Origin of the sequence: Desulfobotulus mexicanus, from assembly GCF_006175995.1 — a bacterium.
In the GTDB taxonomy this organism is placed as follows: Bacteria; Desulfobacterota; Desulfobacteria; order Desulfobacterales; family ASO4-4; genus Desulfobotulus; species Desulfobotulus mexicanus.
In genome coordinates this window covers 1-56,394 of sequence record NZ_VDMB01000022.1, presented here as the reverse complement: position 1 = coordinate 56,394, position 56,394 = coordinate 1, and the positions used below count along the sequence as shown (strand labels likewise).

Sequence of the window (56,394 nt, the reverse complement as noted above, 5' to 3'; positions counted from 1 at the left end):
ATCTTCATATGTTTTTCAATAGAATCCCGCAGACCCATGGCATGTATCAGATCCAGATAAAGCGGAAGACCTCCCAGTGCTGTTAATCCTACGCCTCTTTTTTCTTCTTCGTACTTGAATGGAAGGATGCCTTGTGTCATAATTTTTAAAATCCCCGTTGGTGATAGTTTTTGTTCGCAACAAATACTCTATCATACTGTTTTTACAGTAACAACGGGGATTTTTATTTTTTTGATGAAAGATCGGGGTCCTATACCTGTCACAAAGATTATCGTTTAGCCTATATCAATCGTCCGCTGGGGGAAAGAACAGGGATGGATCTGGATTCAGGGCCATGCTTCAAGGTTGTTTATGACAGGGAAGATCCCTGCCCATGGTGTGAAAACAAAGACACTTTTTCCGGTAAAACCATTGAGACGGAGCGCCTCGATCCTGTGGATGAGCGCTGGTATAATGTAATTACTACACCTATCTGCGGAGAAGATGGGGAGGTGCTGCTCAGACAGACCGTCATGGTTGACATTACGGACAGAAAGATGGCGGAGGAGAGGATGCGGTCCAGGGCAGCCCTGCTCATGGAGGAAAATCAGCGATTAAAATCCAGCCTGAAGGACCGTTACCGTTTCCATGGTATTGTGGGAAAAAGCCCTGAAATGCAGGCTGTTTATGATCGTATTCTTCAGGCCGCAGGCAGTGGTGCCGCCGTGGTGATCCGTGGAGAGTCAGGAACGGGAAAGGAGCTGGTGGCAAAGGCTATCCATGGTTTGAGCCAGAGGAAGAGCGGCTCCTTTGTGCCGGTGAACTGTGGTGCTATCCCGGAAAATCTTATGGAGAGCGAGTTTTTCGGTTATAAAAAGGGTTCTTTTACCGGTGCGGATACTGATAAAAAGGGACTGCTGGAACTGGCTTGCGGGGGAACGCTTTTTCTGGATGAGGTGGGAGAAATTCCCTTGTCCATGCAGGTTAAACTGCTCCGTGCCCTGGAAGGAAACGGTTTTCGACCTCTGGGAGGCAGGGAGCATATTGCTACGGATCTGCGGATCATTGCAGCCACCCACAGAAATATGGAAGCCATGGTAGCAGAGGGGCGGATGAGGCAGGATTTTTTTTACCGTCTTCATATTATTCCCATCTACCTGCCGCCCTTAAGGGAAAGAAAATCTGATATATCACTTCTTGTGGAACATTTTCTTTCTGCCATGGGAGATGAAGAACATTCCGGACTGGAAGCAAAGGTTGTGGAGGTTTTTTTCCGTTATTCATGGCCGGGCAATGTTCGGGAACTGCAGAATGTCCTGCAGCGTTATGTTACCCTTGGGACTTTGGACCTGCCGGTTTCTTCATCAGAAAATACAGATAGTTCTGATCGTACACTGAAAGACCGGCTTGATATTTATGAGCGGGAAGTTCTTCTGGAAACTCTGAAGCAGTGTGACGGACATCGGGGCCACACTGCGGAAACTCTGGGTATTGACCGGAGAACCCTTGAAAGAAAAATGAACCGGTATAAGTTACGGGAAGACGATACGGCATAGTTGCCGCATTGTGCGGCATTTTTGCCGGATCACCGAAGGCTCCAGTAATCACGGGACCTTGCGGTAAACAGTGTTTATTTTGAGACCGGATTTAATGCGGCATGATTGTCGTATAAATCCGGTTTATTATTTTTTGCAAGCGAGCGTTTTGATTTAATTGGTTTTAAAATCAATGTCTTGCTGTGTTTGGCCCGGGCTTTGCAATTATGATTGTCAACCAAAGCGAATGCCGCCAGAAGGCGGTATCAACCAAAGGAGGACATCATGGACTTGCAGACCTTTTATCGTACAAAGCTGGTATCACCGGAGAAGGCCGTTTCCCTTGTACGTTCAGGACAATGGGTGGATTATGGGAATTTTCTATGTGCCCCCCTGACCCTGGATGTTGCACTGGCTAAAAGGGCTGAAGAGCTTGAGGAAGTCAAGGTGCGTGCCGTGGGTTTCCCGGGCCTTGCGGCCGTTGCCATGGCCGATCCTTCGGGAGAGCGTTTTATTTATAATAACTGGCATTTTACCGGTGGCGACAGGATTCTCCATGACAAAGGTCTTTGTAGCTACATCCCCATTCTTTATCACGAAGGTCCCCGATATTATGAACGGGATATTGAAACCGATGTTTATATGGTTCGCTGTGCACCCATGGACAGCAATGGTTTTTTCAATTACGGTGTTGCCAATTCCGTTCAGAGGGCGCAGATAGAAAATGCAAGGACCATTATTGTTGAGGTCAACAGCAGCATGCCCGTTTGCCATGGAGGATATGATGAAGCCATTCATATATCCCAGGTAGATTTTGTAGTGGAGTCGGATAATGCGCCCATGTTTGCCCTTAAGGAACCGGCTGTATCCAGAGAGGATATGAAAATCGCAGAACATGTGGTTTCAAGAATTCCCGATGGAGCCTGCCTTCAGCTGGGTATTGGCGGGCTTCCCAACGCCATTGGCCGTATGATTGCGGATTCGGGCATAAGGGATCTGGGTGTTCATACGGAAATGCTGGTTGACAGTTACATAGACATGTACGAGGCCGGTCGTATAACGGGCCGCATGAAAAGGGATCTCCCGGGAAAGATGACCTACACCTTTGCACTGGGAAGCCAGCGACTCTATGATTTCCTCCACAACAATCCCCTTTGTGCCAGCTATCCCGTTGATTATGTGAATGCCCCTGCCCGCATTGCATCCAATCCCAGGGCTGTTTCCATCAATAATGCCGTTGAAGTGGATCTTTACGGGCAGATTTCCAGTGAGTCTTCGGGAATTCGCCAGATATCAGGAACCGGAGGACAGTTTGACTTTGCCTTTGGCAGTTACCATTCCGAGGGAGGTCAGAGCTTTATCTGTCTGCGTTCCACCACTACGGATAAGCAGGGTAATCGAAAAACCCGTATACGGCCTACTCTGGAGCTGGGGACCATTGTTACCCTTCCCAGGACCGTAACCCACTGGGTGGTGACGGAGTACGGTATGGCCAATCTCAAGGGTAAGAGTACATGGGAACGTGCAGAAGCGCTGATTGGTATTGCCCATCCCGATTACAGGGAAGAATTGATGCAGGAAGCTTCCAGAATGAATATCTGGAAGCGTAAGCTACATACTACTGGTTTAACAAGTGATATACGCATGGCTGTATGAGGCATAAGGGCTTTATAGGGTTGGCCCTTTTTCTCCTGAACCGGGAATTCTCTTTCCTTCCCCCCCATCTCTCAGACTGATGGAGGATTCCCGGTCTTTTTTAAGTCTTCTGTATAAACATTGTTTAGTGTGGCGATCTGTTTTAATCTACTCAATAAATATAAGGGGGCACCATGGAAACAGCTTATCAGAATGAAAAAAATCACAACCGCTGGCTTGTTGTTGCGGGTTCGCTTCTTATGCAGCTAAGTCTGGGCGCCATCTATACCTGGAGTCTTTTCAACAGGCCGCTGGTGGAAGCCCATGGCTGGACACCGGGGGATACGGTCTTTACCTTTTCCATTACTCTGGCCTGTTTTTCTGTGGCAGTGATTTTTGCAGGCAGAATACAGGATAAAATAGGACCGAAAAAGGTGGCCATTGCCGGCGGTCTTCTCACCGGGCTTGGTGTAGCACTGGCGAGCTTTGCCACTAATGTATATTTTCTCTATCTTACCTACGGTGTAATAGCAGGTATAGGTATCGGTGCTGCTTACGTCACGCCTCTTGCCACCTGTGTTAAGTGGTTCCCGGAAAAAAGAGGTCTCATTACGGGTCTTATTCTTGCCGCACTGGGAGTGGGTGGCATGGTATTTAAGCCCATAATTTTGATTTTCATTACAAAATTCGGTGTTTCTCAATCCTTTCTGTATCTGGGATGTATTTATGGCGTGCTTATTGTTGCGGGTGCCATGTTTCTTGCTGTACCTCCTCAGGGATATCGGCCTCCGGGCTGGACACCGCCCGTGAGTCAGGGTGGAGCAGCACCTGCCGGAAGTCGTCGTTTTTCAACGGGACAGGCCATGCGTACACCGCAGTTCTATATGCTGGTTGCCTGGATGTTCTTTGGCAGCGCCGCAGCCCTTATGATAATCAGTGTGGCCGCCAATATAGGTATGACCATGATCGGCCTGAGCCTTGCAGCAGCAGGTAATGCCGTTGTGACCATCGCCCTTTTCAATGCCTGTGGTCGTTTGGGATGGGGCTGGATTTCCGACAGATTCGGCAGAAAACCTTCCATACTGGCCAATTTCATCATGCTCAGCCTTGCCATGTTCTACATGGCCTTGATTCCCATGACCTATGCTGGCTTTCTTGTGGCAACCTGTGTGGTAGGTTTCTGTTTTGGAGGGCTTGCGGCCATGCTGCCAACCCTGACTGCGGAATGGTTTGGCCTTGCCAATGTGGGCAATAATTATGGTGCTGTCTTTATCTTCTACGGTATAGCAGCCCTTACAGCTCCAAGGCTTTCCATTGCCATAGGTTTTGAAAGTGCTTTCCTTGTGGCTGGTATAGCCTGTACCATCGGTGCTGTGATTGCAATTTTTGCCAAGGCTCCGGGTGTTGAGAAGAAGGCCGATTCTCTGGGAACCGAAGGTCTGAAACCCAAGGTTTCGGGAGCATCCTGAAAAAATCTGTCTGAAATACGGTCATAGTTGAATATAAAAGATCCGTGGCATTTTTTGCTACGGATCTTTTTATTATAATATAAATCAGTAGTGTCCGGTTAGGTTTTTGCTTGCATTAAATGATCCGGCTCTTTTAAAATTTTATTGCCTTGATTGTCTTCATCGCTATTACTATTAAAGAGTTCATTCAAAATAGTGTTTCTTATCTCACGAACTCTTTTAATTGAGACCTCTTCTCCAAATTGCTCCCGGCAGTAAATTGCCATCAATAAATAAGTAATTAAACCGCCAAGTATCTGAACCATAAGACCATGTTTTTCTCTGGCAATCAGATGATAGACTTTCAAATGCTTCTTCCACCATTTGAAAAAGGACTCTATTGTCCACCTGAGCTTATACACGGTTGCTACCTGTTCTCCTGTCAGATCAGTTCTGTTTGTGGCTACAAAATATTTAATTCCGGCTACTTTGTAACCAACAACCCTGACGGGTTCTACTGTCTGGCTTTGACCAGGATTTCCAAGAAGAACCATTGCATCATAAAAAACATGGCTGCCAGAAACTGCCTTGTTTTCTTCCAGAACAGTCATTTTGGTATTTTTCTTGATACGGCATACAAAGAGCTTTCCTTCTTTCTGAAGCTGATCAAACAGATGGTGGCATTGATACCCTCTGTCCATAACGCCAGTTTGACCATTTGATAAGAACATGCTCACAAAAGGGCGCTCAGGACCATTACCGTCAGTTAGAAATATTTTGTTCGGGATRCCACGGTTGATATCAAAACCACAGTGAGCTTTTGCTTTTTTAGAGCTCTTCCTGTAATCAGCCCAAAACATTGAAAGAACGGCATCAATAAGGCTTCCATCTATCGATACAAGCTCTCCAAGATCCGTGAATTTTTTTGGAATTATGAATGAAGCCTGTTTGTAAAGTTCTTGAAAAACAAATAACAGCTGCTCAAGCCCTCTGCTGTTAATGATCTCTGAAAAACTGCTTATGCTAATACCACCTTCAGGAGCAATATTCTCTTTTGCAAAATTGTTTTCATTCATATCCTGAATAAGATGACGGGCAGAACCATGTTCCTGAAGATGAAAATATATGAGAGCTTTTAACTGATCTTCAAAATTCATTTTTAAAGGTCTATGTCCTCTTGATAAAAGAGCTGGTATTATTGGTAATATCTTAATAATCGGTAACATGAACTTGTTAAAGGTTAAAGAATCAATTTTCTTCTTTTCATCTGTAAAAATCTTCACGCACAAATCCTTGAAATTATAGTTAATAATAATTTCAAGGCGAAATTTACATTTTTATTGATTTGTCAAGACATAAATCATGTTTTTTGTTAAAAATTAAAACTTTTTTTCATGCAAAAACCTAACCGGACACTACTGAATATAAATGGTCGTTTAACTTTTTAAAGAATAATGGATATTAAATTTATAATGTGCCATGGAGTTACAGAATATTTACTTTAATTGAAAACAGGTTGTATTCTAATGGTACATTAAACCCCGGAAGTGGCCTTAAGCTTCAATACCTAATAATAGTTCATAATTATCGCTATGATATTCGAGTGGTAACGGATTATTTTAAGCTGATTTATGTCCGGGGTATCTATTTACGGTGTTTTGACAAGGTTTCTGGTTTCAGTTAAAAGGCCCTGCAACACCTTTTACAAAACAGTATCCGTCTTTGTCCATGGGTGCTGTAAAACCCCTGAAAAGATCAACAAACCAGTAGCTGATATGGCTGCGTCCATCGCTGCTCCATACCCAGCCCTGTCGGGGATCAAGGGGGTACTCCCTGCAGTAATCTTTGGGTGTCATGGTCTGGCGTGTGAGGGAAAAAAGTTCAGGAACCGTTGGGAATCGCCATTCTCTCTTATGTCCAGCAGCCCTTCCATTGAGCATTCTTATCCATTTTTCTGCATCATTTCTGTTCATTGGAAAGGGGCTTCCAGCTTTTTCCCAGAGAAGTCCTGTATTCTTGTCATAGATGAAGTCTTCTTCAGGTCCGGTAATGAAATTATTTTGAACTAAAAGGGCTGGCCGGAAAAGGGGATCTGCCTCCAGCATATCTGCAAGTGATCCCCGAACTCCGGTACGAAGGGGAAAACTTCTCAGCTTAAGGGGACCATGATCGTTTTTTTCTTCTGCGCTAAAGGGAAAGGAACATTCCTTTTCCCTGAAATTAATCCATGAATGATCCAGAATATCCAAAGCCTTGAGCATTTTTTCTGCGCTGGTAAAACGATGGGCTGGATTTTTGGCAAGGCATTTTTTCAGAAAATCCTGCCACAGTTCTTCAGGTTCAGGCAGCAGGCTGTTTTTTTCAGTATTATCCGGAGGAAAGAGTCCCGTCAGCATGCGGTGAAATACAATGCCTGCTGCATAAATATCCGATCTTTCATCGGCACTGTCAGCATCCTTTTCCTGCTCCGGTGGTGCGTACCAGGGGGAGCCTACTTTGATATTTTCCGGTGTGCCCGTGGTTTCCCTGCGCAGGCGGCTCAGGCCGAAATCACCGAGAATAAGTCTGTCTTCATCATCCATGAGCAGGTTCCAGGGTTTGATGTCCCTGTGGATGATACCGTGAAAGTGCAGGCAGTGCAGTGCCGTCAGAAGCTGTTTCATATAATGAATGGCAGTATCCGGATCCAGGCTTCTGCAGGGAGCCTCCATATCTGAATTTTCTCCCATGATGAGGCCAAGGCTTCTGGAATAACAGGGCATGGTATAAAAAGTTTTTTCTCCGCAATGGAGATCTTCCACACCTGCCACATTGGGGTGGTGCAGCATGGCCATTTTTCGGGCCTCTTCCATGAACATTGAAAGCAGGTGTTTTTCTCCCACGGAAGACAGAAGAAAAGGGTGGGGGAGAAACACCTTGGCCGCAAGAATCCTTTGAATTTCCGGGTGACGCACTTTGAGAACCCGGCCCATGCCTCCCCGGCCCAGCTCTCCTGCAATCTGATACTTTCCTATGGTTCTCATTTTTCTCCTAGAGGAGTCTGTCTGCGTAGACCTTGGGAAGTCCGGCCCTGAGAATGGCTGAGACGGTTTTTTTTACGTCATAGGAAACCCTTTGGATAAGAACGGATTTCTCAATGGGGTCATAGATGATGTATTTTGCCCTGTTATCCCCATCCCTTGGCTGCCCCACACTGCCACAGTTGATGATGATACGTTCTTTTTCCTTTAAAAAAAATGGGGTCTCATCGGGGATGCTGCGAGAAATTTTTTCTCCGTCCCAGCGTATGATTTCAAGTTCATGGGTATGGCCCACAAAGCAGACTGACTCATTAAACAGGCTGAATAATTTTATGATTTCTTCATCATCCTTCTGAAACAGATAAGTCCGGATATCCGAAGGGGGACAGCCGTGAACAAAACGGCAGTTACATATGGTTTTAAACCTTGGATATTTACGGATACTGGTCAGCGTATCGGAATTCAGCATCTTCCGTGTCTGCATGAGGGCTTGTTTTGCTGAAGGGTTAAACCAGTTCTGCTCAGATATTTTAAGAATGGCGGATTCATGGTTACCCAGTACCGAAGGAATTTCTGCCGCCAGCAGTGCGGCAACAACCTCGTTGGGGTATGGCCCGTAGCCGATGTTGTCCCCAAGGCTGATGGCATTTACAATCCCAAGAGACTCCATGTCCTTCAGCACCTGAACAAGGGCTTCATAATTGCCGTGGATATCGGATAAAACCGCAAAAGCTTTCTTATGCATGGGCCTCACTGTGTTTTTTTGTGCCTGTGCCTGGTCGCAGGGGGATTTTTCCTTGAATAAAGATAAAGAAGAATCCCGCAGAAAAGAAAGGGAAGGCTGAGGAGCTGTCCCATATGTACGGGAAAGGCAAAGGCTGTCTGCTGGGTTTTAAAGATTTCAAGCAGAATACGGGCCGTAGCCGCAAGGATAAGGGCGATGGCCGTAAGACGGAATGGGATTTGTCCTGCTCCTTTTTTCCATGCAAGAAAAAGAAGCAGGCTGCATGTGGCATAGGCCATGGATTCATAGAGCTGCACCGGGTGCCTTGGGATCATGTCCACACGGCTGAATACAATGCCCCATCCGGATTTCACGGGAATGCCCACCAGCTCGGAGTTGAAGAAATTGCCAAGCCGTATAAAGGCCGCTCCCATGCACCCAGCCACCATGAGATGGTCCGCCAGCCAGAAAAAAGGGGTTTCTTCGTATTTTCGGCTGTGCACATAAAGGGCTATGAAAAGGCCCAGAATACCGCCGTGGCTGGCAAGTCCGCCTTCCCAAATTTTAAGGATTTCTACTGGATTGCTGAGGTAATAGCCGGGTTCATAGAAAAGGCAGTGGCCAAGTCTGGCTCCGATGATAACTCCTGCCATGATGCGGTACAAAAGGGGTTCGAGGGCATCGGCATCCTTGCCTTCTTTTTTGAAGACATACTGCATCCAAATCATGCCGCAGATAAATGCACAGGCGAAAAACAGTCCATACCAGCGTACACTGAGGGGACCGAGGGAGAAAAGAATGGGGTCTGCATGCCAGATCAGTGGGGATGCCAAGGTTCAGCCTCCGTAGGTGTTGGTGTGAATTTTTTCCCGCATGAGACTTTCTTCCGGGTGGCCTTCCAGCTTTTCTGCCCCATAGCCTGCGGCAAGTATGGCGAGAACCTTCATTTTTTCCGGAATACCAAGGAGACTGCGGGTTTTTTCCTCTGCGCTGACATGGTCATTGAGCATGCGTTTTCTCACCTGCACCCAGCAGCTTTTAAGGCCAAGGGACTCTGCGGCCAGTTGAAGAAAAATCATGGCAATGGAGCAGTCCTCTACCCAGACATCACAACGTTCAGGGTCTGCTAATACCACCACTCCCAGAGGTGCTCCATGGAGAAAGGAAGCGCCATGGGGCTTTATTTCTGAAAGTTTTTTTAGAAGATCGGGATTTGTTACAAAAATAAATTCCCATGGATTGCGGCTGCGGGAGGAGGGACTGCGCAGGGCTGATTCCTTGAGAAGCTCCAGCTTTTCTTTTTCTATGGTCTGATCCGTGAATTTTCTCACGCTGCGGCGTTTGCGTATAAGATCCATGAACATGGGATTCTCCTTGTTTTGTGGGTTAAGATCTTAAAGATCCGCAATGAAATGAAAGGCAGGTCTGCTGGACTGGGGTTGTAATCTCTGTACCTGATCCCTCAGATCCTTAAGTTCCTGACGCCAGAAAGATTCACTGCCCCAGTTGGGAAAGGTGGCGCTGAAGCGGGTATCATTTTTCTGGCGATGGCACCATGCAAGAAAATAGATCTGCCGCATGGCCCTTATGGGCTCTATGAGTTCTGTGCTGCTCTGGGAAAGATTCCGGAAGGTTCGGTATCCCTCCATCAGCAGCCCTGCTTCCCTTCGGCATTTTTCCAGACGGTCGGGAAGCAGCAGCCAGAGATCCTGCATGGCCGGTCCCGTCATCATGTCATCAAAATCAATAAGAAGAAGACCTTCTCCGGGCCGGTGCAGAATGTTTTTACGGTGCAGATCTCCATGCAGCCGAATCAGGGTTTCTTTTTCAAAAAGGGGACGACTGATATCTTTAAGCTGTTCAATCTGGTCCTGAAAATCTTTCCGCATCCCAGCTGGTATACACCCCCGCAGAAGCTCATCCGCATCCCTTGCAAGGGTTCTGTCCGGATGCAGGTACAGACGGTTAGGGCCTTTATCTGCCGCAGCCACATTGTGGAGCCTTGCTATAAGGCGACCCAGCTGCTCCCAGTCCCTGTCATGGGTGATATCCAGCTCCCTGCCTGCCCGTTTCTGAAAAAGAGCAAAGAAGATGGGGCCGGTTTTTCCCAGTGTAGTGTCGTTTTTAAGTAAGACAGGAGCCACAACGGGCAGCTCTGCCTCAGCGCAGTCCAGCAGAAAGCGGTGTTCATCTTCAAGGGCAGAGCCGGACCACCTGGCCGGACGGTAGAATTTGATGATGTGCCGTCTGCCGTCCATGTCCTGCAGTTCATAGACCCGGTTAATATAACTGGGAAGGGGAGCCACAAGCCCTGTGAAGTGAAGGCCTGTGGCATTTTCAGCAGCACGGAGAATATGTTCCGGTGTCAGGTCGCTGAAGGTCTGCGGGGACTGGATTTCTTGCATGTTGTCCTTTCAATGTAGTTAATGATTACCTGCTATGAAAAGGGAAGAAGTCCTGTTTTTTTTCTTATTTCCGAGAGAAAGGGACCTGCAGCGCTGCGGGCCTTTTCTGCACCTTCCAGCAGAATTTTTTCAACCTTTGCAGGGTTTGCCATCAGTTCGGCATAGCGTTCTCTGGGCTCCTCCAGAATGGCGTTGAGATAGTCAAAAAGAAGAATTTTCATATCTCCCCAACCGATACCTTCCGCATAGCGCTTCCGTACCTCAAGGATTTCTTCCTGTGTGGCAAAGGCATTATAAATTTCAAAAAGGGTGCAGGTGTCAGGATCTTTGGGCTCTGAAGGTTCCTGTGAGTTGGTTTTTATTTTCATGATGGTTTTGCGCAGCTTTTTTTCAGGCAGAAAAAGCTGAATGGTATTGTCATAGCTTTTGGACATCTTTCTGCCGTCAATGCCGCTCAGCACAGCTGTCTTTTCATCCACAAGGGCTTCGGGAAGAACAAAGGTCTGGCCGAAGATATGGTTGAATCGGCCACCGATATCCCTGGCCATTTCTATGTGCTGAATCTGATCCCTCCCGACCGGAACCTTATGGGCATTGAACATCAGGATATCTGCAGCCATGAGTACGGGATAGCTGAAAAGTCCCATGGTGATGCCTTTGTCAGGATCCTTTGCCTTTTCCTCCTCATTGACCTGAACGGCGGCTTTATAGGCATGGGCACGGTTGAGAAGCCCCTTGGCTGCCACGCAGGAAAGAATCCAGGTCAGCTCAGGAATTTCCGGAATGTCGGACTGACGATAAAATACTGCATTATCCGTATCCAGACCCAGAGCCAGCCATGTGGCAGCCACTTCCATGCGGGATGCTGCCACCCGTGCGGGTTCGTGGCATTTGATCAGGGCATGGTAGTCCGCCAGAAAATAAAAGGCATCCATATCCGGATTTCTGCTGGCTTCAATGGCCGGGCGAATGGCGCCCACATAATTGCCGAGATGGGGCGTGCCTGTGGTGGTTATGCCTGTGAGTACCCTTTGTTTTTGAGTCATTTTTTTTGCTCCCTGCCGTTTTCCTTCGGCGTATTTTTTAAAATACCGGCCACAAAGGCCATTTCATCTTCTTTTGAATGCAGCATGCCGTTGAGCCTGGCATCCTGAACCTGCATGAGAATTTTCCGGTAACGGGGGCTGGGGGGAAGGCCCATTTCCTTTAAATCCCGCCCCTGTATCAGTGGTGTGACAAAGCGAAGTTTTGAAAGATAATGGGCAATGGCCTTTTTTACCTGCTTTCTTTCCGCAGCGGCCATCATGTATACTAAAACTTCCGTTTTGAAAACATGCAGTCTGTTGTAAAGGATACTGTTATCCAGGGGAAGTTCCCTTGTAAGGCGTTTGATGCAGAGATCCGCCTGCTCCCTTTCCTTTACGCAGAGTTCTTCCTGCCATCCGGCAAGGCGCAGCAGGCGGCATACCTTTTTAGCCTCTGCCGTATTGCAGGGGCTGATAAGTACCATGAAATAAACCAGCCAGCGTTGACAGCGAAGGTCTTCGGCCAGAAGTTCATAGCCGTCAAGGGCCTTGCGGGTTTCCATGAGAAGGGCTGTTGTTTTTTCCGTAAGGGCCATGGACGGGTGCAGAGTCGCCAGAAGACGGAATTCTCCCAGTCTTTTGATGGAGGGAACTGGATCATTTTCTTCCAGTATGGAAATGATTTCTCCCATGGCTCTGGCACCGGAAAGCCTTTTAAAAACACCCATGCGTATGGCGTTTTCAATGAGTCGAACGGTGAGCTTACCGATGCTGAAACCAAAACGGGATTCAAAGCGGACCGCCCGGAAAATACGGGTGGGATCTTCAACAAAACTTAAATTGTGGATGATGCGCAGGGTTTTGTCCTTGATGTCCTTCTGACCTGAAAAATGGTCGATGAGGGTACCGTAGTGTTTTTCGTTCAGCTGTATGGCCAGGGTATTGATGGTAAAATCCCTGCGGTATAGATCTGACTTGAGGCTGCTTTTCTCCACCTCCGGAAGGGCCGCAGGAGAGGTGTAATATTCCGTTCGTGCTGTGGCAACATCCACCTTAAAATCATCCTCCAGAGTAATTACTGCGGTGCCGAACTTGGAATAGGCATGGATTCTTGCATCCTTTGAGGCAGCAAAGTTTTTAGCAAAATGTATCCCGTCACCTTCCACCACAATATCTATGTCTTCGTTTTTTCTGTATAAAAGAAGATCCCTTACAAATCCGCCAACCACAAAGACATTGCATCCGGTTTCATCCCCACTTTTTCCTATAGTGGAAAGCAGATCCAGAATTTTTTCCGGCAGCCTTTCTTTCATGAGACTGGTTATGTTTCTTGTTTTGGGCAGCTTTTCTGCCAGTGAACCTTCCCTTTCAGATATGATTTCTTCCTGTTCTTGCACCATGAGCTGAAGGAGATCCGTGCGTGTGATGACCCCTGCAATAATTCCTTTATCCAGCACAGGAAGGATGCGTTGTTTACCGCCGACAATGGCATCCTGAATCCGGTTGAGGGAGGCATCTGAATCCACCGTGCTGAAATCGCTGATCATATAATCCTCTACCAGGGTGGTATCCATGGCATGGGAGAGGCCCTGCTCCACAATCTGCCTTGTAATAAGTCCGGTTAGCGGACTTTCGCTATCTCCCTTTTCCGTTACCAGGAGGGCATTGACATTGTAGCGGGTCATGGTCTGGCTGGCCATGCGGAAGGTGGCTTCGGGATGGATTGTATGGGCAGGGGTGCTCATAATTTCTTTTGCCCGGAAGCGGCGGGGGGTGAAGGTATCCAGAAGGCCGATGAGCTGACTTTCCACCTGGGCCAGGGTCTGATGCCGGATGGTGGCCGCACCCGCAGCGGAGTGTCCTCCCCCTTCAAAGTGTCTCATGATGGCACCGATGTCCATATCCGTAAGCCGGCTTCGGCCAATGAGATGAACCTTGCCGTCCATGCGGGCCAGAAGAAAAAGGATGGTCACCTTTTCCATGCGCATGAAACGGTGTACCAGAAAAGCCAGATCCGGTACGTAGGCTTCACTGGAAAGCCGGGTCAGGGTAACCGGGGTACCGTGGATGGTAATTTCCGAGGTATTGTCCAGCATCTCATTGAGGAGTCTCAGTTGCAGCGGGTCCAGCTCTCTGGCCAGCACATCTCCCACGGTAGGCAGGTGTGCGCCCTGTTTCACAAGCCAGGCCAGGGCCTCGAAATCTTCTGCCGTGGTTCCGGAACCGGTCAGATGGCTGGTATCTTCAAAAATCCCCATGGCCAGCAGTGTGGCTTCCTCCGGGGTCAGCCTTATGTTATGCTCCTGAAGCAGAGGCACCATGAGGGTTACTGTGGCACCCGCCTCTCCTGAAACCAGCTTGTCTGCCTCAAGATCCCCCGGTGCTGCCGGGTGATGGTCGTAAATATGAAGCTCTATTCTTTCTTCTCTGGCCATGGTGGCCAGTTCTCCTATACGCTCAGCCTGTCTTGTATCAACGATCACGATGCGCTGTACCTCTTCCGGTCGGATTTCACGGAAGGGGATCAGGTCGAAGAGATAAAGCAGGGACTGGACAAAAAAGTGTCTTATCTGGGGAGAATCGCTGCCCGGTAGAACGATACGCCCTTCGGGATAGAGTTTTTTGGCCGCCAGCATGGAGGCAATGCCGTCCAGATCCGCATTTTTATGTGTGGTTATGAGGGTGTGGGTAAGAGCCTCGTTAATGGTTTTGTCTGGCTGCTGCAAGGGAGGCCTCCGAAAAAACATGGATGATTCTGTGAAAAGCAGGTAACTTCCTGAGTTGTTCCATTCTTGATGGTTTTGAAGATCGATGCGGTTGGCTGGTCTTCTGATGGAAGTTATATATTTTATTTTTAAAAAATCAGATGTTAGCTGTTTTTTTGTTTTTGATCTGCCATAAAGCAAAGAATCCGGTATGATTGTTTCAATGCCGGAACTGTGATAGACACTTTTAATTAACGATACTTCCGGACTGGACATGCATAATCGAGAAATAAAAGACTTTCAATATGTTTTTGGTCCTGTGGCTTCCCGTCGTCTTGGACTTTCCCTTGGGGTGGATCTTCTTCCGAGTAAAACATGTACCCTGGACTGTATATATTGTGAATCAGGACGAACCACCCGCAAAACCCTTCTTCGGAAGGAATGGGTACCCACCGAAGCCGTAATTGCTGAACTGGCGCAGATTTTGGATGAAAGGCCGGAGCTGGACAGTGTCACCTTTTCTGGTTCCGGTGAACCGACACTGCATACGGGGATCGGTCGCATCATTGATACCATCCATACCAGGTGGCCGGGATATCCTGTGACAGTTCTTACCAACGGAACTCTTTTCTGGCAGGAAGAGGTACGCAATGATCTGGTCCATGCTGATCGTGTAATAACTAATTATGATGCTGCCAGTCCGGAGGTTTTTGAAGCCCTGAACCGTCCCTATCCCGGACTTTTCCCTGACCGTATGCTGGAAGGTCTGGTGGCTTTCAGGGAAATTTTTACAGGAGAACTCTGGCTGGAAATTTTTGTAATTCCAGGAGTCAATGACAGGGACAGGGAAATTGACGCCATTGCAGCAGCTGCCGCCAGAATCAGGCCGGACCGGGTACAGCTCAATACTCTGGACAGGCCAGGAACGGAGTCCTGGGTGGAGCCGGCGGGAGATACTTTGCTTGATCGTTTTCAAAAGCGCATTGCCGCTGCTGAACTGACAGGAAAGGTTCAGGGTTCAGGAAATTCCGTTAGCATGGATGATGATCAGTTGAAAAAAAATATTTTATCCATGGTTTTGAGAAGGCCCGTTACTCTGGAGGATGTGGTGCGAACTCAAGGGGTGGACAGGAAAAAAGCCCTTGAGGTTCTTTCGGGTATGCGTTTTGCAAAAAGGCTTGGAGTGCAGAAAATGCCCAGGGGAGATTTTTATATCCTTCCTGAGTGAAAAAAGGATCGGACATATCAGCTTAATTGCCTGAAATATAGATACCTTTTGTTTGTTTTTCTCTCCTGATGTGTAACTTCAAGAGTTACTTTATGACAAAACGGCGTAACATAGTGCGGGTTGCTTCTGAGCGGTGGTTTGGTTGAGGGTCCAATTTTTGAGGACTTTTAATCCCGGAAGTAGTCTAAGCGCAGTTCTAACTTTTGTTTATGCGGTGGGTTGACTTTTTTTGGCATTTTAAGCTTTTTTTTGTATTTCTTGGTGGTGATTTTAACTTGATAATTAATAATTATGGGGGAGTACTATGCCCGTATTTGTCTGGGAAGGTAAAAACCGCAAAGGTCAGAAGCGAAAAGGTGAGATGGAGGCACCCAATGAGGCCGCCGTAAGAACCCGTTTGAGCCAGCAGAAGATTACACCTGTTAAAGTAAAGCCAAAGCCCAAGGATATACTGGAAAATATTTCTTTTCTCCAGCCTAAGGTGACGGAACAGGATGTGATTATCTTTGCCCGTCAATTTTCCACCATGATTGATGCTGGTCTTCCCATTGTACAGTGTCTGGATATTCTGAGTGAGCAGCAGGAAAATCCAACCTTTAAAAAGATTATCAAGGAAATTAAGGCTGGTGTGGAAGGGGGAGAAACCCTTGCTGATGTGTTAAAAAAGCACCCCAGCCTTTTTGATACCCTCTTTGTCAATATGGTGGCTGCCGGTGAAGCAGGCGGTATTCTGGATGTTATTCTCCGCCGTGTTTCAGCATATATGGAAAAGATGTCCAAGCTGAAAAAAAAGGTAAAGGGGGCCATGACCTATCCTCTTGTCACCTTAATTATTGCCTTTGTTGTGGTGGGTGTAATTCTTGTGTTTGTTATTCCTGTTTTTGAGAGTATGTTTGCGGATTTTGGCAGTGCTCTTCCTGCTCCAACACAGATTGTCATTAATATGAGTGAATTTGTGCAGGCGAAAATTTTGCATATCATCATCAGTATTGTGGTATTTATATTTTTATTTAAAAGAGTATATCGTACGGATAAAGGACGTAAGATTTTTGATACCATCTTTCTCCGACTGCCCGTGGCGGGTATTATGATCCGCAAGGTATCCGTAGCCAAGTTTACCCGTACCATGGGAACAATGCTTTCTTCCGGCGTTTCTATTCTGGAGGCTTTGGATATTGTGGCAAAAACCTCCGGCAACCGGGTGGTGGAAGACGCCATTTATGATGTAAAGGCCAGTATCTCCGAAGGTGAGACCATGGCAGACCCTTTGTCCGAATCCGGTGTTTTTCCCTCCATGGTCTGTTCCATGATTGCCGTGGGGGAGTCCACGGGTGCACTGGATGCCATGCTTGAAAAAATAGCAGATTTCTATGATGACGAGGTAGATCAGGCCGTAGAAAACATGACAGCCCTGATTGAACCTTTTATGCTGGTTTTCCTCGGAGTGGTCATCGGCGGCCTTGTGGTTGCCATGTATCTTCCGGTTTTCCAGATGGCTGCAGCCATTGGTTAAAACTGGTTATGATATGTATTTGTTTTATGAGTCTTAATTTATTAATGCGTACTGTCATGTCTTGAAAGGACCTGTATGCAGGTACAGGATAAGGATATCCTGAAAAAAATAAATTGGCTGATGGGTGTAAGGGCCATCCTTGCACTCATACTGCTGATGTTTTCAGCACTGGTCCAGTCCCAGGGGGGCTTGGTCTTTAAAATTTTTCCTGCTGCAGCCCTGTATATTCTTGCAACCCTCACCCTGATTTTTTCCCTTGTTTTTGCTTTCTGGTCTACGAGAACAAAAAAACCACGTTTTTTTGCCATTGTTCAGCTGATAGTGGATGTTTTTCTCATCACGGCTTTGATCTGGATGACAGGCGGATATGATTCCCTTCTGACTTTTTTGTATATGCTGGTGATCATCAACGCCAGCATTCTTCTTTCCCGTAAAGAAAGCCTTTTGATCGCAGCGGTTTCTGCCATTGCCTTTGGATTGCTGGTGGATTTTGAATACTACGGCATTTTGCCGGCTCTGGGAGAAATAAATACACCTCTTATGGATCGGGTTGATTTCTGGTCCGTTTTTTTCCGTATTCTGGCCACTACAGTTGCCTGCTTTTCCGTTTCTGTACTCACAAGTTTTCTTTCCGTTCAGCTGCGCAAAGCCAGAGAAGAGATCCGCTATATGGGGAACTATGTCAAACGCATGGAAAGCCTTGCTACTGTTGGAGAAATGGCCGCAGGGCTAGCCCATGAAATTAAAAATCCCCTTGCTTCCCTGAGGGGTTCCATTGAGCTTCTGGAAACGGAAGTCTGTAAGGATACGGATTCTGTTCGGCTCATGCGCATTGTCCGCAGGGAAGCGGATCGTCTGGCCAACCTTGTGACGGAGTTTTTAAACTTTGCAAGACCGGACAAAGGAAATCCTGAGCCTGTAGAAGTCGGAAGTATGATCCAGGAAAGTGTTCAGATTCTGAAACAGAGTGAGGGCAGCCGGGGAAGAATTATCTACTCCCTTTTTCTCGAACCGGAAGTATGGGTGGATGCAGATCCGGATCGTATGCGGCAGGTTCTATGGAATCTTTTGCTGAATGCCGTAGAGTCCATAGAAGGGGAGGGGGAGATTCGAGTGAGCCTTGATGTGGAGAGGGGAAAAAATGTGCGCATAGCCATAAAAGATACTGGTTGTGGTATTGCGGATTCGGATATGGCATCCATTTTTGCACCCTTTTATACCACAAAAGCAAAGGGTACCGGGCTGGGGCTGTCCATTGCCGTGCGCATACTGGAAGCCATGGGAGGGAGACTGGATGTAAAAAGTACACCCGGAGAAGGAAGCACCTTTATTCTACGCATGCCCTGTCTTCCATATTCTCCGGAGTCCTGTAATGCTGGCCGTGGTTGACACCATGTGAGCAATAGGGTAGCTACTGACTGGTTTAAAATCAGCAGGTACTCAAAAGAATTTCGGGAGAAATACAGGAAAAAATGGAAGAAAACAAAAGCGAAAACATTCAGGAAGATGCCGTGGATGTCCTCAGTCAGAGGCGGCGTAAAAATAAGGAAATGAAGGCCGCAGGGATTAATCTTTATCCCAATGACTTTAAAATTTCCCATGATATCGCTACTGTCCGCCAGGAGATTGAAGATGCTCCGGACAATATGGGACCCGATGGGCAGGCTTTTTCCGTGGCTGGCCGTATGATGGCCATTAACCGCTTTGGCAAATCTGCCTTTATCCGTATCAAGGATGGAAGTGGTGAACTGATTCAGGCCTACCTTCAGTCTAAAACGCTGGGTGAGACCTTTGATCTTTTCAAGCAGCTGGATGTGGGGGATTTTGTGGGGGTGACAGGAACCCTTTTTACTACCCGCACAGGGGAATGGACTCTGGATGCCAGTGCTTTCAGGCTTCTTTCCAAGGCAACCCGGCCCCTGCCTGAAAAATATCATGGTTTGAAAGATCCGGAAAAGCGTTACCGCAAACGCTATGTGGATCTCATTATGAATCCGGAAGTAAGGGAAATTTTTCTTCGCAGAAGCCGTATGGTACAGGCTGTCCGTGAGTTTTTTATTGACCGCGGTTTCCTTGAGGTGGAAACACCCATGATGCAGACCGTTGCCGGTGGTGCTGAAGCCACACCCTTTGTGACCCATCACAATGCTCTCGGTATGGATCTTTTTCTGCGCATCGCACCGGAGCTTTATCTAAAGAGGCTTGTGGTTGGTGGTTTTGATAAGGTTTTTGAAATTAACCGTAATTTCAGGAACGAGGGGGTATCCACCCGCCATAATCCAGAATTTACCATGATGGAATTCTACTGGGCCTATGCCAGGGACGAAGACCTCATGGCCCTCAGTGAAGAGCTTTTTGCCCATGTGGCAAAGGCGGTTACCGGTGATGTGGTGGTGAACTATCAGGGACATGCCTTACGTTTTGACGGAACATGGCCCAAAATTCCCCTTTTGGATGCACTGGTTGAAATCGGCGGTGTTGATAAGGCGCTGCTGGATGATCTGGAAGGTCTTCTGGCCTTTGCAAAGGAAAAAAATATTTCCGTAACCAAGACGGAAAAGCTCGGCAAGGTACTGACAAAACTTTTTGATGTTCTTGTAGAGCCAAAGCTTATACAGCCTACCTTTATCACGGGATATCCTGTGGAAGTTTCTCCCTTATCACGGCGATCGGATAAAAATCCCATGCTGACGGAACGGTTTGAGCTTTTTGTTGCCGGACGTGAGATTGGTAATGGATTTTCTGAGCTCAATGATCCCGAAGATCAGCGGGAACGTTTTCTCATGCAGGTTAAGGAGAGGGAAGCCGGTGATTCCGAAGCCCACATGATGGATGATGACTATATTGAAGCCCTGGAATATGGTATGCCACCTACGGCAGGTCAGGGTATAGGTATGGATCGTCTGGCCATGCTTTTGACGGATGCAGCTTCCATAAGGGAAGTGATTCTGTTTCCACACATGAAACCAGTTTCTCATCAATAAAAAGAAACGGCGGGATTTCCGCCGGTTCTTTCAAAAAGGCGACCTCATATCCCCTATGTCCCTGGAACTTTTTATTGCAGGAAGATATCTTCGTGCCCGCAGAAAACAGGGTTTTATTTCCCTGACGGGCATCCTTTCGGTTTTTGGTGTTGCCTTGGGTGTAATGGCCCTGGTGGTGGTGATTGCCGTGATGAGTGGCGCCGAAAGGGATTTCAGGGAAAGGATTCTGGGCCTGGAACCCCATATTCTTCTCATGGGACAGGGGGGCGGTCTGGAGAACCCCCATGAAGCCCAGGAAAGAATCCGTGCTTTCCCACAGGTCTCAGCTACGGCTCCCTTTGTTTATGGTAAGGTGGTTCTCAGGACATCCGGTGGGATGGGAGGTGCCTTTTTACGGGGCATTGATCCGGAAGCACAACGCGTGGCCATTGAAGGGATAGATCGAGAGAGTCTTCTTGAGCAGCTGAAGGATGCGGAGTCAGGTAATGCCCCCGGTATTATCCTGGGCAGAACCCTTGCTGCTGAACTTAAAGTTGCCATTGGAGATACTGTGCAGGTCATGTCTCCGGAATTCATGCTTTCTCCCGTGGGAATGCTGCCCAAGGTCCGCCGTTTTCAGGTAAGTGGTTTTTTTTCTTCCGGCCTGTTTGAGTATGATGGTGCCCTTTGCTACATTCGCATGGATGAGGCATCAAGGCTTCTGGGCATGGGAGAAAAGGTGACTGGCATTGGTATCTGGATTGATGATGTGTATGCAGCGGAAGAGCTTGGGAAAAGGATTCAGGATGAATTTGGCTGGGGCTACTGGACCCGCAACTGGATGGAGATGAACAAAAGCCTTTTTTCTGCCCTGAAGCTTGAAAAAACGGCCATGTTCATCATTCTTACCCTGATTATTCTTGTGGCGGCTTTTAATATTGCCAGCTCTCTCATTATGATGGTGATGGAAAAAACAAGGGATATCTCCATCCTCATGGCCATGGGGGCCAGCCGGGCGTTGATCCGGAGAATTTTTGTAATTCAGGGGATGATTATAGGCATTTTGGGTACTTTTTTCGGTGTTGTTTCAGGTGTTGCCCTCTGCCTGTTTCTGGAACGTTATCCCATTATCCGCCTTCCCGAAGCCTATCCCTTCACAACCCTTCCTGTTCTTCTCGAATGGAGTGATGTCACGGCAATTGGCCTGGCTTCCCTGCTGATATGTTTTCTTTCAACCCTGTATCCTGCCATGCAGGCTTCCCGTCTTGATCCTGTGGAGGGTATCCGTTATGGATGATTGCAGGGATATTCTTGAGCTTTGCGGTGTGCACAAAACCTTCCTTGATGGTGTACAGCCTGTCCCCGTGCTCAAAGATGTGAACTGGACGGTAAGCCGTAAAGACACCATTGCCATCGTAGGCCCTTCGGGTATTGGAAAATCCACACTGCTGCATATTATGGGTGCTCTGGATCGTCCTGATGCCGGGAAGTTGCTGCTTAATGGCCGCAATATTCTGTCCCTTGATGATGCAGGGCTGGCAAGGGTCCGTAATGGGGTTATGGGCTTTGTTTTTCAGTTTCACCATATGCTCCCGGAGTTTACTGCTTTGGAGAATGTCATGATGCCTGCCCGTATAGCAGGTATTGCTATTTCAGAAGCCAGGGGGAGGTCCGAGGAACTCCTTGACCGGATGGGCCTTTCTCATCGTATGCATCACAGAACCTCCCAGCTTTCCGGAGGAGAGCAGCAGCGGGCTGCTCTTGCCAGGGCCCTTGTTATGTCTCCGCCCTTTCTTTTTGCTGATGAACCCACAGGCAATCTGGATATTGATAACAGCAGAAAGGTCCATGAACTGCTTTTGGAAATACATGCAGAAAAAAAATGTGCCCTTGTTGTGGTAACCCACAATATGGAGCTGGCAGGGATGATGCAGACACAGATAACTCTGCGGGATGGGCTGGTTGTTGACGGGGATATACCGGTTCATGCTGCGAATGGTTTGGTTTTCACTCCATGATTTGCTAAAGCCGTAGACTGTGTGGCTCTTATGATGGCGCACATAAAGTACAGCTTTTCTTTTCATTGTGTTTTTTTTGAAGTATAGCCAGTGGGCTGTTTCGGTACTTTTTTTTTGCCATTTTAAACCTTAGGGGCATTGACACCAGAGGATGGTTGTATGAATCGGAGTTCTGTCTGTGGCTTTTGGCTGCTTTTGCTGATGATGCTGGGAAATATTAGTGTGTGTGCTGCGGATTCTCCGCAGGTATGGATTGCACCTTTTTCCGTGGAAGGAGATCTTCGTTCCGTAAGCTTAGGAAAACAGGTGGCGGATAGGGTGGCCCGTGAACTGACGGCTGCGGGGCTTTCTTCCCAGATCGGGAATGATCCTGGAAAAGATCTTGAAGATGTGCGGAAAAGCATGGCATCCGTGGGTGCTGAATCCGCTGTCTGGGGTCGTCTTATTCTGGAAAACGGGGGTTTCCGTCTTTCCGGCAGATTGTTTTCTGAAGGTATGGAGCGACGTATTGTGGAGGAGGGATCTTCCGTAGATACGCTTTTTCTGGCATCTGCCAGTCTGTCACGTAAGGTCGCGGATTTCCTTGTGGGCAAAGAAACCGTTGCCCTTGTGGAGATTGTGGGGAATCAGCGCATAGAAAGTGATGCCATTCTTCGGGTTATTCAGAGTGGCCCGGGAGATGTGTATCTGCAAAAAGCCCTTTCCGATGATCTTGAAGCAATTTATGCCATGGGCTATTTTGACGATATTCGTGTGGCTGTGGAAGAAAGGGATGTCGGCAAGGTTGTTATTTTCACGGTTCAGGAAAAACCCACGGTACGTCAGATTTTTATACGGGGTAACAGGGTATATAAAGATGACAAGGTTATGGAAGTTGTGACCACAAAAACCGGGTCAATTCTCAATATTTTCCAGGTTAGGCGGGATATAGAGCGGATTCGGGACCTGTACCGAAGCAAAAATTATCACCACTCGGAAGTGAACTATGAAATCCGGGAGCTGGATAACAATCAGGCAGACCTTGTTTTTGTTATTTCAGAAGGTGAAAAGGTCAAGGTGACAGAACTTGTTTTTGAGGGCCGTGAGAGCTTTACCGAGAGGCAGCTGAGAAAACAGACAGGTCTTTCGGAGAAGGGGTTTTTTTCATGGCTTACGGGTTCAGGAGAATTGAAAAAGGAGGCGGTGCAGCATGCCTCTGCAAGGCTTACGGCTTTTTATCATAATGAAGGCTATGTGGATGCCAGGGTTTCTGATCCGGAAATAACCTTTGAAGGCCCCGAAGCCAGGGTTATGTTCAGAATTGTTGAAGGACAGCGCTATCGTATCGGAGAAGTCTCCGTGGAGGGAGATCAGCTTTTTTCTGAGGATGTACTGCTGTCGATTACTGCCATTGGAAAAGAAGAGTGGTACAAAAGGGATGTGGTGCATCAGGATATGATGGCACTTACGGATCTTTACGGAGATGCGGGATATGCAAATACTGATGTATTTCCCCAGCTGCGCAAGGATGATGAGGCCGGGGTTGTGGACATCCTTTATTCTGTTCGTCAGGGAAAACAGGTGTACATAGACCGTATAGAAATTACGGGCAATGTAAAGACCCGTGATAAGGTAATCCGAAGACAGATTCCTCTGCTGGAACAGGAGCTCTACAGTGGAAGCAGAATCAGAAGGGCTGCGCGTAACCTGAATCGGCTGGATTATTTTGAAGATGTGCAGCTGAATATCAAAAGTACGCCGGATCCTGAGAAGGTGGATCTTCTGGTCAGTGTGGAGGAAAAACCCACTGGTATGTTCACCTTTGGTGCAGGATACAGCTCCCAGGATAATCTCTTCGGTCAGGTTTCCGTGACCCAGCGGAACTTCAGGGGTAAGGGACAGACCCTTAACCTGCGGGCGGATGTGAGCAGTTCATCCACAAGGTATACCTTAAGTTTTACGGAACCCTATCTCTTTGATAAACCCCTTTCCGCCGGTTTTGATGTGTATAACTGGGACAGGGAATATAATGATTATACAAAGAAAAGTACTGGAGGTACTGTAAGGCTTGGTTACCCCGTATGGGATTATACCCGTGCCTTTATGTCTTATGGTATTGAAAGTTTTGATGTAAAAGTGGATTCGGGCAAGCAGCAGCTGGTCAATGAGGATATTCTGGCCATGGAACCCTTAAGTCTTGCCAGTACCATGACTCTGGGTTTGAATTATGATTCCACCAACCGTCTTTTTAATCCTTCCGAAGGGTCTAACCACAGGCTGACTGTGAAACATGCAGGTGGTCCTCTGGGGGGGGATATTGCTTTTACAAAATATCTGGCGGAGGTTGGATGGTATTTTCCCCTTTTCTGGCAAACGGTTTTTTTCATGCATGGTGAAACCGGATACGTTCATAAAAACAGCGACGGTCATCTGCCGGATTATGAAAAATTTTATCTTGGGGGGTTGAACTCCGTGAGGGGTTACCGCTGGCGTGATATTGCCGTTTATTATGATGGTGACTACACCTATGATCAGGTTATCCGGGATTCCGATGGAAATGTTACGGGTGTGGAGACAAAAACAGTCTCTTACCGGAAGAACAAGGGTGGCGATAAGTTCATGCAGGCCAATTTTGAATTTATTTTTCCGCTGGTAAGGGACGCCGGACTTATGGGTCTTGTTTTTTATGATCTTGGAAATGTCTATGATACGGACGAAAGAATCACTACGGATGGCATAAAAAGAAGTGTTGGTTATGGTATTCGCTGGTTTTCTCCCATTGGTCCCATCCGTCTTGAATATGGGATCCCAAAGAATAAAATTGACGGATCCAAGCAGAGTGCTCGATGGGAATTCACCATGGGTGGTGCATTTTAATAAAGGTTAAAAAACGTATAGATTACGAAGAAAGGAAGAAGGCTATGATGAAATTGACCCGTGGAATACAGGCACTCATACTCGCTTTTATGTTTGCAGGAACTGCTTTTGCCGCAGATGTGGCGAAAATAGGAGTGTTTGATTTTGAAACCTTCCTGAAAAACTCAAAGTCCGGACAGCAGGCTAAAAATCAGGTGGCTGAAGAAGCCAGAAAACTGGAAGCACAGCTGGAGGTCAAAAAGAACGAGATAGAAAAACTCCGGGACAGCCTGATGCGGGAGGCCATGGTGCTTTCCGATGAAGCTAGAAGCCAGCGGGAGCGCGATCTGCAGATTAAAGCCATGGACTTAAGAAACATGGAACAGCGTTTTACCCGCTCCTTTAACCAGCAGCAGAATGAAATTATGGCAAGGATTCAGGGCCAGGTCCGGGAGCTTATTCAGGAGATCGGTGAAAAGGAGAACTATCTTCTGATTCTGGAAAATATTGGTGTTGTCTATGCTCCGGATCGTGTGGATATCACAGAACGTCTCATTCTCAAACATGACGAAAAATACGGAAAAAGCGGGTCATGAAAAAAAGGGTTATGCTGGGTGAGCTTGCAGGAATCTGCGAAGGTCAGGTTTCAGGTGATCCCTCCTTTGAAGTCAGGGGTATTGCTCCCCTTGAAAGTGCAGGGCCTGAAGATATTTCACTGGCCATGAACGCAAAATATCTCCGTCAGGCGGCTTCTTCCCGGGCAGGGGCCCTTATTGTGGGTGAGGGTGTTCAGGAAAATCTTCCAAAGGGGAATTATCTGATCTCTGATGCACCCTACTGGGCTTTTGCCAGAATTTTACAGTTCTTTTATACTGATCCTGAACCCTGTAACAGCATTCATGCCAGCACCTCAGTAGGCGGGAACTTTATCTGTAAAGGCAATCTTTTTACCGATGCCTTTGTGGTGATCGGTAGCAATGTAAAGATGGGCGAGGGCTGCCGTATCGGAGCCAACAGTGTTATAGGCGATGGTTGTGTGTTGGGAGACCACTGCGTAATTTATCCCAATGTAACCCTGTATCCGGGTACAAGGCTGGGCAACCGGGTTCGTGTTCACAGCGGCTCTGTCATAGGTTCCGATGGCTTCGGTTTTGCCCCCAGGTCAGGTAGTTGGGAGAAAATTCCCCATCTTGGTTCCGTTGAGCTGGGGGATGATGTGGAGATCGGCGCTGGCTGCACTCTGGACCGGGGTACTTTCGGCCTGACCCGCATCGGCAGGGGTGTAAAACTGGATGATCAGGTGCATATAGGTCACAACGTCCAGATTGGTGAGAATACCCTTCTGGTGGCTCAGGTGGGAATTGCAGGCAGTTCTCAGGTGGGTAAAAACAGTATCCTTGCGGGTAAAGTTGGTGTGTCAGGACATATCCGCATCGGAGACGGAGTGCAGGTAGGACCCATGGCAGGAGTTGCTCATGATGTAGCCGATGGTCAGATTGTGAGCGGCGCACCTGAAATGCCCCACCGTCAATGGCTCAAGGTACAGCGCATTCTGCCAAGGCTGCCGGAAATGCGTCGGCGCATTACAGCCCTGGAAAGGAAGCTGGATATGGACCATAAAGAAGGGGCTGAAACATGAGCGTGGATGCAGAAGGACATGGTGGAATTGATATTATTGATATTATTGATATTCTTCCCCATCGTTATCCTTTTCTTCTGGTGGACAGGGTTTTGTCACTGGAAGTGGGCAAATCCATCTGTGCCATAAAAAATGTAAGTATCAATGAACCTTTTTTTTCAGGACATTTTCCGGGCTTTCCAATTATGCCCGGTGTCCTGATTCTGGAAGCCATGGGCCAGGCAGGTGGTATTCTGGCCTTTGCTTCATGGCCTGAAGAAAAAAGACAATACCCTCTCCTTCTTACGGGTGCGGACAAGGCCCGTTTCCGGCGTAAAGTGCTTCCAGGAGATCAGATCCGGATGGAAGTGACCCTTATTAAATTGAAATCCAGAGCGGTAAGAATGCGCGGTGTGGCTACGGTAGATGGTGTAAAAGCCGTGGAAGCTGAGTTTATGGCCGTTCTGGGAGATTAGGAATGTACTATGGCTATTCATCCCACAGCCATTGTGGATGCAGGGGCAGAAATTGGCGATGAAGTGGAAATCGGGCCCTTTGCCATTGTAAAGGAACATGTGTGTATAGGTGCCAGAACCCGTATTGGTGCCTATTCCATGGTTGATAACTATACGGAAATCGGTCCGGATTGCGTTATTTTCCCTTATGCCGCCGTTGGCGGAGATCCTCAGGATCTTAAATTCAGGGGAGAAAAATCCTGGCTCAAAGTGGGGCGAAAGACGGTAGTCCGTGAATTTGCCACCCTTCACAGGGGTACGGGACTTGGTGGAGGTCTGACCTCAGTGGGAGAAGAAAATCTTCTCATGGCCTATTGTCATGTGGCCCACGACTGCCATACGGGAAAAGGGGTGATTCTTTCCAACAATGCCACCCTTGCGGGTCACGTTACCCTGGGAGATCACGTAATTGTTGGCGGTCTTGCTGCGGTGCATCAGTTTGTGAAGGTGGGGGACCATGCCTACATTGGTGGAAAATCCGCCGTGGTAAAGGACATCCCACCCTTTGTCATTGCATCGGGTGACAGGGCTACCCTTCATGGATTGAACAAGGTAGGGCTTCGCAGGCGGGAATTTCCTGAAGAAACTTTAAAGCATCTGAAACAGGCCTACAGAATTATCTTTCGATATGGCCTTACCCTTAAAGAAGCCATTGAAAGGGTAAGGGCCAGTGTGGAAATGATTCCAGAGGTCTGTGAGTTTATTGATTTCATAAAAAATTCGGACCGTGGAATTACCCGCTAGTCCGGTATGAGAAAGGAGAGGCGGCGTCCCTTGGACAGCAGCGACCCTGGCAGTAGCAGCCATCGTGAGAAACGTATTGGTGTCATTGCAGGAAATGGTTCTTTTCCGGTGACCTTTGTTAAAAAAGCCGCAGCACAGGGTTTTTCCGTTTTTACTGTGGCTTTCCGCGGAGAAGGAGATGTCTGCCTTGAAAATCTTTCCCAGGCTTTTCGATGGGTATATCTGGGGCAGGTAAAAAAAATCATCCGTTTCTTTAAGGATAAGGATGTGGATACCGTTGTAATGATGGGAGGTATCCGGAAGACGCGAATGTTTGTGGACGTAAGGCCGGATATGCTTGCCATAAGGGCTATGGCCGGTATGCGGCACAGCCACGATGACGGCGTTCTGCGGCTTTTTGCCGGTATCCTTGCAGACCATGGTATTCATGTTGTGGATTCTACGGCTATGCTGCCGGAGCTTTTATCTCCACCGGGTCTCTGGACCCGGACCCGTCTGCCCAAAGGTGCTGCATCGGATATTGAAATTGCCTGGAAAGTGGCCCGCCGTATAGGTGAGCTGGATGTGGGCCAGTGTGTTGTGGCAGGCGGGGGGTCTGTTTTGGCCGTTGAAGCCATTGACGGAACCGATGCCACTATCCGCAGGGGTGGAGACCTTGGCCGTGGCAATGCAGTGCTGGTGAAGGTTGCCAAGCCGGGACAGGACATGCGCTTTGATATACCTGCAGTGGGACCGGAGACCATACGTATAATGGCGGAATCCGGAGTAGCTGTTCTGGTCCTTGAGGCAGGAAAAACCCTGGCACTGGAAAGGGATGTCCTTGTTGCTGAGGCGGACAGGCTGGGTATCTGTGTTCTTGGTATTGAAGATCCGGAAAATCTGGCAATGCTTTTATCCGAAAAGGGGGCTGCATGAACCGGACTGTTATGCTTGTGGCCGGCGAAGCTTCGGGTGATCTGCATGGTGCGGCTCTCATCAGAGCCATGGCTGAAAAGGATCCTCAGATTTTTTTCTGTGGTATCGGAGGAGACCAGATGCGCAGGGCAGGAATGCGCCCTGTGGCAGACAGTTCCGGTCTTGCGGTGATGGGTGTCACCGAAGTTATTGGGAGTTTTTTAAAAATCCGTAAAGTATATAAAACTGCGGAAATGATTCTGGCTTCTTTAAGACCGGATCTTCTTATACTGATTGACTATCCTGGCTTTAATCTGCGTCTGGCCCAGGAAGCAAAAAAAAATCATATTCCTGTTCTTTATTATATAAGTCCCAAGGTATGGGCATGGCGCTCTTCCCGTGTTCAGCAGATTGCGGAAAGGGTGGACAAGCTGGCTCTGATTTTTCCCTTTGAAGTGGAGTGGTTTCAGGAAAGGGGGGTGGATCAGGCGGTTTATGTGGGTAATCCCCTGATGGATCAGGCACCTGAATTCAGGGAAATGCGGCCTGATGATGTGCTTGCCTCAAATCCTGTTATTGGCCTTTTGCCCGGCTCCAGACCCGGAGAAATACGCAGAATGCTTCCTGTCCTCTGTGAGGCGGCGGAACTGATTTCCCAAAAAATACCCGGAGCACGTTTTATTCTTTCTGCTGCCCCCGGAACCCACCTTGCCGATATTCAGGCATGGGCAGCTGCCTCCGGCGCACCTTCCCATATGGAGGTTGTCAGCGGGGCCTATCCCGTTCTTGACGCAGCAGATGTTGTTGCTGCTGTATCCGGCACCGTTACCCTGGAAGCGGCTTTGGCCGGAGTTCCGGGAGTTCTCGTTTACCGTATGTCTGCACTGAGTTACGCCGTTGCCCGAAGGGTTGTTAATGTACCCTATGCAGGCCTTGCCAATCTCATTGCCGGGGCAGAGATAATGCCGGAGCTTCTTCAGGAAAATGCCACACCTGAAAAAGTATGTGAAGCGGTATGTATGTTATTGCAGGATAAGGATCGCAGAAAGCTCCACCACCATGCCTTGTCCGAAGTCCGGGCTGCCCTGGGCAGTCCCGGTGTTGCAGAACGTACGGCAGGTCTTGCCCTTTCCATGCTGGGAGACAGCTGATGCCTTTAAAGGTTGAAGAACGCCACAAAAAGGTAATGGCCCTGGTACTGGAGAGCAAATGGCGGCTTTTTCTGGCCATGTTTTCCATGCTGGTGGTTTCCCTGACATCGGTGGCTTCCGCATGGCTGATAAAACCGGTTCTGGATGATATTTTCATGAACCGGGATGCCATGAAGCTCTACATCATTCCCGGAGCCGTTCTTGTGGTTTTTACTCTCCGGGGCCTTGGTATGTATGGTCAGGAGTTTTTCTTAAATTATGTGGGACAGGTGATCATCCGTCATTTCCGCAATGGGCTTTATGACCGTATTGTGGATTTGCCCTTAAGGTTTTTTCAGAATGAGCGCACTGGCGTCCTCATGAGCCGCATTACAAATGATGTCAATCTTGTACGCAGCATGGTTTCCAGTGTGGTTACAAGCTCCCTTCGTGATTTTTTCACCATCATTTTCCTTGTGGCCTATACCTTTTATCAGATATGGGAACTTGCCATTATTGCTTTTCTGGTGCTGCCTGCCGCATTTTATCCCATCGTCTATTTTGGCAGAAAAGTCCGTAAAACCAGTACAGGGTGCCAGGAAGCCATGGCGGAGATGAATGCCTTTCTCCATGAAACCTTTACGGGCAATAAGATTGTCAAGGCTTTCGGCATGGAAGCCTATGAAAAAAAACGTTTCCATGCAAAAACCCAGAGCCTTTTCCGTCTTGAAATCCGTCAGGCCATTGCCAAATCCATGTCTTCTCCCGTAATGGAATTTCTTGCCGGTGTGGGGATTGCCTTTATCATCTGGTACGGAGGCCTGCGTGTTATTCAGGGTATTTATACGCCTGGAACCTTTGTTTCCTTTCTGGCTGCCGTGCTGATGCTCTATGATCCTGTAAAGAAAATGAGCAAGCTTAATAATGCCCTGCAGGAAGGTCTTGCTGCCGTAGACAGAATTTTCAGTATTTTGAATGAAAAGTCCGATATAGAGGAAAAGAAAAATCCCCTTCTGCTAACATCCGGATCCAGGGATGTGTCCTTTGAAAATGTGTCCTTTGCCTATACTGAAGATGGAAAGAAGGTTCTCAGGGATGTTTCTCTGGAGGTGCGTTCCGGAGAAGTACTGGCCTTGGTGGGCATGAGCGGTGGAGGTAAAACTTCCCTTGTGAATCTTATCCCCCGTTTTTATGATGTTTCCTCAGGAAGTATACGTATTGGTGGTGTGGATATCAGGGATTTTTCCATTGATTCCCTGCGCGCCCAGATTGCAGTGGTTACCCAGGAGCCCATTCTTTTCAATGACAGTATCCGGGCCAATATCATTTATGGCAGACCCTTTGCCACGGATGAGGAGATTGAGCAGGCGGCAAAGGCAGCCTATGCCCATGATTTCATCCTGAGGATGCCCAATGGCTATGATACCCATATCGGAGAGCTGGGTAACCGGCTTTCCGGTGGAGAGAAGCAGCGGATCTGTATTGCAAGGGCGTTGATTAAGGATGCTCCCATTCTGATTCTGGATGAGGCCACATCAGCTCTGGATACTGAGGCAGAGCAGGTTGTGCAGAAGGCCTTGGATAATCTCATGCAGGGTCGGACCACCTTTGTCATTGCCCATCGTCTTTCCACCATTGTACGGGCCGATGCCATTGCTGTACTCGTGAACGGAGAGGTGGTGGAAATGGGACGTCATGATGAACTTCTTGCCAGAAAGGGGGCCTACGCCAGGCTCTACCGGATGCAGTTTTCAGATCAAGGGGAAATGGATGCATAAAGGATCTGATTCTCCTGCTTGTTCTGGAGTCAGGATCTGGGTTTTTTTCTACAGCCTTGAGTGGTCAAGCCTGCTATGGTGGTCAAAAAGCTCATCCTGACTTTTGGCGTTACGGGCAAATAGCCTTGGTTTGTGTGCATTCGTCTGACGTATGATACTTATCTTAAAAAATTAAAAAACGGGCGGGATTTCTATCCCCTGCCCGTTTTTCGTTTTTTATTCTACATGGGATAAGCGATTGACTTTAATCTTCTGCAGTATGGTTTTTCCGATATAGAAAATGAAAACCCATTAGCATGACAGCCATCAGCCCGTAGCCCAAGGCATATTCGCTCGATATATTGAAGGCAAGCCTTGGTGCATGCATAAAACCTGTCACACTCAGGGCCGCTGCGACGAGGGCAAAGGCGGAGGCTCTTTTGTAGCTTTCATCAATAAGGCAGACCAGAATGGAGCCCCATATAAGCCCTGTGAACATGGCTCCCTGTCCCAAGGGTACTATGGCATGGGAGAGGTTGGCAACAGCTTCGCCTGCTGCAAAATTAAAGCGGGTCATGATGTAGTTGGCAAAGTAGGGAAACATTGCAATGACAACGGCAGGATAATGTTTGTTTTCGACGGAGTCAAAGGCCTGGGAGATCATGGATATGCCCACAAAAACCAGGATTGGGGCAATGACCGGTACGGGAATAATCGAAGCCATGGCTGCAATTATGCCGAAAACGGAAGCAAAGAGAAACACAAAACCGTTCAGAATGGAGTAGCCCCGGCCTGCGTTCATCCATTTGGATCCGATGGAGGCAATATATACAGTGGTGGGGAAAACACCGCCGAAAATGGTTCCAATAATGGTACCAGTACCATCTGCCGCCTGTGCTTCCTGTACGCTGTAACGGTCCCCTGCGGAGGCCATGGCTTCCACATTGTTCATGGTCTCAATGAAATTGTATATGGATATGGGCAGCAGAATGGCAAAAAGGCCGATCATTTCGGTTGAAAGCAGCTGAAGACCGTGGAAGAGTCCAAGGGTGGGGATGGGCAGGTAAAATCCAAAGGCGGAAAAACCCTCTTTAATCTGACCAAGGTTTGAATTGCCTATGCTGTAGGCTATAAAGGTGCCGATGACAATTGCAAAAAGTGCCGCCGGAATCTTAAAGGGCATGGGTTTTTTGGTAATCAGCCCGATCAGAATTATGGTCATAACAATCAAGCCAACCACGGGCATTTCATAGGTTCTGAAAAAAAGTTCTCCGCCGATGAAAGCAAAGGCAACACCGGCCAGGGCACCCATCATGGCGGCTCTGGGCAGTCTGGAATGCACCCACTTACCGATAAAGCTGCCCAGTACCTCTATGACGCCTCCGAGGAAACAGGCGGCCAGACCAATTTTCCATGCCAGTTCAGGATCACCCGTAAGGACAAGGGCTGGCTTTAAAACCCCAAAGAGATAAATGAACATAACAGGTGTACTGACGCCATAGGAAAGGGCTGTTACATCAGTGCGTCCTTCCTTTTCAGCCAGTTTTTTTGCCATGTGAGCATAGTAGAGATTTCCGAAGAGAACTGCCATGGCCACACCTGGAATAACTTTTCCGTAAACAATAGCTGCAGGATATCCCATGGCAAGCATGGTAATGGCAATTATGACAAAGTTTGCCAGGTTGTTTTGGAACAAAGCAAAGAAGCCATCCAGGTCTTCTCTCTTGAATAATGGATAATGTACTGTTTTCACAAAAATATTTCCCCCCGTTTAATGTAGATAATTATTATGGAGTTCACCGTAAAATCCTGTAATCAGATATGAAATTTGAAGAAATGCAGAAAAGGCAAAATTATAAAAATCTTTTACCGGTTCTCTAAAAAGGTGATCTGACCATTCTTCAGTGAGGTGATGCTGGCCAGCGCCTGAATGTTCAGGCCCTTTTCCCTGAGTTTGTTCCCGCCGCCTTGAAAATATTTCTCAATGACCACGCCTGCTCCCACAAGATATGCTCCAGCACTTTCCACAATTTCCCAGAGGCCTTTAATGGCTTCGCCCTTGGCCAGAAAGTCATCAATGATTAAAACCCGGTCATCTGAGAGCAGATATTTTTTTGAAACCCTGATTTTATAGTTTTTTTCTTTGGTATAAGAGTAAACATGCCCCTCATAGGTTTCTTTATCCAGATTCAGCGATTCGCTTTTTTTGGCAAAGACCACAGGTACTTTAAAATGCTGTGCTGTAATTGCCGCAATGGCAATTCCAGATACTTCTGCTGTAAGAATTTTTGTAATGTGTTCTTCTTTAAAGCGTTCCTTAAAAGCTTTACCAATGGCATTTAAAAGTTCAATATCCAGCTGGTGGTTTAAAAAATGATCTACTTTTAAAATATGCTCGCCTATGGTTTGTCCTTCTTTTACAATTTTATCCTCCAGTAATTTCACTTTAATCTCCTGTTTTTCTTTATAAAAAAAAGACAATCCATATGCATTGAAAAAAACACGGCATTTCTTCCGAAAACCTTGAAATGATCCGGTAGCAACTTATGAACCATATTTTGAAAAAATACAATCGGAAGGGGCAGGTCTTGCACCGCTATTAAGGAGCTGAAGCGTCAGTTCTGGAATTTAAGAACAAAATATGCTGAATATCAGACCTTCATACTGAGGGAGTATCAAGACTATCCAGTTTCTCTTCTGCTTCCTCAAGGCTTGCCACGGGAATAATTTTATAGCCCGGCCACAGGGCTGAACCTTTTTCAAAGCGAAAATGACCCTTGCATTCTCTTATGGGGCTGATGCGGGCTACTGCCCTGACGCCGCTGTCCCAGAGAATTTCCTGAATTTCCTGCATGAAATTATCGCTTAAGCTTTTTTCCATACAGAAGGTTCTCAGGTCACTGATGCAGGTAAAGCCCTGTTTAAGGTGCTTAACCTGCTGAAGTACCAGTACTTCTATATTTTGAATTTCTTTTTTACTGGAGATATTCCCAAGGGTGAGGTAAAGTCGGTTTTTTAAGATGTCTGCCTGAATGCTATGCACCCTGTCTCCTTTTTAATCGGATTTTCAGGTTTTTAGCCCATTCCATGGAAAATCTGCCTGTCAGCCCAGCAGAATTTTCCCCATTTGTGCCTGTCTTATGGCTGCCACATTGCCTGCAATACTGCCGGATTTTTCCATATCCTTGAAAAGAAGCAGGGTGTCCGTCTGAAGGCTGCAGCCCTCTGTGGTGTTGCGGAGTTCCCGGAGTATTTCTGCGGCCATATTGCGTATGGCAAGGTTGAGACGATTTGCCACAGGGGAAGGTGGCTGGCTCTGGGCTGCACGGGCAGCCATGGCAGAAAGCCCTGCAATACGGGCCTGTATCAGACCCATTGCCATATGCTTTTCATCCAGATTGACATGACCCTCTTTCAGATCCCTGCAGCACCTGTAAAGAAGGGCTGCAAGCCCCCCTGCCACGGCTCCAGCCATGAGTGCATCTTCAATTCCTCTGAATGTTTTTGCAAGCATATCAAGGGCTTTCCCCTCTTCGCCCAGAAGGGCAGTATAGGGAAGTTCTATCTCGTCGAGACGGATTTCTCCGTGGGGAGCGGGCCGGAAAAAGGGCAGAGGTCCAAGATCCATGACAGAAAGCCCTGTGCTTTCAGCAGGAACCAGAAAGGCGGAAAAAGCTTTTTTTCCATCCTTTTCTCCTGTAACGGCCATAACGATGAAAATACCGGCAAGACTGGCATTGGTGATAAAGGTTTTATGACCGCTTAGAATCCATCCGTTTTCTGTTTTTTCCGCCTTTGTACGAAGACCCTTGGGGTTTGCTCCGGTTCCGGGTTCGGAAATGGCCATGGAAGCAGTAAGTTTCCCTGTGGCAAGGCGTGGCAGAAGCTTAAGCCTTTGTTCTTTTGTTCCAAGACTTCCTATGACAAAGGAGGCAGTAAGGTGATGCAGAAGAACGGAAAGGGCAAGGCCGGGGCAGGCCGAGGCAAAGCTGATTTCAGCACCTGCCGCAGCGATGTCTGCGTATCCGCCACCCTGCCCCCCGTTTTCTACGGGGATACCGATGCCCAGAAGGCTGGATTCACCTGCTTCTTCCCAGATGCCAGGCGGCATGGGATGCTGGCAGGCAAGGTCAGGAAACTGACCTATTGAATTTCTTGCAAATTCTTCTGCCATGCTGCGCAGCTCCGGCAGGGCATGGGGAAAATCTAAGAGTTCATGGAAAAGCTCCTGCTTGCTCACAGTACAAGTTCCTCTATGAAGGTGACAAGCTGATTTAGATTCCTGCAGGGCCGGATTTCATGGCAATGGGCCTTGTAGGTGAACATTTCCGAATCCCCGCTGCTCCATGTGGTCATGGGTTCGGGATTGAGCCAGATAACCCTGCGGCAGCGATCCCGCATTTCTTCTAAAATTTCCTGGTGGGGATTCTGGTAATTGCTCCGGGCATCACCGATGATGAGCAGGGTGGTTTTGGTGGAAAGTTCCTGCATGTGCCGTTCCCGAAAACTGACAAAGCTTGAGCCGTAATCCGTAAGCATTCGTGTATCAATGCCCGACTCAGAGAAGACCTTTTCAATGGCCTCGTTCACAGGGTTATCTTTGAAAAGGGGCGTGATATCCGCCACATCGGAAACAAAGGCATAGCTTTTGATGCCGTTGAAGCACTCCTGAAGGGAGTACAGGATGGCCAGCATGAAACGGGCAACGGACCATACGGAGCCGGAGACATCACAAAGGGCAACAATTTTACCCTTGCGCAGGGGTTTATCCCGGAAATGTAGCTCTAAAGGCACACCCTGAAAGCGTCCGGCCCTGCGCAGGGTTTTGCGGACATCCAGTACGCCCTTGTTCCGGGCGGCATAGCGCCTTGTGGCCATATCTTTAAGCTTGCGCACCAGCCTGTCCGTGATTTCCTTTGTGCGTTCCATCTCCACAGGGGTTAGGGTGGCAAAGGGTTTTTCTCCGATATCAAAGAAGCGTGGATCTGTCCGGGAAACTTCCTTCAGGGCAATATTATCCGGCCTTTTGTCCCTCGTCAGAAGATCAAAGGAACGGTCCAGCATGGTGGCAAAGTAGGCCTCAATTTCCCTTCGGGTGAAGGTGTCGCCTTCTGCATCCAGATCCCCTGCCAGTTGCAGGGCTTTTTGCCGGATCTGGTTGATTTTGAGCATAACGGAAAGCCGATTGGAAAGCTGGCCCATGTTGGACTTTACCTTGATGGCCATGGAGCGCTGTTCCACCATATTGTGGATTTCCTGCACCTCATTGAGAAAGTCTTCGGGGTCTCCGCCAAGGTAATCCAGAAGGTTTTCAAGGCCTTCCATGTTTTCTCCCAGCTCTTCCCTTATCTTTTCAATGATTTCTTTTACCCTTTTTTGTTTGGGTGTTTCAGGATCATCACTTTCTTCTACTGCATCCTGAAAGCTTGTGCGCAGCTCATGGAAAAAAAGGTGATAAATTTCAAGGAATCTCGGCTGATCCCTGCGGCTTTTAATAAAATTTGCCATGAGCAGGCTGCGGAAGGCAGCCTCATCAGTGGCGTCAATGTGGCGCAGCTGGGACATGCAGTCGATAACCTCAAGGGGAGAGACTTTCAGACCGGCAGCCTTACAACAGGCGGAAAATTTGGTGATCATGTCAAGCATGGAGGCAGCCCTTTTCTGGTCAGGCGATGACCGTTTCGAGGCGTTCTTTCACCAGTTCGGCGTCACTTTTAAATTTCACCAGCATATTCAGTGTGGATGCCAGCAGCTCCGGCGTAATGGTATCCGCCTGCAGAATCATGAGGGATCTGGCCCAGTCCAGGGTTTCTGATATGCAGGGACGTTTTTTCAGATCAAGATTTCTCATGTTGGCAACGGTACGCACCAGCTTGTCCAGAAGGGCCTCTTCAATGCCCGGTATTTTCATACGGACAATTTCCTTTTCCGTTTCAATCTCAGGGTAATCAATGAAAAGGTGGATGCAGCGGCGCTTCAGGGCATCACTCATATCACGGTAGTTGTTGGATGTGAGCAGGACAAAGGGGATGGATTTTGCCTTGATGGTCCCGATTTCAGGTATGGAAACCTGGAAATCACTCAAAAGCTCCAGCAGAAAAGCTTCAAATTCAGGATCGGACTTGTCCACCTCATCAATGAGAAGTACCACGGGTTTTTCCGACTGAATGGCCTTCAAAAGTGGTCTGGCCTGGAGAAAACGCTCTGAAAAGAAGGCATCTTCCTGTTCGGATATTTTTTCTACGGCTTCTGCCAGGGTGTCGGCTGAATCCACTACGGAATGGATTTTATCCTTCACCATCTGAGTATAAAGCAGTTGCTTTGCATATTCCCATTCATAAAGGGCCTTGGACTCGTCCAGACCTTCGTAGCACTGCATGCGGATAAGTGGCCGATCCAGATATAGGGATATGGATTTGGCCAGCTCTGTTTTGCCAACTCCGGCAGGGCCTTCCACAAGAATGGGTTTTTGGGTGGCTGCCGCAAGAAATACCACTGTGGCAATTTCCGTTGAAGGAATGTAGCGGGATGCGGACAGGGCTTCGATGACGTGTTCGATGCTCCGGAATTCCATGAAACTTCCTTATTATAAAGAGAAACATAAAAAAACATTTAATATTATTTTGTGCAGGAGTCTTATTTTTTCTGGGTTCAGATTCCTGCTGTGTATTTCGGCAGAATAAAACTTATGGCTTTCTGCCCTTTATTCTCCGATGAAGAGTCCTCATATCAGGGGATATCAAAAAGGGCAAGGATGGTGTTGGCTCTGAATTCGGGAGATTTTTCAGGAAAGCGGCAGATAAATGGCAATGGTGGTGCCTTGCTGACCTTCTTCCTGAGGAAGTGGCATGATCTGTCCGCCGTGCTGTTTGATTACGGCATAGGCAAGTGAGAGTCCAAGGCCGGTCCCTTTGCGGGCATCCCGGTTTTTGGTGGAAAAATAAGGGTCAAAGATTCTTGGAAGATCTTTTTCCATGATGCCTGAGCCAGTATCTGTGAAATGAACGGCAAGGTAATCCCCCGGATTCAGCAGGAGTGGCTCATCGTCATCGCAGGCTTCTATGCGAAGTCCCTTGACTTTAATGGACAGTACGCCGCCCTTTGGCATTGCATCGAGGCTGTTTTCCATTATGGAAGCAAAAGCTTCGGAAAGTCCTTTTTTGTCCATGGTAAAGGCCGGGAGAATCACAGGAATATCCATGTGCAGACGGACTTGCGGGGGAATGGCTCCCAGCATATCCAGAGCCTTGTGTATGCATGCATGGAGCTGTCCGGGAATACGCATCCCTGTATCCGCATCCGCCAGTACCAGCATCTTGCGGGTAATATTTTTCAGATTGGCCGTTGCATTTTCAATGCGTGAAAGCAGTGTGGCCACCCCCTGGGGCAGATCGTTTTCAAAGCTTGCCAGAGAAAGATTGCCCATAATCACCGAAAGCATGTTGTTCATGTCATGGACCAGACCGCCGGCAAGGGTTTTGAGCATGTCAAACTTTTCGATTTTACTGCGTTCAACCTCAATGCGCTTATGTATGGATATATCCCTCACAACGGCCTGAATCATTGGATTGTCTGTGTTGATAACCTGCCTGGCGTTGATATCCACGCTTAAAGTTCCGTCATCTTTCAGCATCAGGGTTTCAAGGCGGATACTTCTGCCGGAGCTGATATCATCCCTGACTTTTCGGATCTGGGCCTGTTCGGTTTTAGGAAAAAGATCACAGGCTGGTTTTCCGGCAAGCATCTCCTGTGAAAGACCTGTAAGTTCTTCGGCTTTTTTATTGACTTTAAGAATGCGGCCTTCAGGATTCAGCAGTAAAATTGCATCGTTGCTCTGGGCAAAGAGATCCCTGAATTGTTTTTCACTCTGGCTCAAAGCCTTTTCCGTCCGGCGCAGGGCTTCTTCCATGGCCATTTCCCTTGATACCGGCGTGAGAACGCCCACAGACAGTGTAATTTTATCTCCGGGAAAATATTCAAGCCTTGCCTGATCCTTCAGCCATATATGAGAAGTGTCTTGAAGTTTAACTTTGTAAATGGCTTCAGAAATCCCATCTTCAATATTTTTGTTGCGCAGAATGGATCTGTCCTTATTCAATGCCTGAGGCTCCAGCATTTCAACCCTCAGTGCATCGCAGTCAGAAGGGTAGACTTTTTGTTCAACAATGGCTTTACGGAAGGCTGGTGCCAGCAGATGCAAACGGCTGGTGAAGAGTCCGCAGAATCTTGGATCGGCAAATTCATACCAGATATCCGTTCTGTTATCCTTCCATGCGGCAATGTAGTGAAGGACAGGCAGATTCATGGAGGTCATTATGCTTGAGGTGGTCAGAAGATTCACAAGCCTTTTCTGCAGTTCCGCAGAGCAGGGCTCATTGAGAATTCTGCCATCATAGGAGTTGTCTTTTAGTGACACGGGGCAGGAAGGCATGGGATGTCCTTGGCTGGGGTGGAATGAAGATCTGAAGGCAGTGACTGCATGTCTCAAGAAAAGCCCTTGTATAATATTGTTAAACATTTTAATGCAAAGAAAAAAATAGGGCAAGATCTGGTTTTGTTTTTTTGGGATGGGAGACCATCATTGACATAAAATTATTGATCCCATAGAAACCCGGAGAAGCATTTTTTTTTATATAGGAGGGATTATGGGCGTTCTTGAAAATAAAAAAATATTACTGGGAGTGACCGGTGGCATTGCCGCATATAAAGCTGTGGAGCTTCTGCGGCTGCTGCAGAAGGCAGGAGCTTCTGTACGGGTGGTAATGACGGAAAATGCAGCTGCTTTTGTGGGGCCTTTGACTTTTCGGGCCATCTCAGGATCTCCTGTATATATTGATGTGATGGCCGAAGGTGAGGGCGGTGGCATCCGCCACATAGACTGGGCAGAATGGGCCGATGCCGTGGTCATTGCACCGGCAACGGCCAATTGTGTTGCAAAACTGGCCCATGGTTTTGCAGATGATGCCCTTTCAACCCTGATGCTGGCGGTCCGTGCTCCGGTTCTGGTCTGTCCTGCCATGAATACGAACATGTATGAGTCCCGCCCGGTCCAGAGGAATCTGGACCTTCTGGAAGCTTCCGGCATGACGGTTCTGGAGCCGGACAGCGGAGATCTTGCCTGCGGAGTGACAGGGCCCGGCCGTTTACCTGATCCTGCCTTTATTGCAGACCGGCTGGAAAAGCTGCTTCGTACCAAAGACTTAAAGGGGCTGCGTGTTCTAATGACCGCAGGACCTACCATGGAAGCCATTGATCCTGTGAGGTATATTTCCAATCATTCCTCTGGTAAAATGGGCTATGCCATTGCAAGGGCTGCGGAATACAGGGGCGCTGAAGTTTGCCTGGTGACAGGACCTGTGAATCTCCCCATTCCCCATGGGGTTGAGGCTGTTCATGTGCAGGCCGCCCGGGAAATGCTCCACGCCATGGAAAGCCGGATGGATGGGGCGGATATTATCATTAAGGTGGCGGCTGTGGCGGATTTTTATGTGAAAAATGCTTCGGATCATAAAATCAAGAAAACCTATGGCCTGCCTGTCATTGAGCTTGAGAAAAACCCCGACATTCTGGCAACCCTTGGACAGAGGAAAAATCAGCAGTTTCTTGTGGGCTTTGCTGCGGAAACAAGGGATCTTTCTGCCTATTCAAAGGACAAGATTGCAAAGAAAAATCTCGATATGATCGTCGGTAATCTTGTATCCGGTCCGGATTCGGCCTTTGGTTCGGATCAGAATACAGTGACCTTTTTTTACTCCGATGGCAGTGAGGAAGCTCTGGAATCCATGCCCAAGGAAAAGGTGGCGGATAAACTTCTGGATGCCATAGTTTCCCGCATGCATTCCCGGAGAAATGGTCATGTCTGATGGTCTGAACATGAGCTCGCATTCCAGCAAAGAAAATTTACGGGCACTCCTCCTGGCAGGTCTTGAGAATGCTGCAGTCTGTCTGGATGATCTGCGTTTTCTCGGGCTGGACGGCGTGCATGCTTCACCCAGAACCCTTGAAATACTTTCGGAATGGGGGAAGGGTGGAAAACCGGGTCATTTTCCTGAGCTGATTAAAAAGGTTGCTTCATGCAGCCATTGTGGTCTTCCTGCTGCTGTTCGGGGAAAACTGCTGCATCCACCACCGGGCAGTGTGCGGGTGCTTTTTGTGGATGAAATGCCGGACCGGGCCGCTCTGAGGGAAGGCAGTGCCATGGGGGGGGAAGCCGGAGCCCTGCTTTGGAAAATTGTGGGGGCCATGAAACTGAATCCGGATGCGGTCTATGTGACCCATACAAGGATGTGCCGCCTGTCACCGGGCCAGACTTCGCCATCCTATGCATCTTTACCCTGCAGGGCTTTTCTCTCGGATGTCATCCGTCTTTTGCGGCCCGAGGTTATCTGTGCCCTTGGAGAAAGGGCTGGGCAGCTTCTTTCCGGTGAAAATCTTCCCCTGCATAGCCTGAGGGGTCGCTTTCTTTCCTTTGAGTCTCTGCCATTGATGATTACCCACCATCCTGCGGATATGTTGAAAGATCCGGGGCTGAAGCGGGATACATGGGAGGATGTGCGTAAGGTTATGGAGTTTCTGGCTCTCTAATTTCTGAGATATTTGTATTGTAATTGTTCAGCACATTTTTTTTAGTACCCCACCTGTCAGGCAGGTGCACAGGCACCAGGCTATTTGCCCGTGACGCAATCTTATTCGGGAGCTTATTGTCCTGTGCGGAAGCGGCAAAAACTCCCCGCCACAGGCAGGATAAGCTTTTTTATTACCATGGCAGGCTTTAGTATGCTGCCTTTGTGGCGGCTCAGACAGTTTGCCGCTTCTGTCGCACAGGCCTTCAAAGCTCTGATCCGAAACGATTGCAATGTCACTTGCAAACAGCCAAGGTACCTTGCAATGTTACGAAGATACTGAAGTTACAGCATTGGAGTTTTGGATTAAATTTTGCTGAATAATTACTTTGTATTATTCTTTCCCCCAAGGAGGTTCTTATGTCTGAAAAAGTTCTGATCGTGATTTCCTGTGGCCTTGACAATCCCAACCGTGCCACCCGCGGTCTGCATCTGGCCACTGTGGCCCAGAAACAGGGCAGGGATGTGGCGGTTTTCCTGCTGGATGATGCCGTGTTTATTGCCAAAGAAGGCCTTGCCGATAACCTGAGGGCTGCAACCGGTGACATTGCTCAGGATCTCATTGCCCATCTGCAGGCCTTTGAGGTTCCTATTCTGGCATGTACTCCATGCGCCAAAGCACGGCGCATCGGTGAGGACGAACTCATTGAGGGTGCCCGTTATGCCACTGCCATGGAGCTTATCGATCTTTCCTGTGAAAGTGCCGTGATCAGTCTTTAAGCCTGATTTATACGGGTCATCCGGATTTTGCCCTCACCACCGGGCCATGCCTTGAAGGAGCATCCTTTACGGGTGTCTGCCTACAAGCTTAAAATATGATTATTTGATTTCAATAGCTTAAGGTTGATGCGGCTGAAAGACAGTGGTGATTAGATTGTGTTATTGTTTGGGACCAACAGGACCATCAAACTGTTACAGCGTCAGGGGATAAGCAGAATTTTTTTGTGTTTATTGACAGTCTTTCTTGGTCTGGGCTAAGGTTCCAGCTTGTTTTTTACGCCAAGCAGGGAGAAGATCCATGGTGGTTTCGCTGGAAAAAATCGGGAAGTCATTTTTAAAAGATCAGACCTTTGCCTTTGATTTTGACGGGGTTGTGGCAGATACCATGAGTCTGTTTGCCGCCATTGGCAGGGACGAGTTCGGATTATCGGATCTTTATCCTGAAAAGATAACGGATTATGACCTGAGCCGGTGTCTGGATGTGGATATGGATACGCTTATTCAGATTATCACCCGTGTGGTAAGTGCGGACTACAATCACCGCCTTGGGGCCATGCCCGGAGCTAAAGATATTCTTAACAAACTTGCAGAAAAAAGCGGTCCCCTGCTTTTTGTTACGGCTCGGCCCGATGGAGAATCCGTGAAATGCTGGCTGAAGGACACTCTGAATATGGGTGAGGATATCTGTGAGGTTATTGCCACTGGAAGCTTTGATGCCAAGGCGGAAATTCTGCAGAGCCGGGGAAAAAAGCTTTTTGTGGAAGACAGGCTGGAGACCTGTTTTCATCTGAAAGAGGCTGGCATAGAGCCGGTTCTCTTTGTTCAGCCCTGGAACCGCAGACCCCACTCCTTTCATGAGGTCAGGGGCTGGTCGGATCTGGCGGATTTTTTTGGTGTATGATCATGGAAGATGAATTTTTGCGGGATATACTGCCTTTTTTTCTGGAAAGCCTGAAGGCAGAGCGCAATGCCAGTATGCATACCCTCAGTGCCTATGAAGGGGATATTTCTGATTTTCTGGATGTTCTGGAAAAAAAAAGAAAAGCCCCCCTTGCCATTGCCGAGCTGGATAAGGACATGGTACGGCTCTGGCTGGCCGATCTTTTCAGGAGAAAGATGGCCAGAACCACCATAGGCAGAAGGCTTTCGGCCCTGCGCAGTTTCTGCAGCTGGCTGATCCGGCAGAATCTGCGTGAAACGGACCCGACCGCAGGGATTGCCACACCGAAAACCGAAAAGCATCTTCCCCGCTGGCTGACGGTGGATGAAACCTTTCGGCTGCTGGACAGTCTTCCTGCCTCGGACTGGAAGGATCTGCGTAACCGGGCTCTTTTTGAAACCCTTTACAGTACAGGCTTGAGGGTTTCGGAGCTGGCCGGTCTGGATGCTTCGGATATAGACAGGGAACGTGAACTGGTGCGGGTTCGCTCCGGTAAGGGAGAAAAAGACAGGCTGGTGCCTCTGGGAGTTCCTGCACTGAAGGCCCTTGAAAACTACAGGGAAGCCCTTTCTGGCATGGCTGCTTTCCGGCTGCTCAATGATGATAAGGGGGCTTTATTCCGGAATACCCGTATGGGAAGGCTTGGTGTACGCAGTATCCGCACTATTCTGGAAAAGGCGGCCCGCACTACGGGCCTGGCAGTGAGGGTTTCTCCCCATGATATCCGCCACAGTTTTGCCACACACATGCTGGATGGTGGTGCGGATCTCAGATCCGTGCAGGAACTTTTAGGCCATGAAAGCCTTTCCACAACCCAGCGATATACCCACATGACCCTTGACAGGATGATGGCGGTTTATGACAAGGCCCATCCCAGAAGCGGTACAAAGGAATGACTATGGAAACTTTTCACGGCACAACCATTATCGCCGTATGCAGGGACAATAAAACCGTTGTGGCCGGAGACGGTCAGGTCACCCTTGGCAGCGCTGTGGTCAAACACGGTGCCCGTAAGGTCCGGCGTATTTATAAAAATAAAATAGTTGTCGGCTTTGCCGGAGCCACTGCCGATGCCCTCACCCTTTCTGAAAAACTGGAGGCCAAGCTGGAAGCCTTTGGCGGCAATCTCACAAGGGCGGCGGTTGAGCTGGCCCGGGACTGGCGTACGGACCGTATGCTGCGCCGCCTGGAGGCCATGATGATTGCTGCTTCCGATGAGAATATTTATCTTCTTTCCGGTACAGGGGATATCATTGAGCCGGACAGCGGTGTCATTGCCATCGGTTCCGGGTCCGTAGCGGCTCAGGCAGCCGGAGAAGCCCTTTTTCGGCATACGGATAAAAGTGCCAGAGAGATTGCAGAAGGAGCCATGGAGATTGCATCCGGCCTTTGCGTCTATACCAACTCCCAGTTCACCATAGAGGAGATCGGATGAACGAAATTGCCCTCACAGAAGAAAAAAATCCTGCCATCACCGACACAGACAACCTGACACCGGCACGCATCGTTGAGGCGCTGGATGCCTATATCATTGGCCAGAAGGCAGCCAAGCGTTCCGTAGCCATTGCCATGCGCAACCGCTGGCGCAGGCAGCAGGTTCCCGAACACTTAAGGGATGAGATAGCACCTAAAAATATTATTCTCATCGGCCCTACCGGTGTGGGTAAAACAGAAATTTCCCGCAGGCTGGCCAAGCTTGCGGATGCACCCTTTATCAAGGTGGAGGCTTCCAAGTTTACGGAGGTTGGCTATGTGGGCCGTGACGTTGAATCCATGATCCGGGATCTGACGGAAATTGGCGTTTCCATGGTCAAGGTAAAGGAAGAAGAAGCCGTGGCAGAAAAGGCCCTGAGCCTTGCCGAAGACCGGGTTCTTGATGCTCTCCTGCCGCCGGGACGCACCTCCAGTCCTGTACTGGACGGCAGCATTGATATGGTTGGTTCCGGTGACGCTGGCAGTACCCGTGAAAAGCTGCGTACACTTCTGCGCAAGGGGAAGCTCGATAAGCGGGAGGTGGAAATTGAAATGACCGAAAAGCCCAAGGGCATGGTCATGGATATGTTTTCCGGTACAGGCATGGAAGATGTGGGTAATAATTTCAGGGACATGATGGCAGCTTTCATTCCCAAGCAGACCCGCCGCAGGAAAATGACTGTGAAAGAGGCACTTGAGACCATGGCCACGGAAGAGGCCCAGCGCCTTGTGGATATGGAAAGGGTGGGCCGCTCAGCTGTCAGCCTTGTGGAAAATTCCGGTATTGTGTTTCTGGATGAAATCGATAAAGTTGCTGCCCGCAGTGGCGGAAAGGGACCGGATGTATCCCGTGAAGGTGTACAGAGGGATCTTCTTCCCATAGTGGAAGGAAGCACCGTCACTACAAAGTATGGGCCGGTAAAAACCGATCACATTCTTTTCATCGCAGCGGGTGCCTTTCACATCTGCAGGCCTTCGGATCTCATTCCCGAACTGCAGGGGCGTTTCCCCATACGGGTTACTCTGGACAGTCTTGAGAAGGAAGATTTTATCCGTATTCTCACGGAACCCCAGAACCGGCTTCCTTTGCAGTATGCTGCCCTTCTGGAGACGGAAGGTCTTTCCCTTGAGTTTACGGAAGATGCCATTGAAGAGATTGCTGCCATAGCAGAGGACGTGAACCGAAGAACAGAAAATATCGGAGCCCGCAGGCTGCATACCCTGATGGAACGCCTTCTGGAAGATCCGCTTTTTGATGGTCCCGATGTCAAGGAAAAGAATATCTTTGTAGATGCTGTCTATGTGCGGGAAAAACTATCTGAGCTGAAATCCGATGAGGATCTGAGCCGATTCATTCTCTGATTTATTCTTAGTATTGCTGAATAATTTATTCGATACCTTAAATGTTTGCGGAAAAAATACCATGCCATCACAGAACGTAGCCGATATTCTCATTGAGGCCCTGCCCTATATCCGCCAGTTTGCCGGAAGCACCATTGTTGTGAAATATGGTGGCCATGCCATGGTGGACGAGCAGCTTAAAATGGATTTTGCCAGAGATATAACCCTCCTTAAATACATAGGTATCAATCCTGTGGTGGTGCATGGCGGTGGTCCCCAGATCAATGAAGTCATGGACCGCATGGGTATAAAAACCCAGTTTGTGCGGGGCATGCGCCTTACGGATGCCGATACCATGGATGTGGTGGAAATGGTTCTGGGCGGTAAGGTCAATAAGTCCATTGTGGCCCAGATTGCCCAGGCAGGGGGACGGGCCGTGGGGATTACGGGCAAGGACGGAGGCATGGTCTCTGCACGGAAAATGACCATCATGAAGGAGGGAGTAGGGGACGCACCTCCTGAAATCATTGATCCGGGTCTTGTGGGAGAAGTGACCCATGTAAATCCGGATATTCTGAAAACCCTCACGGACAGAGGCTTTATCCCTGTGGTGGCACCAGTTGGCGTTGGAGAAAACGGAGAAACCTACAATATCAATGCCGATGTGGTGGCCTGCCGCATTGCAGCGGCTCTGGGGGCTTTCCGGCTGATTCTTCTCACCGATGTGGATGGTGTGCTGGACAGGGATAAAAAGCTGATCCATTCCATTGATACGGGTGAAGTTCGGCGTATGATCAGCGATGAAAGCATTGTGGGCGGGATGATTCCCAAGCTTGAGTATGCCCTTTCCGCCCTTTCCGGTGGTGTGGGCAAATGTCATATCATCAATGGAACCCGGCGGCATTCTCTGCTGCTGGAACTGTTTACGGACCAGGGAATTGGAACGGAAGTGCTTCTATGACGGATAATCTGCAACAAAGGGCCGATGCGGTCATGGCCCACACCTATGCCCGCTACCCCCTGACCCTTATGAAGGGGAAGGGAACACGGCTCTGGGATGAAACGGGCCGTGAATATATTGATTTCATCAGCGGCATTGCCGTTTGCAGCCTTGGCCACAGCCATCCTGCTCTGGTAAAGGCCATGGCAGCACAGGCAGCAGAGCTTGTGCATGTGTCCAACCTTTTTTATACAGAGCCTCAGGTGAAGCTGGCCGAATGGCTGACCGCCAGAAGCTTTGCCGACAAGGTTTTTTTCTGTAATTCCGGTGCAGAGGCCAACGAGGCCGCCATCAAGCTGGCCCGCAGATATGGCCACCAGCACAAAGGGGCAGACTGCCACCGCATCATTGCCATGGATAAATCCTTCCACGGCCGCACCATGGCCACCCTTTCGGCTACAGGTCAGGAAAAAATCCGGGAGGGTTTTGCCCCTGTCCTTGAAGGTTTTGACCATGTGCCCTATGGCGACCTCACAAGCCTTGAAAAGATGATCACGGATCATACCTGCGCCATTATGCTGGAACCTGTTCAGGGAGAAGGCGGGGTGCGCGTACCCGAGACTGGCTATCTTGAGGCTGTTCGCCGCATCTGTGATGAAATGGGGCTTCTTCTGATATTTGATGAAATCCAGACGGGTATCGGCCGTACGGGAACTCTCTTTGCCTATGAGCACAGCGGTGTCAGACCAGATATCATGACCCTTGCCAAAGCCCTTGGCAATGGTCTTCCCATTGGTGCCATGCTGGCAGAAAACAGGGTGATGGCAAGCTTCACGCCCGGTTCCCATGCCAGTACCTTTGGAGGTACACCCCTTGTGACTGCCGGTGCGCTGGCTGTGCTGGAGACGCTTGAACAGGAAAATCTTGTGCAGCGCTGTTTTGAGACGGGGCAGTATTTTAAGAAAAAACTGGAAGGTCTTCTTTCCTTAGCCGTGGCAAAGGAGGTCCGGGGGCTGGGTCTTCTTTTGGGTATTGAGCTTACCTGTGAGGGAACGCCTCTGGTGAAAGCCATGATGGAAAAAGGATTTATCATCAATTGCGTGCAGGGCAACACCCTTCGTTTTGCACCGCCCTTTATCATTACAAGGGAAGAAATTGATGAAATGATTGAGGCTCTGGCGGAGCTGCTGTCCGGGCTTTGATATTTCAATATTTTTTAATATACGGCAGCATTTTTTCCACTGTGCTGCTTTTCTAGGGAGGAACAGGACTGGTGAAAAAGGATCTGCTGCATCTTGGAGAACTGAGCCGGGAAGATTTCCGCATGCTCATGGACAGGGCTTTGGAAATGAAGGCCCGCAGGCGTCTGGGTATCGTTGACAGACCCTTTGCGGGTAAGGTTATGGGGATGGTCTTTGACAAGGCTTCCACCCGGACAAGGGTTTCCTTTGAATCCGCTTGGGCCCGTCTGGGGGGGCATCCCATGTTCCTGTCCACCGGAGCCACACAGATGAGCAGATCCGAGCCGGTGAAAGATACGGCAAGGGTTCTGTCCCGCTATATAGATGTTCTGGTGATCCGTACCTATGCTCAGGATCTCATTGAAGAGTTTGCCAAATGGTCTTCCATTCCCGTGATAAACGCCCTGAGTGACCGATTTCATCCCTGCCAGATCTTAAGCGATCTGCTGACGGTGGTGGAGCTTAAGGGTGGCTTTGATAAACTTAAAGATCTGAAATTTGCCTGGGTGGGAGACGGAAACAATGTGGCCCAGTCATGGATCAATGCCGCAGGTGTTCTGGGCTTTTCTCTGATGCTGGCCTGCCCTGAGGGCTATGATCCGGATGGGGATGTGCTTGCGCTGGCGGAAGAAAGATCCCCCGGCCGGGTGAAGGTGGTACGAAGCCCCGAGGAGGCCATGGCGGGTGCGGATGTCGTTTATACGGATGTCTGGGCCAGCATGGGGCAGGAAGAAGAGCAGAAAAAACGGGAAAATGATTTTAAAGGCTTCTGTGTGGATGAGGCCCGCATGAAACTGGCGGCAAAGGATGCCCTTGTGCTGCATTGTCTGCCTGCCCACAGGGGTGAGGAAATAACGGATGGTGTTATGGAATCCCATCCTGAGCTATGGGATCAGGCGGAAAACAAGATGCACATGCATGCTGCTCTGCTGGATTGCCTGGTAAATAAATAAAGATAATTTCATGAACCATCAGGCATCCAAGGGGCCTGTATCCGATGGGGGAGAAACAATTTATGAGTGGTGTTAAAAAGGTGGTACTTGCCTATTCCGGTGGTCTGGATACTTCCGTTATCCTCAAATGGCTTATAGAAAGCTATGAATGTGAAGTCATCGCATTTTCTGCCGATGTGGGGCAGGAAGAAGAACTGGATTTCATTGAGCCGAAGGCTCTGAAAACCGGTGCATCCAAGGTCTACATAGATGATCTGCGGGAAGAGTTTGTACGGGATTATGTTTTTCCTGCATTCAGGGCCAATGCCATGTATGAAGGGGAGTATCTTCTGGGAACTTCCCTGGCCCGGCCCCTCATTGCCAAGCGGCAGATGGAAATTGCCAAGCTGGAAGGGGCGGATGCCGTCAGTCACGGAGCCACGGGTAAGGGCAATGATCAGGTGCGCTTTGAGTTGAGCTATTTCTCCATTGATCCCCACATCCGTATTATTGCTCCCTGGCGGGAATGGGATCTCACATCCCGCACGGCCCTCATGGCCTTTGCCGCAAAGCATGATATCTCTGTGCCCAACACCCCTAAAAAACCCTACAGCACAGACCGTAACATGCTGCACATCAGCTATGAAGGCGGTGTGCTGGAAGACCCATGGCAGGAAGCCACGGATGAGATGTACACCATGAGCGTGGCTCCGGAAAAAGCACCGGATACCCCTGAAATCATAGAAATCACCTTCCGTGCCGGAAACCCCGTTGCAGTCAATGGCGAGGAGCTTAGCCCCGCCCGTATGCTGAAAACCCTGAATACCCTTGGTGGACGCAACGGTATTGGCCGCATTGACCTTGTGGAAAACCGCTTTGTAGGCATGAAGTCCAGAGGCGTTTATGAAACACCCGGCGGCACTGTACTGCGCAAGGCCCACATGGCCATGGAATCCATCACCATGGACAGGGAGGTGGCCCATCTGCGTGACAGCCTCATCCCCAAATATGCGGAGCTGGTTTATAACGGCTTCTGGTTCTCTCCGGAAATGCGTCTTTTACAGCACATGATTGACGAAACCCAGACCGTGGTAAATGGTGTGGTGCGTCTCAAACTTTACAAAGGTCAATGCTATGTGCTGGGCCGGAAGTCCGATAACTCCATCTACTCCGAAGCCTTTGCCACCTTTGAAGATGACCGCGTTTACCAGCAGCGGGATGCGGAAGGCTTTATCCGGCTCAACGCCCTGCGCCTTCGTATTCAGCGGCTGATGCAGAAATAAGGAAAAATAATCATGGCGGAAAAATTATGGGACGGGCGTTTTGATATCCCCACGGATAAGAGCGTGGAGCGCTTTACCTCGTCCATTGCCACGGATTCCCGCATGTTCCGGGAAGATATAGAAGGCTCCATTGCCCATTCCCGCATGCTGGTTTCTGCGGGTATTCTTTCTTCCGATGAAGCCGATGCCATTGAAAAGGGCTTAAGGGAAATTGAAAAGGACATTGCAGAGGGTCGTTTTGTGCACGATGACAGTCTTGAAGACATTCACATGCACATCGAGTCGGCCCTTACGGGAAAAATTGGGGATACGGCAAGAAAACTCCATACGGCCCGCAGCCGTAACGATCAGGTGGCACTGGATGTCAGACTCTGGCTGCGCAGGGAAACAGAAGAGATCATAACAGGGCTGCATACCCTGCGCAGGGCCTTTGTGGATCTGGCCGAAGCCCATATGGGAGTACCCATGCCGGGATACACCCATCTGCAACGGGCACAGCCCGTGCTTTTTTCCCACCACATGATGGCCTATTATGAGATGTTCACAAGGGATGCGGAACGACTCAAAGATGCCCTGAAGCGCATCAATGTTCTGCCCCTGGGAGCTGCCGCACTGGCAGGAACTCCCCATCCCATAGACCGGGAAATGACCCGCAGTCTTCTGAATTTCCCGGCGGTTTCCGCCAACAGCATGGATACGGTGGCGGACCGTGATTTTGTGGCGGAGTTTCTCGCCTGTGCCTCCATCTGCATGATGCATTTTTCAAGGATTTCCGAAGAACTGATTTTATGGTCATCTTCGGAATTCGCCTTTATTCAGCTTTCCGATGCCTTCACAACCGGCTCTTCCATCATGCCCCAGAAAAAAAATCCTGATATTCCTGAATTGGTGAGGGGCAAGACGGGCAGGGTTTACGGGCATCTGATGAATATTCTCACCCTCATGAAATCCCTGCCCATGGCCTATAACCGGGATATGCAGGAGGACAAGTTCCCCCTCTTTGACGGTGTGGATACCCTGAAGTCAGTTGTGGATATTTATATCCGCATGTTGCCCAACATGAAGGTGCTGGCCGACCGGATGCGGTCTTCCTGCGAAAAGGGCTTTCTCAATGCAACGGACATGGCGGATTACCTTGTGGAGAAGGGGCTGCCCTTCAGAAAATGCCACAGCGTTGTGGGCAAAGCTGTGGCATACGCCCTTTCCCTTGGAAAGGAATTGCAGGATCTTAGCTTAGAAGAGTTGAAGGGTTTTTCTGAGCTTGTGGAAGAAGATCTTTTTGAGGCTCTTTCCGTAGAAAGTATGATAAACCGCAGAAAATCTGCCGGGGGTACGGCCACGGAAAATGTACAAAAGGCTGTGAATATTGCCAGAGAGGTTCTGGCGCAGGAGCGGGTGTAAGATAAGGCGCAGGCTTTAAAATGGCCGGATTCTCGCTGTTTGAAGATGGGGCTGCGCTGACTGGAGATGTGTTTGGTAGGTTTCTGGTAATTGTCCGCAGTAAAACAGTTCTTGACCCTGCTTCTTGCCTGACTGAAGGCAGAAGCAGGGGGCTTTCCGGGAGATTCAGCTTCAAAGAAGGCTTTTTTTAAAAAAGATCAAAAGATGCGGGTGGGAATCCAGCAGGCTAGATAGTAGGTTTAGGAGAAGGTCTCATTGGTATAGAGGTGTTATAATTCAAACTTGGTATCAAACTAAGGAAGTCAGATGAGTGACAAAGTAAGCTATGGTAGTGTAAGTCTAGTTCGCCAAGGTGATTATAGGTTTTACTCATTTACTATGCCGAGTGACGTGCTTGCAGAAACATGTTTCGTTGTGAATCGCGATGAAGACCCTATTGAAGGTTTTCAACGAGAATTGGATAAAAAAAGAGCGGCCGAAATAGCTAATTACATTGATTCAGGATTAGGGACAATACCTAGTTCAATTGTCTTATCAGCTCAAGAAGACTCTGATTTTTATTATGATTCAAAGAGGAAGTCCGTAAGTTTTTTGAGCATTAATAAGGCGTTTTTAATCATAGATGGACAGCATCGAGTTTACGGGTTTAAGCTCGCAAAAACGGCTCTCAGAATACCTGTTGTAGTTTATGAAAATTTATCTAAACGTGATGAATCTAGGCTATTTATCGATATCAATTCAAAGCAGAAAGGCGTGCCTACCGAGCTTCTCCTAGATATAAAGAAAATGGCCGAGTATGAGAATGATACTGAGCAATATCTCAGAGAGCTATTCGATACATTTTCGACGGAAAATGACAGTGTCCTATATAACAGGCTGTCAGCATCGAAGAGAGAAAAGGGGAAGATAACACGTTCGGTGTTTAACACTGCCGTAAAGCCATTAGTGAAAGTATTTGGAAACAAGAATTCAGACGAAATATATGAAATATTTAATTCTTATTTGATTGCTTTCAATGAAGGAGTTTTAGTCCCCCATAAGTTAGAGGAGCAAGCGTTTAATACAACTGTCTTTAAAGCAATTTCGGGTTTTTTTCCAATAATTACTGCGAGAGTAAAAGACAGATTCGGAGCAATTTACTCAGTAGATAATTATTATGAGTTTACGGAAATTACTGGTCAAAGAATTAAACCGGCCAAGCTTGCAACCCCTACTAATGCTTATAAGCCGATCGTAGATCACCTAGAGGAGTCATTAAAACAGGAGTTTACTCTTTAAATGATTCCTGAGATAAAAATAATTCACCAGCTTTCGTTGAATGAAATATTTGAAGTGAAATTATTAACGGAATCTGACCTGAAGGCATGGGTTGCAAATGGTCACTATTTAGTTTCCGAGTGTCTAGAGCCATCCACAAAAAATCGAGCAACTGAATTTGAGTTACAGTTTCAGCAATCAGAAATCTTACATGCATCTTTAGCAAACGATTGTAATAGATTTGCTCAAGCGGCGATTGAATCTATATGGAGTGTGGGAAAGATTAATAAATTGCCAAAGAGTACGGGATGGGCAGCTGTTCAAATGTATTATTCTGCTTTTTTTGCGGCTCATGCTCTATTGCGAATTTATGGATTGGCATGTAGTCAATTGGAGGGGGATTATGTTGATAAAGTATTTCAAATTGCGAGTGTAACGGAGCTAGATGGCGGTGTTTCTAGTATAGAAAATGGATTCTATTTTTCATCAATTTTGAATAATAAAATTAAGTTCAACAAACTAAAAGACTCACATGCTGATACGTGGTTGTCATTTTCAAAGTTGCTTATATGGTTGATTGATAATATTTCAAATACTACCGGACTTGGAAAGCATAAGTCGGATGCATTAACTTTGATTTCAAATATTAAAGCGGCTTTACATATGTCTGGTGCCGCAAAAGGAAATTGGCCATCTCAAATTCGAAATAAAGTTAATTATCAGCACACCCACGGTGTTTGGTATCCTTATAAAGGAGCTCTTCATGATCATGATATAGTGTTGAGAAATACTGAATGGCTAAAAAGTCCAGTTTCTTTTGACTTGGGTGGGAAGAACAATGATATTTTAACTCTATATAATGTGAGTAATTCAATTGTATCATTAATGTACCATCTTATGAATTATGGTTACGAGCGCGCAGGAAAAGTTTCTTTACCTTTAAGTAAAGGAATATTTCGTCTAATAAATCAGATACGGGCGGCATAATACTAACAAATAAGGATAGATCGTGTGAGGGACGAACCACGATCTTATCCGACGTTGAACCAGCCCGTAGCGGCATCCCCGACAGGTTTCTATTATAAGAAAATAGCATTTTTTGGAAGCGGTGTATCCGGAGGTAGTCTGGAAGGAAGAATTTTTTGAGGACGCAGAGGGGCAAGGCCTTTTACAAGGCTTAAAAAAAGCACTGTATTTTCATAGCTTTGCCACCTCCACGATTCAGTTAATGCCTGGTTATTACCAATGAATCCTTTTCATCTGGGTCTCAGAAGAAAAAACAGAACCTCCATGGGAGCCTTGCAGCGAGGACAGCTGAAAGAAGCCCTTGGGACAGGAGTCATACTCTCAAGCTGGACACGCAGGACATATTGAACGAGTGAAAGCAGCTTTTTGGCTTTGCTATGAAGAAATCCATAGTCCCTGATCCTTCGAAAGCCCTTGGGCAGGACATGCTTAACAAGCTAAAGGGGTCAGACCCCAATGGCACTGAATTTAACATTTAACGTCCCAATTTTTCATAATTTCAAGTCTTTTTTCATCTCTTGGTTTATTGAGCCTTGGAAATTTTTTAGGCCTTTTTTTACGTTCACGAGGTTCTATTCGGCCGGGCCTGTTACCTACACGCTGTTGTGCTATCAGCTTWAAAAATGCAAAAARCTGCTCTTTACTCCATAAATGAATCGACTCCATGGYATTAAGCCAAAGTTCGACTGTGTGCTTGAAACTTAGCTTACGAGGTTGGGTACCACTACTATGTGCTGCCTGTGCCATCACAAGCCTTATAAAATTATATGCCAGCATGTACACCCAAAATTCTTTTTTAATCATTTCAGGGCTTTTACACCTGAATTCATCCATGCCCATAATCGTTTTTATTGCACGTATATCAAGTTCGATATGCCACCTTGATCTATACAATTTTGACAGTTCTTCCTTTGGGTACTTATTGGAGCACAGTAGTGTTGTGACCAATATTTTTCCACCGSATTTAAACTCCCGTATAGTTAAAGATTCCGGTGCAGTATCATAGTGTTCCTGTGTCATCCAGTCAGGTTTTCTGGGTTTTTTAAGAATGATTATATGATCCCGGTTCCCATTTTTTTTGCCAATCCTGAAATCCGTACTCTGTTTTCTTGCGCCATACTGCTCCATAAGAATATCTGAACCACGCAATTTTATATCGGCAACACAAAAATAAGATGAAAAATATGCGTCACCAATCAAAATGTCGCCGGGATTAATATTGTTGTCATATAAAGATCTTAGCATCGACTGTTCGTCGCTGCCTTTACCTTTTATTGGCCCGATACACGCATCTTGCATGGCACCGGTGGAAAGGCTTGTAATACCGACAATACGACATTGTGGAAAACCCAGCCCTTCTTTTTGGCTGCTTGGCTGCGGGTATTCAGCTTGATTTTCTTTTGTGTCTGGGCATTGTGCCGTTGTACCATCCACAGCTTTTACACAACGACCGTTCCAAAGCCATTGTTCAGGAACTTCTTCTTCGATAAAATCACTGATTATGTATGTAAGTGTCCTCATTAAATC

At 48.1% G+C, this 56,394-nt stretch carries 47 protein-coding genes and 1 pseudogene; 31 read left to right on the top strand and 17 right to left on the bottom strand.

Going from position 1 to position 56,394, the window contains the following annotated elements; genetic code table 11:
* Positions 1–314 precede the first annotated feature (314 nt).
* The 3 genes from FIM25_RS13865 to FIM25_RS13855 all read left to right on the top strand — a co-directional run bounded on the left by FIM25_RS13865 (position 315) and on the right by FIM25_RS13855 (position 4,618).
* On the top strand, positions 315–1,535 hold the full coding sequence (locus tag FIM25_RS13865) for a sigma-54 interaction domain-containing protein (RefSeq protein ID WP_139450437.1): 1,221 nt from the start codon (positions 315–317) through the stop codon (positions 1,533–1,535).
* Positions 1,536–1,799: 264 nt separating this feature from the next.
* Complete coding sequence (locus FIM25_RS13860) at positions 1,800–3,170, top strand: acetyl-CoA hydrolase/transferase family protein (RefSeq protein WP_139450435.1); 1,371 nt, start codon at positions 1,800–1,802, stop codon at positions 3,168–3,170.
* 173 nt (positions 3,171–3,343) lie between these two features.
* Complete coding sequence (locus FIM25_RS13855; protein WP_139450433.1) at positions 3,344–4,618, top strand: L-lactate MFS transporter; 1,275 nt, start codon at positions 3,344–3,346, stop codon at positions 4,616–4,618.
* 98 nt (positions 4,619–4,716) lie between these two features.
* Here FIM25_RS13855 and FIM25_RS13850 read toward each other — a convergent pair whose 3' ends face one another.
* From FIM25_RS13850 to FIM25_RS13815, 8 genes are all read right to left on the bottom strand, one after another.
* Complete coding sequence (locus tag FIM25_RS13850; RefSeq protein WP_425456388.1) at positions 4,717–5,880, bottom strand: IS4 family transposase; 1,164 nt, start codon at positions 5,878–5,880, stop codon at positions 4,717–4,719.
* 393 nt (positions 5,881–6,273) lie between these two features.
* A complete protein-coding gene (locus FIM25_RS13845) occupies positions 6,274–7,620 on the bottom strand; it encodes a protein kinase domain-containing protein (protein ID WP_139450431.1) in 1,347 nt (448 codons plus the stop codon).
* A gap of 7 nt (positions 7,621–7,627) precedes the next feature.
* Positions 7,628–8,362, bottom strand: a complete 735-nt coding sequence (locus FIM25_RS13840) for a metallophosphoesterase family protein (protein ID WP_139450429.1) — start codon at positions 8,360–8,362, stop codon at positions 7,628–7,630.
* A 5-nt stretch (positions 8,363–8,367) separates the two neighbouring features.
* Positions 8,368–9,174: a prolipoprotein diacylglyceryl transferase gene (lgt, locus tag FIM25_RS13835; protein ID WP_139450427.1), complete on the bottom strand. Its 807-nt coding sequence runs from the start codon at positions 9,172–9,174 to the stop codon at positions 8,368–8,370.
* Positions 9,175–9,177: 3 nt separating this feature from the next.
* A complete protein-coding gene (locus FIM25_RS13830) occupies positions 9,178–9,705 on the bottom strand; it encodes a nitroreductase family protein (RefSeq protein WP_139450425.1) in 528 nt (175 codons plus the stop codon).
* A gap of 30 nt (positions 9,706–9,735) precedes the next feature.
* Positions 9,736–10,746 carry a serine/threonine protein kinase gene (locus FIM25_RS13825; RefSeq protein ID WP_139450422.1) on the bottom strand — a complete coding sequence of 337 codons (1,011 nt, stop codon included), beginning with the start codon at positions 10,744–10,746 and terminating at the stop codon, positions 9,736–9,738.
* 32 nt (positions 10,747–10,778) lie between these two features.
* Complete coding sequence (locus FIM25_RS13820; protein WP_139450421.1) at positions 10,779–11,792, bottom strand: tryptophan--tRNA ligase; 1,014 nt, start codon at positions 11,790–11,792, stop codon at positions 10,779–10,781.
* On the bottom strand, positions 11,789–14,497 hold the full coding sequence (locus FIM25_RS13815) for a CBS domain-containing protein (RefSeq protein ID WP_179953388.1): 2,709 nt from the start codon (positions 14,495–14,497) through the stop codon (positions 11,789–11,791). The genes FIM25_RS13820 and FIM25_RS13815 overlap by 4 nt, the downstream gene beginning before the upstream one ends.
* Before the next feature lie 253 nt (positions 14,498–14,750).
* Between FIM25_RS13815 and FIM25_RS13810 the strand changes: the two genes are divergently transcribed.
* The 14 genes from FIM25_RS13810 to FIM25_RS13745 all read left to right on the top strand — a co-directional run bounded on the left by FIM25_RS13810 (position 14,751) and on the right by FIM25_RS13745 (position 31,712).
* Complete coding sequence (locus FIM25_RS13810) at positions 14,751–15,704, top strand: radical SAM protein (RefSeq protein WP_139450418.1); 954 nt, start codon at positions 14,751–14,753, stop codon at positions 15,702–15,704.
* Between the two features lie 304 nt (positions 15,705–16,008).
* Positions 16,009–17,217: a type II secretion system F family protein gene (locus FIM25_RS13805; protein WP_139450416.1), complete on the top strand. Its 1,209-nt coding sequence runs from the start codon at positions 16,009–16,011 to the stop codon at positions 17,215–17,217.
* A 75-nt stretch (positions 17,218–17,292) separates the two neighbouring features.
* Entirely contained in the window at positions 17,293–18,606 is a 1,314-nt protein-coding gene (locus FIM25_RS13800) for a two-component system sensor histidine kinase NtrB (RefSeq protein WP_139450413.1), read from the top strand.
* Positions 18,607–18,689: 83 nt separating this feature from the next.
* A complete protein-coding gene (gene lysS / locus FIM25_RS13795) occupies positions 18,690–20,201 on the top strand; it encodes a lysine--tRNA ligase (protein ID WP_139450411.1) in 1,512 nt (503 codons plus the stop codon).
* Positions 20,202–20,256: 55 nt separating this feature from the next.
* The gene (locus tag FIM25_RS13790) at positions 20,257–21,477 is read left to right on the top strand and encodes a lipoprotein-releasing ABC transporter permease subunit (RefSeq protein WP_139450410.1); all 1,221 of its coding nucleotides are present in this window, start codon (positions 20,257–20,259) and stop codon (positions 21,475–21,477) included.
* The gene (locus tag FIM25_RS13785) at positions 21,470–22,198 is read left to right on the top strand and encodes an ABC transporter ATP-binding protein (RefSeq protein WP_139450408.1); all 729 of its coding nucleotides are present in this window, start codon (positions 21,470–21,472) and stop codon (positions 22,196–22,198) included. The genes FIM25_RS13790 and FIM25_RS13785 overlap by 8 nt, the downstream gene beginning before the upstream one ends.
* 159 nt (positions 22,199–22,357) lie before the next feature.
* A complete protein-coding gene (bamA, locus tag FIM25_RS13780) occupies positions 22,358–25,054 on the top strand; it encodes an outer membrane protein assembly factor BamA (RefSeq protein WP_139450406.1) in 2,697 nt (898 codons plus the stop codon).
* A 44-nt stretch (positions 25,055–25,098) separates the two neighbouring features.
* On the top strand, positions 25,099–25,629 hold the full coding sequence (locus FIM25_RS13775) for an OmpH/Skp family outer membrane protein (protein ID WP_179953387.1): 531 nt from the start codon (positions 25,099–25,101) through the stop codon (positions 25,627–25,629).
* A complete protein-coding gene (lpxD, locus tag FIM25_RS13770) occupies positions 25,626–26,672 on the top strand; it encodes a UDP-3-O-(3-hydroxymyristoyl)glucosamine N-acyltransferase (protein ID WP_139450402.1) in 1,047 nt (348 codons plus the stop codon). Before FIM25_RS13775 ends, lpxD begins: the two co-directional genes overlap by 4 nt.
* On the top strand, positions 26,669–27,127 hold the full coding sequence (gene fabZ / locus FIM25_RS13765; RefSeq protein WP_139450400.1) for a 3-hydroxyacyl-ACP dehydratase FabZ: 459 nt from the start codon (positions 26,669–26,671) through the stop codon (positions 27,125–27,127). Before lpxD ends, fabZ begins: the two co-directional genes overlap by 4 nt.
* A gap of 9 nt (positions 27,128–27,136) precedes the next feature.
* Positions 27,137–27,910, top strand: coding sequence for an acyl-ACP--UDP-N-acetylglucosamine O-acyltransferase (gene lpxA, locus FIM25_RS13760; protein ID WP_139450398.1), 774 nt, complete (start codon positions 27,137–27,139; stop codon positions 27,908–27,910).
* Between the two features lie 30 nt (positions 27,911–27,940).
* Positions 27,941–28,825: an LpxI family protein gene (locus FIM25_RS13755; protein WP_246052214.1), complete on the top strand. Its 885-nt coding sequence runs from the start codon at positions 27,941–27,943 to the stop codon at positions 28,823–28,825.
* Positions 28,822–29,955 (top strand): lipid-A-disaccharide synthase, encoded by a 1,134-nt coding sequence (gene lpxB / locus FIM25_RS13750; RefSeq protein WP_139450393.1) that lies wholly within the window; start codon positions 28,822–28,824, stop codon positions 29,953–29,955. The genes FIM25_RS13755 and lpxB overlap by 4 nt, the downstream gene beginning before the upstream one ends.
* Positions 29,955–31,712, top strand: a complete 1,758-nt coding sequence (locus FIM25_RS13745) for an ABC transporter ATP-binding protein (protein ID WP_246052212.1) — start codon at positions 29,955–29,957, stop codon at positions 31,710–31,712. Before lpxB ends, FIM25_RS13745 begins: the two co-directional genes overlap by 1 nt.
* A gap of 244 nt (positions 31,713–31,956) precedes the next feature.
* On the opposite strand, the gene FIM25_RS13740 is transcribed toward FIM25_RS13745, so the two are convergent.
* The 7 genes from FIM25_RS13740 to FIM25_RS13710 all read right to left on the bottom strand — a co-directional run bounded on the left by FIM25_RS13740 (position 31,957) and on the right by FIM25_RS13710 (position 40,122).
* A complete protein-coding gene (locus FIM25_RS13740) occupies positions 31,957–33,444 on the bottom strand; it encodes an NCS2 family permease (protein WP_139450390.1) in 1,488 nt (495 codons plus the stop codon).
* A 113-nt stretch (positions 33,445–33,557) separates the two neighbouring features.
* Positions 33,558–34,136, bottom strand: a complete 579-nt coding sequence (locus FIM25_RS13735) for a xanthine phosphoribosyltransferase (RefSeq protein ID WP_139450388.1) — start codon at positions 34,134–34,136, stop codon at positions 33,558–33,560.
* 214 nt (positions 34,137–34,350) lie between these two features.
* Positions 34,351–34,734, bottom strand: coding sequence for a hypothetical protein (locus FIM25_RS13730; protein WP_139450386.1), 384 nt, complete (start codon positions 34,732–34,734; stop codon positions 34,351–34,353).
* A gap of 60 nt (positions 34,735–34,794) precedes the next feature.
* Positions 34,795–35,931 carry an acyl-CoA dehydrogenase family protein gene (locus tag FIM25_RS13725; RefSeq protein ID WP_139450384.1) on the bottom strand — a complete coding sequence of 379 codons (1,137 nt, stop codon included), beginning with the start codon at positions 35,929–35,931 and terminating at the stop codon, positions 34,795–34,797.
* A complete protein-coding gene (locus FIM25_RS13720; RefSeq protein WP_139450382.1) occupies positions 35,928–37,337 on the bottom strand; it encodes a vWA domain-containing protein in 1,410 nt (469 codons plus the stop codon). The genes FIM25_RS13725 and FIM25_RS13720 overlap by 4 nt, the downstream gene beginning before the upstream one ends.
* 19 nt (positions 37,338–37,356) lie before the next feature.
* Positions 37,357–38,265: an AAA family ATPase gene (locus FIM25_RS13715; RefSeq protein WP_139450380.1), complete on the bottom strand. Its 909-nt coding sequence runs from the start codon at positions 38,263–38,265 to the stop codon at positions 37,357–37,359.
* A gap of 210 nt (positions 38,266–38,475) precedes the next feature.
* Positions 38,476–40,122, bottom strand: a complete 1,647-nt coding sequence (locus FIM25_RS13710) for a PAS domain S-box protein (protein WP_179953386.1) — start codon at positions 40,120–40,122, stop codon at positions 38,476–38,478.
* Positions 40,123–40,336: 214 nt separating this feature from the next.
* Between FIM25_RS13710 and coaBC the strand changes: the two genes are divergently transcribed.
* The 14 genes from coaBC to FIM25_RS13640 all read left to right on the top strand — a co-directional run bounded on the left by coaBC (position 40,337) and on the right by FIM25_RS13640 (position 54,828).
* Complete coding sequence (coaBC, locus tag FIM25_RS13705; RefSeq protein ID WP_139450376.1) at positions 40,337–41,554, top strand: bifunctional phosphopantothenoylcysteine decarboxylase/phosphopantothenate--cysteine ligase CoaBC; 1,218 nt, start codon at positions 40,337–40,339, stop codon at positions 41,552–41,554.
* Positions 41,547–42,275, top strand: a complete 729-nt coding sequence (locus FIM25_RS13700; RefSeq protein WP_179953385.1) for a uracil-DNA glycosylase — start codon at positions 41,547–41,549, stop codon at positions 42,273–42,275. Before coaBC ends, FIM25_RS13700 begins: the two co-directional genes overlap by 8 nt.
* 398 nt (positions 42,276–42,673) lie before the next feature.
* The gene (locus FIM25_RS13695; RefSeq protein ID WP_139450372.1) at positions 42,674–43,033 is read left to right on the top strand and encodes a DsrE family protein; all 360 of its coding nucleotides are present in this window, start codon (positions 42,674–42,676) and stop codon (positions 43,031–43,033) included.
* Between the two features lie 298 nt (positions 43,034–43,331).
* Positions 43,332–43,934: a 5' nucleotidase, NT5C type gene (locus FIM25_RS13690; RefSeq protein ID WP_139450370.1), complete on the top strand. Its 603-nt coding sequence runs from the start codon at positions 43,332–43,334 to the stop codon at positions 43,932–43,934.
* Entirely contained in the window at positions 43,931–44,869 is a 939-nt protein-coding gene (locus FIM25_RS13685; RefSeq protein ID WP_246052210.1) for a tyrosine recombinase XerC, read from the top strand. Before FIM25_RS13690 ends, FIM25_RS13685 begins: the two co-directional genes overlap by 4 nt.
* The gene (gene hslV, locus FIM25_RS13680) at positions 44,866–45,408 is read left to right on the top strand and encodes an ATP-dependent protease subunit HslV (RefSeq protein WP_281279334.1); all 543 of its coding nucleotides are present in this window, start codon (positions 44,866–44,868) and stop codon (positions 45,406–45,408) included. Before FIM25_RS13685 ends, hslV begins: the two co-directional genes overlap by 4 nt.
* Complete coding sequence (gene hslU / locus FIM25_RS13675; RefSeq protein ID WP_139450364.1) at positions 45,405–46,808, top strand: ATP-dependent protease ATPase subunit HslU; 1,404 nt, start codon at positions 45,405–45,407, stop codon at positions 46,806–46,808. Before hslV ends, hslU begins: the two co-directional genes overlap by 4 nt.
* Positions 46,809–46,869: 61 nt before the next feature.
* On the top strand, positions 46,870–47,748 hold the full coding sequence (gene argB / locus FIM25_RS13670) for an acetylglutamate kinase (protein WP_139450362.1): 879 nt from the start codon (positions 46,870–46,872) through the stop codon (positions 47,746–47,748).
* Positions 47,745–48,929: an acetylornithine transaminase gene (locus FIM25_RS13665; protein ID WP_139450360.1), complete on the top strand. Its 1,185-nt coding sequence runs from the start codon at positions 47,745–47,747 to the stop codon at positions 48,927–48,929. The genes argB and FIM25_RS13665 overlap by 4 nt, the downstream gene beginning before the upstream one ends.
* Before the next feature lie 71 nt (positions 48,930–49,000).
* Entirely contained in the window at positions 49,001–49,921 is a 921-nt protein-coding gene (gene argF, locus FIM25_RS13660; RefSeq protein ID WP_139450358.1) for an ornithine carbamoyltransferase, read from the top strand.
* Positions 49,922–49,983: 62 nt separating this feature from the next.
* Complete coding sequence (locus FIM25_RS13655; RefSeq protein ID WP_139450356.1) at positions 49,984–51,183, top strand: argininosuccinate synthase; 1,200 nt, start codon at positions 49,984–49,986, stop codon at positions 51,181–51,183.
* A gap of 12 nt (positions 51,184–51,195) precedes the next feature.
* Positions 51,196–52,584: an argininosuccinate lyase gene (gene argH / locus FIM25_RS13650; RefSeq protein WP_139450354.1), complete on the top strand. Its 1,389-nt coding sequence runs from the start codon at positions 51,196–51,198 to the stop codon at positions 52,582–52,584.
* 306 nt (positions 52,585–52,890) lie between these two features.
* Positions 52,891–53,862 (top strand): DGQHR domain-containing protein, encoded by a 972-nt coding sequence (locus FIM25_RS13645; protein WP_139450352.1) that lies wholly within the window; start codon positions 52,891–52,893, stop codon positions 53,860–53,862.
* Positions 53,863–54,828, top strand: a complete 966-nt coding sequence (locus FIM25_RS13640; protein ID WP_139450350.1) for a hypothetical protein — start codon at positions 53,863–53,865, stop codon at positions 54,826–54,828.
* Positions 54,829–55,097: 269 nt separating this feature from the next.
* Here the strand turns inward: FIM25_RS13640 and FIM25_RS17920 are convergent.
* Positions 55,098–55,304: pseudogene (locus tag FIM25_RS17920) on the bottom strand (transposase); the annotation flags it as partial.
* A 31-nt stretch (positions 55,305–55,335) separates the two neighbouring features.
* Positions 55,336–56,394, bottom strand: a 1,059-nt coding sequence (locus FIM25_RS13635; RefSeq protein WP_139450348.1) for an IS4 family transposase, incomplete at its 5' end; no start/stop codon positions are given.

Excerpts from the sequence above, each read along its gene's own strand:
- coaBC (WP_139450376.1), top strand. The coding sequence starts at position 40,337 with ATGGGCGTTCTTGAAAATAAAAAAATATTACTGGGAGTGACCGGTGGC.
- FIM25_RS13655 (WP_139450356.1), top strand. The coding sequence starts at position 49,984 with ATGAGTGGTGTTAAAAAGGTGGTACTTGCCTATTCCGGTGGTCTGGAT.
- FIM25_RS13820 (WP_139450421.1), bottom strand. The coding sequence starts at position 11,792 with ATGACTCAAAAACAAAGGGTACTCACAGGCATAACCACCACAGGCACG.
- FIM25_RS13640 (WP_139450350.1), top strand. The coding sequence starts at position 53,863 with ATGATTCCTGAGATAAAAATAATTCACCAGCTTTCGTTGAATGAAATA.
- FIM25_RS13840 (WP_139450429.1), bottom strand. The coding sequence starts at position 8,362 with ATGCATAAGAAAGCTTTTGCGGTTTTATCCGATATCCACGGCAATTAT.
- FIM25_RS13860 (WP_139450435.1), top strand. The coding sequence starts at position 1,800 with ATGGACTTGCAGACCTTTTATCGTACAAAGCTGGTATCACCGGAGAAG.
- hslV (WP_281279334.1), top strand. The coding sequence starts at position 44,866 with ATGACTATGGAAACTTTTCACGGCACAACCATTATCGCCGTATGCAGG.
- lpxA (WP_139450398.1), top strand. The coding sequence starts at position 27,137 with ATGGCTATTCATCCCACAGCCATTGTGGATGCAGGGGCAGAAATTGGC.
- FIM25_RS13830 (WP_139450425.1), bottom strand. The coding sequence starts at position 9,705 with ATGTTCATGGATCTTATACGCAAACGCCGCAGCGTGAGAAAATTCACG.
- lysS (WP_139450411.1), top strand. The coding sequence starts at position 18,690 with ATGGAAGAAAACAAAAGCGAAAACATTCAGGAAGATGCCGTGGATGTC.
- argB (WP_139450362.1), top strand. The coding sequence starts at position 46,870 with ATGCCATCACAGAACGTAGCCGATATTCTCATTGAGGCCCTGCCCTAT.
- FIM25_RS13715 (WP_139450380.1), bottom strand. The coding sequence starts at position 38,265 with ATGGAATTCCGGAGCATCGAACACGTCATCGAAGCCCTGTCCGCATCC.
- argH (WP_139450354.1), top strand. The coding sequence starts at position 51,196 with ATGGCGGAAAAATTATGGGACGGGCGTTTTGATATCCCCACGGATAAG.
- FIM25_RS13695 (WP_139450372.1), top strand. The coding sequence starts at position 42,674 with ATGTCTGAAAAAGTTCTGATCGTGATTTCCTGTGGCCTTGACAATCCC.
- FIM25_RS13645 (WP_139450352.1), top strand. The coding sequence starts at position 52,891 with ATGAGTGACAAAGTAAGCTATGGTAGTGTAAGTCTAGTTCGCCAAGGT.
- FIM25_RS13720 (WP_139450382.1), bottom strand. The coding sequence starts at position 37,337 with ATGCTTGACATGATCACCAAATTTTCCGCCTGTTGTAAGGCTGCCGGT.
- FIM25_RS13825 (WP_139450422.1), bottom strand. The coding sequence starts at position 10,746 with ATGCAAGAAATCCAGTCCCCGCAGACCTTCAGCGACCTGACACCGGAA.
- FIM25_RS13805 (WP_139450416.1), top strand. The coding sequence starts at position 16,009 with ATGCCCGTATTTGTCTGGGAAGGTAAAAACCGCAAAGGTCAGAAGCGA.
- fabZ (WP_139450400.1), top strand. The coding sequence starts at position 26,669 with ATGAGCGTGGATGCAGAAGGACATGGTGGAATTGATATTATTGATATT.
- FIM25_RS13845 (WP_139450431.1), bottom strand. The coding sequence starts at position 7,620 with ATGAGAACCATAGGAAAGTATCAGATTGCAGGAGAGCTGGGCCGGGGA.
- FIM25_RS13790 (WP_139450410.1), top strand. The coding sequence starts at position 20,257 with ATGTCCCTGGAACTTTTTATTGCAGGAAGATATCTTCGTGCCCGCAGA.
- FIM25_RS13710 (WP_179953386.1), bottom strand. The coding sequence starts at position 40,122 with ATGCCTTCCTGCCCCGTGTCACTAAAAGACAACTCCTATGATGGCAGA.
- bamA (WP_139450406.1), top strand. The coding sequence starts at position 22,358 with ATGAATCGGAGTTCTGTCTGTGGCTTTTGGCTGCTTTTGCTGATGATG.
- FIM25_RS13785 (WP_139450408.1), top strand. The coding sequence starts at position 21,470 with ATGGATGATTGCAGGGATATTCTTGAGCTTTGCGGTGTGCACAAAACC.
- FIM25_RS13690 (WP_139450370.1), top strand. The coding sequence starts at position 43,332 with ATGGTGGTTTCGCTGGAAAAAATCGGGAAGTCATTTTTAAAAGATCAG.
- FIM25_RS13810 (WP_139450418.1), top strand. The coding sequence starts at position 14,751 with ATGCATAATCGAGAAATAAAAGACTTTCAATATGTTTTTGGTCCTGTG.
- FIM25_RS13775 (WP_179953387.1), top strand. The coding sequence starts at position 25,099 with ATGATGAAATTGACCCGTGGAATACAGGCACTCATACTCGCTTTTATG.
- FIM25_RS13700 (WP_179953385.1), top strand. The coding sequence starts at position 41,547 with ATGTCTGATGGTCTGAACATGAGCTCGCATTCCAGCAAAGAAAATTTA.
- FIM25_RS13865 (WP_139450437.1), top strand. The coding sequence starts at position 315 with ATGGATCTGGATTCAGGGCCATGCTTCAAGGTTGTTTATGACAGGGAA.
- FIM25_RS13800 (WP_139450413.1), top strand. The coding sequence starts at position 17,293 with ATGCAGGTACAGGATAAGGATATCCTGAAAAAAATAAATTGGCTGATG.
- hslU (WP_139450364.1), top strand. The coding sequence starts at position 45,405 with ATGAACGAAATTGCCCTCACAGAAGAAAAAAATCCTGCCATCACCGAC.
- FIM25_RS13745 (WP_246052212.1), top strand. The coding sequence starts at position 29,955 with ATGCCTTTAAAGGTTGAAGAACGCCACAAAAAGGTAATGGCCCTGGTA.
- lpxB (WP_139450393.1), top strand. The coding sequence starts at position 28,822 with ATGAACCGGACTGTTATGCTTGTGGCCGGCGAAGCTTCGGGTGATCTG.
- FIM25_RS13665 (WP_139450360.1), top strand. The coding sequence starts at position 47,745 with ATGACGGATAATCTGCAACAAAGGGCCGATGCGGTCATGGCCCACACC.
- FIM25_RS13685 (WP_246052210.1), top strand. The coding sequence starts at position 43,931 with ATGATCATGGAAGATGAATTTTTGCGGGATATACTGCCTTTTTTTCTG.
- lpxD (WP_139450402.1), top strand. The coding sequence starts at position 25,626 with ATGAAAAAAAGGGTTATGCTGGGTGAGCTTGCAGGAATCTGCGAAGGT.
- FIM25_RS13855 (WP_139450433.1), top strand. The coding sequence starts at position 3,344 with ATGGAAACAGCTTATCAGAATGAAAAAAATCACAACCGCTGGCTTGTT.